General features: G+C 68.8%; 55 protein-coding genes (2 of these 55 cut by a window edge). 24 read left to right on the top strand and 31 right to left on the bottom strand.

What is annotated here, in order from left to right; all coding sequences use genetic code 11:
* Together fxlM and AB0B64_RS15915 are read right to left on the bottom strand one after the other, a co-directional pair.
* Positions 1 to 129 carry the start of a methyltransferase, FxLD system gene (gene fxlM / locus AB0B64_RS15920; RefSeq protein WP_358178015.1) on the bottom strand. It extends 1,101 nt beyond the left edge of the window, so 129 of the gene's 1,230 nt are visible here — the first part of the coding sequence; the start codon lies at positions 127 to 129; its stop codon lies off the left edge, out of view.
* A 106-nt stretch (positions 130 to 235) separates the two neighbouring features.
* Positions 236 to 631, bottom strand: coding sequence for a RidA family protein (locus AB0B64_RS15915; RefSeq protein WP_357943104.1), 396 nt, complete (start codon positions 629 to 631; stop codon positions 236 to 238).
* Positions 632 to 757: 126 nt separating this feature from the next.
* Here AB0B64_RS15915 and AB0B64_RS15910 point away from each other — a divergent pair, with 126 nt between their 5' ends.
* On the top strand, positions 758 to 1,732 hold the full coding sequence (locus AB0B64_RS15910; RefSeq protein WP_357942607.1) for a WYL domain-containing protein: 975 nt from the start codon (positions 758 to 760) through the stop codon (positions 1,730 to 1,732).
* 125 nt (positions 1,733 to 1,857) lie between these two features.
* Positions 1,858 to 4,101 carry a hypothetical protein gene (locus AB0B64_RS15905; RefSeq protein ID WP_357942605.1) on the top strand — a complete coding sequence of 748 codons (2,244 nt, stop codon included), beginning with the start codon at positions 1,858 to 1,860 and terminating at the stop codon, positions 4,099 to 4,101.
* A gap of 66 nt (positions 4,102 to 4,167) precedes the next feature.
* On the opposite strand, the gene AB0B64_RS15900 is transcribed toward AB0B64_RS15905, so the two are convergent.
* Entirely contained in the window at positions 4,168 to 4,503 is a 336-nt protein-coding gene (locus AB0B64_RS15900; RefSeq protein WP_358178012.1) for a hypothetical protein, read from the bottom strand.
* 331 nt (positions 4,504 to 4,834) lie between these two features.
* Positions 4,835 to 5,269, bottom strand: a complete 435-nt coding sequence (locus tag AB0B64_RS15895; RefSeq protein WP_358178009.1) for a nitroreductase family deazaflavin-dependent oxidoreductase — start codon at positions 5,267 to 5,269, stop codon at positions 4,835 to 4,837.
* An 80-nt stretch (positions 5,270 to 5,349) separates the two neighbouring features.
* On the opposite strand from AB0B64_RS15895, the gene AB0B64_RS15890 reads away from it, so the two are divergent.
* Entirely contained in the window at positions 5,350 to 8,718 is a 3,369-nt protein-coding gene (locus tag AB0B64_RS15890; RefSeq protein ID WP_358178006.1) for a WD40 repeat domain-containing serine/threonine-protein kinase, read from the top strand.
* Here AB0B64_RS15890 and AB0B64_RS15885 read toward each other — a convergent pair.
* Positions 8,715 to 8,927, bottom strand: a complete 213-nt coding sequence (locus tag AB0B64_RS15885; protein ID WP_357942597.1) for a DUF397 domain-containing protein — start codon at positions 8,925 to 8,927, stop codon at positions 8,715 to 8,717. The two genes, AB0B64_RS15890 and AB0B64_RS15885, sit on opposite strands and share 4 nt — an antisense overlap.
* Positions 8,918 to 9,739, bottom strand: coding sequence for a helix-turn-helix transcriptional regulator (locus AB0B64_RS15880; RefSeq protein WP_357942595.1), 822 nt, complete (start codon positions 9,737 to 9,739; stop codon positions 8,918 to 8,920). Before AB0B64_RS15880 ends, AB0B64_RS15885 begins: the two co-directional genes overlap by 10 nt.
* Positions 9,740 to 9,972: 233 nt before the next feature.
* Here AB0B64_RS15880 and AB0B64_RS15875 point away from each other — a divergent pair, with 233 nt between their 5' ends.
* A complete protein-coding gene (locus tag AB0B64_RS15875) occupies positions 9,973 to 10,389 on the top strand; it encodes an ATP-binding protein (RefSeq protein WP_358178003.1) in 417 nt (138 codons plus the stop codon).
* A 105-nt stretch (positions 10,390 to 10,494) separates the two neighbouring features.
* Positions 10,495 to 11,307: a CPBP family intramembrane glutamic endopeptidase gene (locus AB0B64_RS15870; protein ID WP_358178000.1), complete on the top strand. Its 813-nt coding sequence runs from the start codon at positions 10,495 to 10,497 to the stop codon at positions 11,305 to 11,307.
* Here AB0B64_RS15870 and AB0B64_RS15865 read toward each other — a convergent pair.
* The 4 genes from AB0B64_RS15865 to AB0B64_RS15850 all read right to left on the bottom strand — a co-directional run bounded on the left by AB0B64_RS15865 (position 11,255) and on the right by AB0B64_RS15850 (position 15,066).
* The gene (locus AB0B64_RS15865) at positions 11,255 to 12,040 is read right to left on the bottom strand and encodes a response regulator transcription factor (protein ID WP_358177997.1); all 786 of its coding nucleotides are present in this window, start codon (positions 12,038 to 12,040) and stop codon (positions 11,255 to 11,257) included. The genes AB0B64_RS15870 and AB0B64_RS15865 overlap by 53 nt on opposite strands.
* Positions 12,040 to 13,323 (bottom strand): histidine kinase, encoded by a 1,284-nt coding sequence (locus AB0B64_RS15860; protein WP_358177994.1) that lies wholly within the window; start codon positions 13,321 to 13,323, stop codon positions 12,040 to 12,042. The genes AB0B64_RS15865 and AB0B64_RS15860 overlap by 1 nt, the downstream gene beginning before the upstream one ends.
* A gap of 102 nt (positions 13,324 to 13,425) precedes the next feature.
* On the bottom strand, positions 13,426 to 13,947 hold the full coding sequence (locus AB0B64_RS15855; protein ID WP_358177991.1) for a hypothetical protein: 522 nt from the start codon (positions 13,945 to 13,947) through the stop codon (positions 13,426 to 13,428).
* A gap of 168 nt (positions 13,948 to 14,115) precedes the next feature.
* A complete protein-coding gene (locus AB0B64_RS15850) occupies positions 14,116 to 15,066 on the bottom strand; it encodes an NADP-dependent oxidoreductase (RefSeq protein ID WP_357942583.1) in 951 nt (316 codons plus the stop codon).
* Between the two features lie 48 nt (positions 15,067 to 15,114).
* Between AB0B64_RS15850 and AB0B64_RS15845 the strand changes: the two genes are divergently transcribed.
* The 3 genes from AB0B64_RS15845 to AB0B64_RS15835 all read left to right on the top strand — a co-directional run bounded on the left by AB0B64_RS15845 (position 15,115) and on the right by AB0B64_RS15835 (position 16,832).
* The gene (locus tag AB0B64_RS15845) at positions 15,115 to 15,735 is read left to right on the top strand and encodes a helix-turn-helix domain-containing protein (RefSeq protein WP_358177988.1); all 621 of its coding nucleotides are present in this window, start codon (positions 15,115 to 15,117) and stop codon (positions 15,733 to 15,735) included.
* A gap of 99 nt (positions 15,736 to 15,834) precedes the next feature.
* A complete protein-coding gene (locus AB0B64_RS15840; protein WP_358177985.1) occupies positions 15,835 to 16,194 on the top strand; it encodes a nuclear transport factor 2 family protein in 360 nt (119 codons plus the stop codon).
* A 92-nt stretch (positions 16,195 to 16,286) separates the two neighbouring features.
* On the top strand, positions 16,287 to 16,832 hold the full coding sequence (locus AB0B64_RS15835) for a GNAT family protein (RefSeq protein WP_358177982.1): 546 nt from the start codon (positions 16,287 to 16,289) through the stop codon (positions 16,830 to 16,832).
* A gap of 104 nt (positions 16,833 to 16,936) precedes the next feature.
* Here the strand turns inward: AB0B64_RS15835 and AB0B64_RS15830 are convergent, their stop codons facing one another.
* The gene (locus AB0B64_RS15830) at positions 16,937 to 17,440 is read right to left on the bottom strand and encodes a MarR family transcriptional regulator (protein WP_358177979.1); all 504 of its coding nucleotides are present in this window, start codon (positions 17,438 to 17,440) and stop codon (positions 16,937 to 16,939) included.
* Positions 17,441 to 17,513: 73 nt separating this feature from the next.
* On the opposite strand from AB0B64_RS15830, the gene AB0B64_RS15825 reads away from it, so the two are divergent.
* Positions 17,514 to 18,794: an MFS transporter gene (locus tag AB0B64_RS15825; protein WP_358177976.1), complete on the top strand. Its 1,281-nt coding sequence runs from the start codon at positions 17,514 to 17,516 to the stop codon at positions 18,792 to 18,794.
* Here the strand turns inward: AB0B64_RS15825 and AB0B64_RS15820 are convergent.
* Positions 18,787 to 19,359: a helix-turn-helix domain-containing protein gene (locus AB0B64_RS15820; protein ID WP_357942571.1), complete on the bottom strand. Its 573-nt coding sequence runs from the start codon at positions 19,357 to 19,359 to the stop codon at positions 18,787 to 18,789. The genes AB0B64_RS15825 and AB0B64_RS15820 overlap by 8 nt on opposite strands.
* A 104-nt stretch (positions 19,360 to 19,463) precedes the next feature.
* On the opposite strand from AB0B64_RS15820, the gene AB0B64_RS15815 reads away from it, so the two are divergent.
* Positions 19,464 to 20,399, top strand: coding sequence for an SDR family oxidoreductase (locus tag AB0B64_RS15815; RefSeq protein WP_357942568.1), 936 nt, complete (start codon positions 19,464 to 19,466; stop codon positions 20,397 to 20,399).
* Between the two features lie 103 nt (positions 20,400 to 20,502).
* Here AB0B64_RS15815 and AB0B64_RS15810 read toward each other — a convergent pair whose 3' ends face one another.
* From AB0B64_RS15810 to AB0B64_RS15800, 3 genes are all read right to left on the bottom strand, one after another.
* On the bottom strand, positions 20,503 to 21,276 hold the full coding sequence (locus AB0B64_RS15810) for a TIGR03084 family metal-binding protein (RefSeq protein WP_358177973.1): 774 nt from the start codon (positions 21,274 to 21,276) through the stop codon (positions 20,503 to 20,505).
* Between the two features lie 115 nt (positions 21,277 to 21,391).
* Positions 21,392 to 22,060: an SGNH/GDSL hydrolase family protein gene (locus AB0B64_RS15805; protein WP_358177970.1), complete on the bottom strand. Its 669-nt coding sequence runs from the start codon at positions 22,058 to 22,060 to the stop codon at positions 21,392 to 21,394.
* A gap of 102 nt (positions 22,061 to 22,162) precedes the next feature.
* Entirely contained in the window at positions 22,163 to 23,647 is a 1,485-nt protein-coding gene (locus tag AB0B64_RS15800) for an MFS transporter (protein WP_358177967.1), read from the bottom strand.
* A 213-nt stretch (positions 23,648 to 23,860) separates the two neighbouring features.
* Here AB0B64_RS15800 and AB0B64_RS15795 point away from each other — a divergent pair, with 213 nt between their 5' ends.
* Entirely contained in the window at positions 23,861 to 24,475 is a 615-nt protein-coding gene (locus tag AB0B64_RS15795) for a TetR/AcrR family transcriptional regulator (protein ID WP_357942560.1), read from the top strand.
* Between the two features lie 246 nt (positions 24,476 to 24,721).
* On the opposite strand, the gene AB0B64_RS15790 is transcribed toward AB0B64_RS15795, so the two are convergent.
* The 6 genes from AB0B64_RS15790 to AB0B64_RS15765 form a co-directional block, all read right to left on the bottom strand.
* On the bottom strand, positions 24,722 to 25,318 hold the full coding sequence (locus AB0B64_RS15790) for a hypothetical protein (RefSeq protein WP_358177965.1): 597 nt from the start codon (positions 25,316 to 25,318) through the stop codon (positions 24,722 to 24,724).
* A gap of 222 nt (positions 25,319 to 25,540) precedes the next feature.
* Positions 25,541 to 26,002, bottom strand: a complete 462-nt coding sequence (locus AB0B64_RS15785) for a hypothetical protein (RefSeq protein WP_357942556.1) — start codon at positions 26,000 to 26,002, stop codon at positions 25,541 to 25,543.
* 253 nt (positions 26,003 to 26,255) lie between these two features.
* Complete coding sequence (locus tag AB0B64_RS15780) at positions 26,256 to 27,545, bottom strand: homoserine dehydrogenase (protein ID WP_357942554.1); 1,290 nt, start codon at positions 27,543 to 27,545, stop codon at positions 26,256 to 26,258.
* The gene (gene lysA / locus AB0B64_RS15775) at positions 27,542 to 28,924 is read right to left on the bottom strand and encodes a diaminopimelate decarboxylase (protein WP_357942552.1); all 1,383 of its coding nucleotides are present in this window, start codon (positions 28,922 to 28,924) and stop codon (positions 27,542 to 27,544) included. The genes AB0B64_RS15780 and lysA overlap by 4 nt, the downstream gene beginning before the upstream one ends.
* A gap of 121 nt (positions 28,925 to 29,045) precedes the next feature.
* On the bottom strand, positions 29,046 to 29,648 hold the full coding sequence (locus tag AB0B64_RS15770) for an anticodon-binding protein (RefSeq protein ID WP_358177962.1): 603 nt from the start codon (positions 29,646 to 29,648) through the stop codon (positions 29,046 to 29,048).
* Between the two features lie 203 nt (positions 29,649 to 29,851).
* Positions 29,852 to 31,699, bottom strand: coding sequence for a hypothetical protein (locus AB0B64_RS15765; RefSeq protein ID WP_357942548.1), 1,848 nt, complete (start codon positions 31,697 to 31,699; stop codon positions 29,852 to 29,854).
* A gap of 70 nt (positions 31,700 to 31,769) precedes the next feature.
* Between AB0B64_RS15765 and AB0B64_RS15760 the strand changes: the two genes are divergently transcribed.
* Together AB0B64_RS15760 and treS are read left to right on the top strand one after the other, a co-directional pair.
* A complete protein-coding gene (locus AB0B64_RS15760) occupies positions 31,770 to 33,404 on the top strand; it encodes an asparagine synthetase B family protein (RefSeq protein ID WP_357942546.1) in 1,635 nt (544 codons plus the stop codon).
* A gap of 261 nt (positions 33,405 to 33,665) precedes the next feature.
* Positions 33,666 to 35,378 carry a maltose alpha-D-glucosyltransferase gene (gene treS, locus AB0B64_RS15755; RefSeq protein ID WP_357942544.1) on the top strand — a complete coding sequence of 571 codons (1,713 nt, stop codon included), beginning with the start codon at positions 33,666 to 33,668 and terminating at the stop codon, positions 35,376 to 35,378.
* Here treS and AB0B64_RS15750 read toward each other — a convergent pair.
* The 3 genes from AB0B64_RS15750 to AB0B64_RS15740 are packed head-to-tail and all read right to left on the bottom strand — an operon-like array spanning position 35,370 to position 38,877.
* Complete coding sequence (locus AB0B64_RS15750; RefSeq protein WP_357942542.1) at positions 35,370 to 37,637, bottom strand: FtsX-like permease family protein; 2,268 nt, start codon at positions 37,635 to 37,637, stop codon at positions 35,370 to 35,372. The two genes, treS and AB0B64_RS15750, sit on opposite strands and share 9 nt — an antisense overlap.
* Positions 37,638 to 37,648: 11 nt before the next feature.
* Positions 37,649 to 38,374 carry an ABC transporter ATP-binding protein gene (locus tag AB0B64_RS15745; protein ID WP_357942540.1) on the bottom strand — a complete coding sequence of 242 codons (726 nt, stop codon included), beginning with the start codon at positions 38,372 to 38,374 and terminating at the stop codon, positions 37,649 to 37,651.
* On the bottom strand, positions 38,371 to 38,877 hold the full coding sequence (locus AB0B64_RS15740; RefSeq protein ID WP_358177959.1) for a PadR family transcriptional regulator: 507 nt from the start codon (positions 38,875 to 38,877) through the stop codon (positions 38,371 to 38,373). Before AB0B64_RS15740 ends, AB0B64_RS15745 begins: the two co-directional genes overlap by 4 nt.
* A gap of 128 nt (positions 38,878 to 39,005) precedes the next feature.
* Here AB0B64_RS15740 and AB0B64_RS15735 point away from each other — a divergent pair, with 128 nt between their 5' ends.
* From AB0B64_RS15735 to AB0B64_RS15695, 9 genes are all read left to right on the top strand, one after another.
* Entirely contained in the window at positions 39,006 to 40,253 is a 1,248-nt protein-coding gene (locus AB0B64_RS15735; protein WP_357942536.1) for an ABC transporter substrate-binding protein, read from the top strand.
* A gap of 7 nt (positions 40,254 to 40,260) precedes the next feature.
* A complete protein-coding gene (locus AB0B64_RS15730; protein ID WP_357942533.1) occupies positions 40,261 to 41,586 on the top strand; it encodes an ABC transporter substrate-binding protein in 1,326 nt (441 codons plus the stop codon).
* A gap of 11 nt (positions 41,587 to 41,597) precedes the next feature.
* Positions 41,598 to 42,977, top strand: a complete 1,380-nt coding sequence (locus AB0B64_RS15725; protein WP_357942531.1) for an ABC transporter permease subunit — start codon at positions 41,598 to 41,600, stop codon at positions 42,975 to 42,977.
* Positions 42,974 to 43,873 carry a carbohydrate ABC transporter permease gene (locus tag AB0B64_RS15720; RefSeq protein ID WP_357942529.1) on the top strand — a complete coding sequence of 300 codons (900 nt, stop codon included), beginning with the start codon at positions 42,974 to 42,976 and terminating at the stop codon, positions 43,871 to 43,873. Before AB0B64_RS15725 ends, AB0B64_RS15720 begins: the two co-directional genes overlap by 4 nt.
* 101 nt (positions 43,874 to 43,974) lie before the next feature.
* Complete coding sequence (locus tag AB0B64_RS15715) at positions 43,975 to 45,366, top strand: M1 family metallopeptidase (protein ID WP_358177956.1); 1,392 nt, start codon at positions 43,975 to 43,977, stop codon at positions 45,364 to 45,366.
* A gap of 69 nt (positions 45,367 to 45,435) precedes the next feature.
* Positions 45,436 to 46,113, top strand: coding sequence for a uracil-DNA glycosylase (locus AB0B64_RS15710; protein ID WP_225290308.1), 678 nt, complete (start codon positions 45,436 to 45,438; stop codon positions 46,111 to 46,113).
* Positions 46,114 to 46,123: 10 nt separating this feature from the next.
* Positions 46,124 to 46,447, top strand: a complete 324-nt coding sequence (locus AB0B64_RS15705; protein WP_357646772.1) for a hypothetical protein — start codon at positions 46,124 to 46,126, stop codon at positions 46,445 to 46,447.
* An 82-nt stretch (positions 46,448 to 46,529) separates the two neighbouring features.
* Positions 46,530 to 46,820, top strand: coding sequence for an MTH1187 family thiamine-binding protein (locus tag AB0B64_RS15700; protein ID WP_357942525.1), 291 nt, complete (start codon positions 46,530 to 46,532; stop codon positions 46,818 to 46,820).
* 326 nt (positions 46,821 to 47,146) lie between these two features.
* Entirely contained in the window at positions 47,147 to 48,742 is a 1,596-nt protein-coding gene (locus AB0B64_RS15695) for an FAD-dependent monooxygenase (protein WP_357942523.1), read from the top strand.
* Between the two features lie 67 nt (positions 48,743 to 48,809).
* Here AB0B64_RS15695 and AB0B64_RS15690 read toward each other — a convergent pair whose 3' ends face one another.
* The 4 genes from AB0B64_RS15690 to AB0B64_RS15675 are packed head-to-tail and all read right to left on the bottom strand — an operon-like array spanning position 48,810 to position 51,560.
* Positions 48,810 to 49,631: an ABC transporter permease gene (locus tag AB0B64_RS15690; RefSeq protein WP_358177953.1), complete on the bottom strand. Its 822-nt coding sequence runs from the start codon at positions 49,629 to 49,631 to the stop codon at positions 48,810 to 48,812.
* Positions 49,628 to 49,837: a hypothetical protein gene (locus tag AB0B64_RS15685; RefSeq protein WP_357942519.1), complete on the bottom strand. Its 210-nt coding sequence runs from the start codon at positions 49,835 to 49,837 to the stop codon at positions 49,628 to 49,630. The genes AB0B64_RS15690 and AB0B64_RS15685 overlap by 4 nt, the downstream gene beginning before the upstream one ends.
* Positions 49,834 to 50,763 carry an ABC transporter ATP-binding protein gene (locus tag AB0B64_RS15680; protein ID WP_357942517.1) on the bottom strand — a complete coding sequence of 310 codons (930 nt, stop codon included), beginning with the start codon at positions 50,761 to 50,763 and terminating at the stop codon, positions 49,834 to 49,836. The genes AB0B64_RS15685 and AB0B64_RS15680 overlap by 4 nt, the downstream gene beginning before the upstream one ends.
* Positions 50,763 to 51,560 (bottom strand): ABC transporter permease, encoded by a 798-nt coding sequence (locus AB0B64_RS15675; protein ID WP_358177950.1) that lies wholly within the window; start codon positions 51,558 to 51,560, stop codon positions 50,763 to 50,765. The genes AB0B64_RS15680 and AB0B64_RS15675 overlap by 1 nt, the downstream gene beginning before the upstream one ends.
* Positions 51,561 to 51,622: 62 nt before the next feature.
* Here AB0B64_RS15675 and AB0B64_RS15670 point away from each other — a divergent pair, with 62 nt between their 5' ends.
* On the top strand, positions 51,623 to 52,546 hold the full coding sequence (locus AB0B64_RS15670) for a winged helix-turn-helix transcriptional regulator (RefSeq protein WP_358177947.1): 924 nt from the start codon (positions 51,623 to 51,625) through the stop codon (positions 52,544 to 52,546).
* Between the two features lie 88 nt (positions 52,547 to 52,634).
* Here AB0B64_RS15670 and AB0B64_RS15665 read toward each other — a convergent pair whose 3' ends face one another.
* Entirely contained in the window at positions 52,635 to 53,585 is a 951-nt protein-coding gene (locus tag AB0B64_RS15665; protein WP_358177944.1) for a hypothetical protein, read from the bottom strand.
* A 393-nt stretch (positions 53,586 to 53,978) separates the two neighbouring features.
* Between AB0B64_RS15665 and AB0B64_RS15660 the strand changes: the two genes are divergently transcribed.
* Positions 53,979 to 54,320 carry a DUF4240 domain-containing protein gene (locus AB0B64_RS15660; RefSeq protein ID WP_358177941.1) on the top strand — a complete coding sequence of 114 codons (342 nt, stop codon included), beginning with the start codon at positions 53,979 to 53,981 and terminating at the stop codon, positions 54,318 to 54,320.
* Between the two features lie 295 nt (positions 54,321 to 54,615).
* Here AB0B64_RS15660 and AB0B64_RS15655 read toward each other — a convergent pair whose 3' ends face one another.
* Positions 54,616 to 55,914 carry a hypothetical protein gene (locus tag AB0B64_RS15655; RefSeq protein ID WP_358177938.1) on the bottom strand — a complete coding sequence of 433 codons (1,299 nt, stop codon included), beginning with the start codon at positions 55,912 to 55,914 and terminating at the stop codon, positions 54,616 to 54,618.
* A 152-nt stretch (positions 55,915 to 56,066) separates the two neighbouring features.
* Positions 56,067 to 56,106 carry the 3' end of a malto-oligosyltrehalose trehalohydrolase gene (gene treZ, locus AB0B64_RS15650; RefSeq protein WP_358177935.1) on the bottom strand. The gene runs 1,712 nt beyond the window's last position, so the window shows 40 of its 1,752 coding nt (coding positions 1,713–1,752); its start codon lies beyond the right edge, outside the window; the stop codon is at positions 56,067 to 56,069.

Below are 56,106 nucleotides of genomic sequence, written 5' to 3'. Positions count from 1 at the left end.
CTCACGCGGCACCTTCGCGAAAGCCGCTTCGACGTGTGGGGAGCGGATCCAGGCGCCTTGCTTGAGCGTGGCGACCATGTCGGCTCGCAGGCCATCGGGGGACTCGGACGGCAGGGTGTCGGTGGTCACCGCAGCGAGGGTAGCTGTGCTGTGCCGCCGTGTCCGAGATTTCGGTTCCCACCTGCCTGCTACTCGTGCCGCCTCCGACTGCCCTGCCGGAGGCGGCGAGGTCGCATCACGCGACGGCGGTCCCCTCAAGTTCGATCATCAGAGTGGGGATCGCCAGCCGTGTCACCCCGAGCATCGTGGTGGACGGTGCCACCCCGGCGGCGCCCAACCGCGACGCCAGCACGCCGTAGTGCTGGAAAAGCAGATCGACGTCGGTGGTGTAGACGTTGAGCCGGACGAGGTTCGCGAGGGACATGCCCGCCTCGCCGAGCACGGCCTCCAGGTTGTCGAGGGTCAGCGCCAACTGCGCCGCCATGTCACCGTCATGCTGGGGTTTGCCCTCGCCGCTCATCGCGGTCTGCCCGGAGCAGTAGAGGGTCCGGGTGTGCCCGGAGACGATCTCCCCCTGGTTGTACCCCATCTCCACCGACCACGCCCACGGGTTGACCGCCGTTCGCTCCATTGTCATATCAGCTCCATTCGATTCGTCGAGATCATGTGCGTCGAGCAGCTCAGTAGCCGCTCGCGCTTGATGAGCCTCCCAACAAATCACGACATCCTGTGTCGTGTATTTCGCTAAAGTTCTTGTATGCGCGCCGACCGGTTGGTCTCGCTGGTGCTGCTGCTGCGCCAGCACGGTCGGCTGTCCGCGGCCGCGCTGGCCCGCGAGCTGGAGGTATCCACCCGCACCGTGCTGCGCGACATCGAGGCGCTGTCCGCGGCCGGTGTCCCGGTCTACGCCGAACGCGGCCGGCACGGCGGTTTCGCGTTGCTGCCCGGTTTCCGTACCGAGCTCACCGGACTGAACCCCGACGAGGCCCTTGCCCTGCTGGTCGCCGGATCGCGGCGCGGCGCGCAGGCATTCGGCCTCGGCTCGGCGCTCGCTTCGGCGATGCTCAAGGTGGTTGACGCGCTGCCCGAAAGCTATCGGGACACCGCGGCCGGCGCGGCCGAGCGCTTGCTCATCGACCCGGAGACCGACCTGCTCTCGCGTCGGCTGGTCGCCGAGGAGGTGCCTGACGCCATAGCGGCCGAGGTCCTGCGCGCGGTGTTCGCCGGACACAAGCTGCGGATCCACTACGCGGCCATGGACCAGACCCCGGAGTGGCGCACGGTGGACCCGATCGGCCTGGTGACCATACGCGACCGGGGCTATTTGCTGGCCACGAGGTCTGGCGCGGACCGTACGTACCGGCTGTCCCGGATCTTGGCCGCCGAGGAACTCGCCGAACCCGCACAGCGACCAGACCGGGTCGACCTGGACCGAGCCTGGCAGGAACGCAGCACCCGGTTTCGGGCCGGGGGCGACCAGGTCACCGTGCTGGTACGGATGAACCCGGCACGGCGGGAGGAACTGCTGGGCACCGCGCTGGCCGTCCGCGCCGAAGAAGCCGACCCAGACGGCTGGCTGCGGCTGGAGGTGACCTTCCAAGACGCGAGACACGCCGAATGGGCGCTGTGGCAGCTCAGCACGAGCGCGGAAGCCCTGGCCCCGCAGTGGTTGCGCACCTCACTGCGCAACCGCGCCACCGCGATCGCCACCCGCTACGAAGTCTCCTCTTGAGAGTTGTCGCCTTCTACGGGCCTGATCACCCGGACAGAGACCGGCGTACGCCTCCGGTTCCGGAAGCGTAGGGGCCTGATCATCCCGCCCGTGCCCGCCGGGGTCGCGCTCAATAGGCTGATCACATGCTTGATGAGGCAACCTTATTCCGGGCCTGTGCGACCGGTCAGGTCCTTCGGGCGCAGGACGGCGAGGAGTTCGTCGTCCAGAGCCGTCTGCTGCGTGAGCTGTGCCGGCGGGGCAGCGCGGACATCGACCCGCGCGGGTTGGCCATCGAGAGGGCGAGGATCGCCGGCGACCTCGACCTGAGCGGCATGCAGGTGCCCTATCCGCTGCGCTTCGTGAACTGCGTGTTCGACCGTCCGCTCGCCCTGGACGGCGCCGAGTTGCACCTGCTGGTGCTGGACGGCTGCACGGTGCCGGGCATTCTCGCCAACGGGCTGCGCGTACGCCGTGACCTGGATCTGTCCAGGTCACGGATCAGCGGCGGCCTGTGGACCTCGGCCAGCACCTCCTGCAGCGCGGCGGTGTGGTTGTGCGAGTCGGAGATCGGCGGCCGCCTGATCTGCTTGGACACCGTCATAGACGCCGACATGCGGGCCGTACAGGCGGACCGGATGCGGGTCGGCGGGACGATCCGGTTGTTGCACGGCTTCGAGGCGCGCGGCGGGATGCGGCTCCTCGGCGTCGAACTGGCGGGCTCGCTCGACCTGACCGGTGCCCGGCTGACCCGGCCTGACCGCGGGCTGGCGTTGGATCTGGGCGACGCCCAGATCGGCGGCAGCGTCTTCCTCATCGACGACCAGACGGGCCGCCGTCCGCTGATCGACGGCCGTCTCACCATGAGCAACGCCAGGGTCGCCGGGAAGTTCCTCATCCGCAATGCCGACTTCGAACCCAGCGAAACGGTCACAGGTGCGGGCTATTCCAGCCAGCGCGACGGCGGGACCGCGATCAGCGCGCCGGGCCTTTTCGTGGGCGGAGATCTCAGCGTCGAAGGCGAGTGCCGGTTCGGCGGCGGCGTGGATCTGTCCATGGGGTCCTTCAGCACCATCCAGATCCGCAAGGGGTGCGAGTTCGCCGTCGGTGGCGGGCGCGCCCTCGACCTGACCAACGCCGAGCTGCGGTCAAGTCTCATCTTCGAAGAGGGCGTGGCGGTCCAGGGCATGCTGAAGCTGACCGGGGCCCATATCAAGGGAGCCCTAACCCTCCGGGGAACCCGGTGGAGCGAGCCAGAGGACGGCTCGCTCATCTCAGCGCAAGGCGTGATCGTCGACAGCGCGGTGGACCTGCGGAACGTGGAGACCACGGGTGGCAGGCTGCTGTTCCGCTCGGCGACGGTCGGCGGCATCGTGGACGCCCACCGCGCCCGGCTGCACAACCCCGAGGGGGAGGCGCTCTCGCTCCAGCGGGTGGTGGTCAGAGGGTCGATACAGCTCACCGGCGGGTTCACCGCCGACGGCCGCGTGTCGCTGAGCCGGTGCGTCGTGGAAGGGCGGCTCGACTGCGCGGACGGCACCTTCACCGACGGGATCGAGGCGGTGTCGGCCACGGTCCGCGGCGGCATGCACCTGCGTTGGAAGGACGTCCCGAAGTCGGTGGACCTGACGGGCGCGGTCACCACCGTGCTCGCCGACGACCCGGCCAGTTGGCCGCGGCGTTCGGCGATCGCCGGATTCGTGTACGACCGGTTCGACGGCCCCTGGGACTGGCGGACGCGTCGCGACTGGCTGCGCGCCATGGTCCCGTTCGACGCGGGACCGTACGAGCAGGCGGCCAGGGTGTTCCGCCAGCACGGCCATCCCGCCGAGGCCGAGCGCCTGCTCATCGAGCAGCGCAAGCGGGCCAGGAAGGAGCAGCCACCAGGTGGCCGCTCACCGGGCCGCCGGCTTCGCGACCTGCGGGATCTTCTGTATGGGGTCACCGTCGGCTACGGCTACCGTCCGGGCCGTACCTTGTGGTTGCTGGGCGCCCTGCTCGCCCTGGTCGGCGTCATGATGCTGACTCCTGCGGTCCAGCAGACGCTGCGCGCCACCGACCCCCGCGGCAACGTGTACGCGGTCGATGGCCGCCTGGTCACCGTGAACGGAACGTCGGCGGCGACGGACGGCACCGCGACACCGGCCCGGCTTGCCGCCCGGCCCGGGCCGTGCGGTGACGGTCAGGTGCGCTGCTTCGACCCGGTGTTCTACACGGTGGACACCGTCATCCCGCTCCTCTCACTGGGCCAGCGCGCCACCTGGTACGCCGAGACGCGCAGCTCAGCGGGCACCCTTACCTCTACGCTTCTGAACCTGGCCAGCATGCTGGGCTGGCTCCTGTCGACGGTCGTCGTCCTGTCCTTCGCCCGGCTGGCCCGACCGGCGTAGCTCCCGCCCCGTAGGCCACCTGGAACGGCCCTTTTCGTGGGCCCAAGCCGCGCCGGTTCTATACCGTCACCCGCTCCACTTCTCCGGGCGCTGATAGATGCGCCCGTCTGGACCTGGAACAGTCTCAGGCAGCAGGGAGGCCTGAAGGTGCTTCTCAGGTATCGCAAACGAGAGCACCTGTCCCAAGAAATCGTGCTTCGGACCGACGCGGCCGGGTGGGCAGGCGATCATCACCGGCCGGGCAGGGGCCAGCCGAAGCGATGCCTCGACTGCGGGGCGAAAGTCGGTGTCAGTCGACATGAGCAGCGACATATCACCGTAAGCGGATGCCGCATCCATGGTCATGGCCACTGCCAGTGCCACGTCTGTCAGCTTTTCCTCGTATGTGTGGAACGTCTGCACAGGATGACACACGCACGTCCATCGAGAACCGCAGTCTCTGCACCGAGCGGTCTTCTTGTACCAACTCGACGAGATCAAGCCACAAGTACGCACGCCCGTACTTGCTCTTCAGCCCGTGATACAGGTTGAAGCCGTCGATGTACGCGACCACATTCACCAGCAGACACCTCCAACATTGGCCAGCCTCGCCGATGGTAGCTACGATGGAGGTACACGAAGTTGGTTACGGCCAACTGGGCGGCCCTGCAAGGGGCCGCATTTTTATGTGATGTCCCGAGTCGCCGGGGTGGCCGATGCCAGTCCCGACCCCGCGCTGCTGGAGATCAGTTGATCAGCGCTCCAGGATCACCAAGGGGATCTCTCGCTCGGCCTTGCTCTGGTAATCGTCATAGAGCGGGAAGACCGTTGCCATGATCCGCCACAACGACGACCTCTCGGCACCGGTGACAGTACGGGCTCGGGCGGTGAACACGTCCGCGAGCACCTGCACCGTCACCTCCGGATCGGCGACCAGGTTGAGATACCACGCCGGATGGCTGTCCGACCCGCCATTGGACGCCACCAGCAGGTAACGGTCACCGTCCCGGCCGTAGATCAAGGCCGTGCGGCGCAGTTTGCCGGACTTCCGGCCGCGCGTGCTGAGCAGCAGCGTCGGCCATTCCTGGTACAGATGGCCGTCCCGGCCGTCCGTCTCCACGTATCGGCGGATGTGGTCGGCCACCCAGCCGGTCGGGCTGTCGAGCACTTCTTCGCTGTTGTCTGTCATAGCGGACAGGCTCCTCCCTGAACTGGGGTTTAAGTCAAGCGCCCCGCAACCATCTGGTCGGGCCGGTAGTCCAACCGGGCATGGGAAGCACGTTGCTCGACGGGGACCCGCAGCGCCTCGGCGAATACTGGCTGGCCGCTCGGATCGGGGCGGGCGGGCAGGGCGTCGTCTACGAGGCCTACGATCCGGCGGGGGCCAGGGTCGCGGTCAAGGTGCTTCATGGTGACCCGGCCAACCAGGACGAGCTGCGCGGTCGCATGGCCAAGGAGGCGGCCGCGACGCAGCGGGTGGCCTCGTTCTGTACGGCCAGGGTGCTCGGCGTCCATCTCGACGGGTCCAGGCCGTACATCGTCAGCGAGTACGTCGAAGGCCCGAGCCTGCGGAAGGCCGGGCGGGTGTTCCGGGGCGACGACCTGCACCGGCTGGCCGCGGCGATCGCCACCGCGCTGACCGCCATCCATGACGCGGGCGTCGTACACCGTGATCTCAAACCCGACAACGTGCTGCTCGGCCCCGACGGGCCCCGGGTGATCGACTTCGGGGTGGCCCGCACGCTGGAGATGTCGCTCACCGCCTCGGGTGTGGTGGCGGGCACGCCCAATTACATGGCGCCGGAGGTGTTCTCAGGCCAGCGGGCGGGGGCGGCCGCGGACGTGTTCGCCTGGGGCGCGGTCATCCTGTACGCCGCCACCGGCGAGGACCCGTTCACCGCGGAGGCTCTGGGCGCGGTCATGCACCGCGTACTCTCCCACGAACCCGACCTGTCCGCGCTGCCCGACTCGCTGCGCCACCTGGTGCGCGCGGCGCTGGCCAAGGAACCGGCCGGCCGCCCCACCGCGCGCGAACTGCTGCTCAGCCTGGTGAACGGCGACGGCATCCTCGACACCTCGCGGCTGCTCGCCTTGGGCGCCGGCGACGGCCAGCGGGTCGGGATCACCGCCGACGGCGAGCCGGTCGGGGCCGCCGCCGACGACCCCGCGCTCGGCGTCATCGCCGAGGACGCCTACGCCGCGCTCTCCCCCGCCGACAAGGAGCTGGTCCCCGAGCTGTTCCTGCGGCTGGTCACGGTGACGGCCAAGGACGAGCTGGCGCTGCGCGAACTACGCAGGTCCGAGCTCCCCGACGACATCGAGCGGGTGCTGGAGGCGTTCACGTACCTGGTCTCGAAAGGGGATCCGGTACGGCTGCTGCGTCCGGCCCTCCCTCTGGCCTGGCCCCGGCTGCGCATCTGGATCGCCACGAACCGGGACGGTCTGGTCATGCATCGCCAGATCTGGACGGCCGCCGAACGCTGGCAGGAGCACGGACGCCGGGACGCCGACCTGTTCCACGGCAGCTCGCTGGACGACGCGTTGCGCTGGGCCGCGGCCGAGCGCCGGAACATCACTCTCACCCCCAGCGAGCGGGACTTCCTCTCGGCGGCCGCCGCGCTCACCAGGCGACGGTCCCGCAGGACCAGGCTCCTGTCCATCGGCTTGGCCGTACTCCTGGTGCTGGCCCTGGTGGCGGGCGGTCTGGCCGTACGGCAGAGCGTCATGCTCGCCGAGCAGCGCGACTCGGCCGAGTCCGCGCGGCTGGCTGGAGTGGCCGACACCGTGAGAGGCGCGAACCCTGTGCTGGGCATGCTGCTCAGCGCCACGGCCGCGCGCCTGTCCCCCACGGCCGAGGCCCGGTCGAGCCTGTTCGCCTCGGTCGCCGACCAGGGCCGCGCCGCCTTTCGCGACCCGGACACCGGCCCCGACGTGCTACGCGCCCTCAGCTCCGACGGCCGGTCACTGATCAGCGTCAGCTCTGACGAGGTCAAGGTGTGGGACGTGTCGTCCGGCAAACGGACAGGCGGCTTCGCCGGGCTCGGCGCCACCAGCAGGCCCCTGCGCGAGGCCGCGGTCAGCGAGGACGGGCGGCTGCTGGCCGTCGGCGACAGCAAGAGCGTCAGGCTTTGGGACCTGGCCAGCGGCAAGCGCACGGGCCCGCGGGTGCTCGCCTCCGAGATGGGCGACCTGGAGCTCAGCTTCAGCGGCGGCCTCCTCATCATCGACTGGGGGCAGGGGAAGACCGTCTACAACCCGCGTACCGGAAAGACGACCATGCTGCCCGCGTTCGCCAGGGCCGCGATCCACCCGGGCGGCGACTACGCGGTGGCCGGCGGCCGGCGCTGGGCACTCCCGTCAGGCAAGGAACAGCCCGGATTTCCCGGCATCTGCTCCGACTGTCTCCCCTTCTCGGCGTTCAGCCGCGACGGACGGCTACTCGCCGTCGGCGGCAACAACGGCCTCACCGTCTTCGACACCCATTCTCGCAAGGAGATCACCTCGATCTCCGACTGGGAGAGCATGGCGGTGCCGGTGTTCAGCCCGGACGGCAAGGTGCTCGCGGGGATCGGCTCGACGATCAGGCTCTACCGGCTGAACGCCGACGAGCCGCTGATGCTCGAACGCGCCATAGTGGACCCGGTGTCCGCGGTCGCCTTCGGTTCGACCGGGCTGCGCTACCTGAGCGAGGACACGGTCGTCACGCTCCAGCCGTACTTCGCCGGGGAAGAGACCCTGGACGAGGTACAGTTCAGCGCCGACGGCAAGCTCCTCGCCGCCCACGCACTGGACTCCACCAAGATCACGCTGAACGGTAGGGACTTCGAGGCAGGGGCATTCCAGAGCTACGACGCCGACCTCTCCTTCAGCCGGGACGGCGGGCGGCTGGCGATCAAACGCAGCGACGACGTCACCGTCTGGGACACCGCCACCCGGCGCGAGCTGGCGAAGATCCCGGCCGCCACCGGTTCGGACGGCGTATTGCTGGCCCCGGCCGGGCTCTGGACGCCCGATGAGAAGACCTTCACGCTCTGGCAGGTCCCCGGCGGCCGGCGGCTCAAGCAGGTGGCCAGACCACGCCTGCTCGGCTGGACGGTCGCCCCCGACGGACGTCTCATCGGCCTGGACGCGAGCCTGCTGCGCCTGATCGACCTGGAGTCCGGGCGGGCGTTCGGACCGAGGCTCCTGTTCTCCGGCACGGCGGAGGATGTCTGGTTCAGCGCCGATCTGAAGCTGGTCGCGGCGAACTTCGCCGGCAAGGTGGGCATCTGGGACACGAGCACGGGCGCGCAGGTCGGCGATTGGCTGCGGGCAGGCCAGGCATCGTGGACCGCGGCGTTCTCCGCCGACGACCGGCTGCTCGCCTTCGCGTCCCAGGAAAAGTCGCTGACCGTCTGGGACGTGCGGCTGGGCCGGCGGATCGGGCCTGAGATCCAGCTTCCGGACGACGCGCGATCGATCGCCTTCTCCGCCGACTCCGCCGAACTGCTGGCCATGGGCAGGGCGGGCCGTCTGACCCGGCTGCCCATGGCAATGGAACCTCTGATGAAGGCGGTGTGCGCACGGGCCGGACGAGCACTGACCGAGGCCGAATGGACCAGGTACCTGCCTGACCAGCCGTTTAGAAAGGTCTGCTAGAAGTCGAATTCGCCGTTTCGCCAGCCTTTGCCGAAGGCGGCCCAGACTGAGCCGCTGACGACCCACGGCTCCAGGTCGGGACGCTCGGTGTCCCGCATCGCGACCCGCCCACCGCTCAGCGGAGCGACCTCTATGCAGTTTCCGCCGTTGTCACCGGAGAATGAGGATTTGCGCCAGGCCGCCGTCCTCAGTTCTTCGTTCAGCTCCATGCTGTCACCAGTCTCTCTTTGATCACCTTGAGCGACACATGCTGGGGAAGCGCCTCCGCGCATATCGCGTCGTATCTAACACTCAGCGCGGCGACCTCGTCGGGAGCGTCCCGCACTTGGCCTTGTCCAGCCGACTCAAGATAGGCAGCCTCCGGCATTCCGTTGACTTTCGCCAGCATGAACCCACCGAGGAGACCAGTGGTGGACAGGGCGGAGTAGGGAAGCACTTGAATGGTGATTCGCGTGCTTTCAGCCAATACGATGAGGTGTTCGAGCTGGAGGCGAGTCACCGTCTCGCCTCCAACTGGACGGTACAGGATTCCTTCATCCAGAACAGCCCAAAACATAGGCGGTTTCGAGCGCGCGAGGATGGCTTGCCGCTCCATTCGAGCTGCAAGAGCCTCTTCTACCTGTTCGGGGGTTGTACCTGGCTTGCCGGTGAAAATGGCGCGCGCGTAATCGGTGGTCTGAAGCAGTCCGGGGACGATGAGTGGCTCCCAGGTCCGCAAGGCCGTGGCGCTCTGCTCGATCTCCAGCCACGGCCGGAACCATTTGGGGCTTCGTTCCCGGCTTATGCTCGGCCAGCGGGCGAGAAGTTCACCGGACAGGCCCAGCGCCTCCTCGCAACGCTCGGTGAAGTCCTTGCTCGGGTTTCTGGCGGCCCGCTCCACGCTACCGACGAGGCTCGGACTGAACCCGACCCGGTTCGCGAGTTGATCGATGGTCAACCCTTTGTCGATGCGGAATTTCCGCAGCTCGTATCCGAACCAAGCCAGCGGCCCAGCGTCCGGGTCCAATTCACTAACGCTCACCAAGCACCTCCGCCGTTCTGTCACCACGAAACCACACAGGACCACACACACAACATGTGCCAAATCTGTGCGGTGATTGTCCCGCCGATCCCTCACTTAACGTAGCCGTTCGCTGGCACCGTGAGAGGTGACTTTCGAGAGACATCCGCGTTAATTGAGGCTGGCTCATACGCCAGAAAAGCGATCTTGTGTGCAGGCGACAAACGTAGCAACAGGACAAACTCGGGGATTTCATGCTCATGCGAACAGAGGCGGTAACCCTCATCGGAGCGACCAGGCTACGCCGTGGCGACAAGGCTCCGAAGCAGGCCCGGGCGGCCATGACGTGGTGGCTCACGACCGGCCATGCCGTGCTGCTTGACGCGCAACAGGTCGTCAGCGAGCTGGTCACGAACGCCTGCACTCACGTGGAGGGTGGCGTACACCGCGAATGGGTCATGGTAATCGCCAGTCGCGGCCCCGGCTTTCTTCGCATTGAGGTCACCGATCCGGGCGCGTTCGCGTCCGAACCACACGTTCCCCAATGCCCTTCTCCAGAGATCGAGTCAGGGCGAGGCATTCACATTGTGCGGGAACTGTCCGACGGAAATTGGGGGACGTTCGTCAATTCAGCGGGCCACCGCGTGGTGTGGGCCGACCTGAGGTGCTAGTCCCGCGAGGGGAGGCCGGGCCGAAATTCGGACCGTGGGTGGATGGCGGCGGCGGCGCGTTCTTGAACACTGGGCCAGGCCAAATCCCCGAAGGAAGGTCTGTCCGTGTTCGAACGGCTCTCCGATCGCGCCGCGTCGATCGTTTTCATCGTCCTGGCGCTCACGATCTCGCTGGGCACCGCCAACATCGCCGATGGGCTCGTGCTCGCCTTATCACCCTTGCTCGTCGTGCTGGCGATGCTGCTCGTCGTCACGCGAGAGGGATACTCCGGAGACGGTTGGCGCCGGCTCGGCATGGGGCGGCTCGGCCTGCGGACCTGGCCGCTCACAGTCGCCACCACCGCCGGTGTCTGCCTGCTCGCCACCGCGGGCGCCGTCGCGCTCGGCTTCGGCCGATTCACCGCACCGCACGGCGAATGGGTGCAGTCGGTGATCGCCGTGTCCATCACCGGGCCGATCCTGGCGTTCGCCGAAGAGATCGGATGGCGGGGCTACCTGCAGCCACGGCTCGCGTATCTCGGCGAGCGCTCGGCGATGTTCGTCGTCGGGCTTGTCTGGATCGCCTGGCATCTGCCGTACATCCTGTTCACGCCGTATTACCACACCGACGGGAACCGCGGCCTGGTGCTCTTGCTGTTCAGTGGCTCGGTGATCGCGTTCTCGTTCCTCTTCGGGTACCTGCGCGTCATGTCCGGCAGCCTGTGGCCGGTGGTGCTGGCGCACTTCGCGCACAACGCCACCTTTGCCCTGTTGCTGGAGCACGTGGTCTCGACCGAGCAGCCCGTGGTGGTACGCGAATACCTGGCCGGTGACACCGGCTTGTTCGTGCTCGTCGGCACAGCGGCCTGCGCCCTCGCGATCGGGATCAGTCGGTCCGCCGCGAGTCGCCGGTCAGCCCATGCGTCTGCGCGAGGATGACCGCCTGCACACGATCGCGTAGTTCGAGCTTGCGCAGTACGGAGCCGAGATGCGTCTTGACCGTCGACTCCGCCACCTGCAGCCGCGCGGCGATCTCCGCGTTGGTGAGTCCCAGGCCGACCGAGGCGAGGATCTCGCGTTCGCGGGAGGTGAGCCGCCCCAGCCTGGACGCGGCAGTGGGCGGCCGCTCGGCGGACGCGGTGCTGGGCAGGCGCTCGGCGGACACGGTGGCGGGCAGGCGCTCGGCGGACGCGGTGCCGGGCGGGTGCTCGGCGGATGTGGTCGCCGGCGGCGCGAGGACGAACGAGTCGATCAAGCGACGTACGAGCCTCGGCGCGACCGGCGCCTCCCCGGCGGCGGCCGCCCGGATCGCCGTCAGCAGTTCGGCCGCCCCCGCGTCCTTGAGCAGGAAGCCGGCCGCTCCTGCTCGAAGAGCCGCGACGAGCAGCTCGTCGTCGTCGAAGGTCGTCAGCATGACGACCCGTGGCGGGTCGGGCCTGGCCAGCAGCCGCCGGGCGGTTTCCACGCCGTCGATGCCCGGCAGGCGAATGTCCATCAAGACGACGTCCGCACGGTGCTCGGTCCGCCGCAGGGCATCGAGGGCCGTCTGCCCGTCGGCGGCCGATCCGACGACCCGCAGGTCCGGGGTGGCGTCGAGGATCATCGCGAACCCGGTACGTACCAGCTCCTGATCGTCCACCAGGAAGACGCGGATGAGACGATCGGGACTCATCACGCGCCTTCCGCGCGACCCGCGAGCGACAGAACGGCTACGGGGATCGCGGCAGCGACCACGAATCCGCCGTCACGGCGTGGGCCTGCCTCCAGCACTCCACCCAGGGCGCGCAACCGCTCCCGCATTCCGTCGAGCCCATAGCCGGAACGTCCGGACGCGTGGTCCGCGATCGTGTCGGCAGGTTCGGAAACGTGGTCCGCGATCGTGTCGGCACGACGGGCACCGGCACCTACACCGTCGTCCTCTACTCGAACCATGATCCCTTCCTGCGTCCTCGCGACGATCACGTGCGCTGTGGCGTGCGGGCCGGCGTGCTTCAACACGTTCGTCAGAGACTCCTGGACGACCCGAAGTACGGCAAACCGTATCGCGGTGGGCACATCGTCGAACACGGCCGGCTCGGCGTCGACGTCCACAGCGAGTCCCGCCGCCCGTACCGAGTCCACGAGCTGCCCCAACTCGGCCCCACTCAGCTCGCCCGCCCCGTCACCGTCGAGGTCAGGGTCGGCGTCGCGGAGTACCTCGATGACGCCACGCACCTCGGTGAGGGCCGACCGCGCGGTACGACCGATCGTCGCGAAGGCTCTTCCCGCGTCCGCGCGATCCCAGGGCCGCGCGTGCTCGGCGGCGTACTCAGCACCGTCAGCCTGCACGATCACGACGGTGAGGGAGTGGGCAAGGATGTCGTGAATCTCCCGTGCCGCGACAACACGTTTCCGCTGCGCGACGTACCGCTCCCGCTGCAACCGGCTCTCCTCAAGCCGGGCACTGGCCTCACGCAGCGCACGCATGTTGGCCTGACGACCGCAGACAAGATTGCCGATGACCCAGATCAGTACAAACAGGATCCCCAGGAACACAGCGTTCTTGAGCACATTCGTCAGGTATTCAGGCGGGACGCTCCAACGGAAGCCGGCGAGCACGCTCCCGACGAGCGCGGCACCGAGGGCGAGCAGGCGGATCGGCAGGGACGCGACGTGCGCGGCGACGGTATAGACGACGATCGCCTGCGCGACGTTGGCCGGCAATGGAATCGGCACCACCGCGAGCTGAACGGCGAAGGCCGCGGCCGACCAGGCGAGGACCGCGGTCGGAAAGCGCCGCCGTACGGCGAGAGGGAGGATGGCCGCGGTGCCGATGAGAAAGGCGGGCAGCCCCGCGAGAGCACTCGAAGGGCCGAGAACCAGCCACAGCAAGCCGGCCAGTGTCAGATCCAGCATCCTGGGGTGCTCGCGTGACCACTGGTCGATGCGGGCAGCGAGGAAAGTCCGCTGTTTCAAGGATCCCTCGACCTTCCGTGACCGTTCAGCCGAAACGGAGTCCCAGGATAGAGCGGACGATCCTCTCCAATTGCTCGGCGAACGACGCGGCGGCTATGGGGGCTAGTACCTGACGCAGTCCTGCGTGGCCAGAACCAGGCTCATGTCGGCCACCTTGTTGTGCGACACATAGAACATGTAGAACGCCTTCTTGTTGCCCGGCACGGTGGCGGTCGGATACCCACCCGGGCCACGCCGCAGACCGGGGTAGGCGGCCTTCAGTTGCGCGTTGCTGGAGCCAAGTCCGATGCCCTGCGGTGTCTTCAAGCCAGGCGGCGCGACGATCATGGAGACACCGCGCTTCTTGGAGACGTACACCCCCACCCGGTACTCGCCGTACGGGTTCTCCTTGAGGTCCCAGCCCGTGCATCTGGCGGAGTCGCCGACCGCTTTGTGGACGATCCGCCCGGTCGCCCTGGCCTTGGAGGCGGTCATGCCGAGCTTCAGGTTGCCGTACCCGTACGGCCCCAGTGTCGCCTTCCGCGCGGCGAGCGCCGGGGACGCGACGCCAGCGGTCACGACGCCTCCCGCCAGCGCCACCACCAGCATTGAACGGCCGATCCGCCGGGCGATCGTCTGCTTCACCAGGTTCCTCCTCGATCTTTGACTTGATCACCTTAGTGATAGTTCGGATCAGTTGTTGACTATTTGCCGGATTAAGGGCAGGCGCACCGCCGGTGTGGAGCTGGGTCTCGGCCCACTGAGCAGCATCGGACCCGTGACCGTTTGTCGTGGACGGCCACGGGCGGCCGATCAGTTCACCAGCACGATCTTTCCGCGGGCGTGGCGGCTTTCGCTCAGTTCGTGCGCGGCCGCGGCCTCGGCGAGCGGGAACGCCGCCGCGACCGGCACCCGCAGCCGACCCTCAGCGGCGAGCGTGACCGCGATCGCGAGGCCATGCACCGCCTGCGGGTCGGCGGGGGCTCCCACGGCCGTACCCGTCTCCTCGGCCGGCGCTCCGTGCGACATGTGTACGCCGTGGGCCGCCGCGGTGAAGTCGGCGATCGTCACCACACGCGCCGTGTCACCGGCGATGGCGATGAGGTCTGGCAGCGCCCCTCCGGCGCAGTCGAACACCGCGTCCACCCCGGCCGGCGCCAGCGCGCGGACCCGTGCGACGAGCCCCGGCCCGTACGTCGTCGGCTCCGCGCCGAGAGAACGCAGGAAGTCGTGGTTGTGCTCGCTCGCCGTACCGATGACGGTGGCGCCGCGGGCGACCGCGAGCTGGACGGCGACAGTGCCCACCGCACCGGCCGCGCCCTGTACGAGCACGGTGTGCCCGGCACCGACCGCGAGCCGGTCGAGGACCCGGGTGGCCGTCTCGACACTGCCCGCGGCGCCGCCCGCTTCCTCCCAGCTCCACGCGGCCGGTTTGGGCGCCCAGGCGGCCAGGACCGCGAAGTCGGCATTGACGCCGCGCGCGAGCGTGTCGGCCATGCCGAACACCTCATCGCCGACGCTCACGCCCGTGACGCCGTCGCCGACCTCGTCGACCACGCCCGCGGCGTCGAAACCGGTCCGATACGGGAACGTCGTCGGCACCATGTCACGCAGCGCCCCGGAGCGGATGTACGTCTCCCCGGGCGAGACACCGGAGGCCCGTACGGCGATGCGGATCTCGTCCGGTCCTGCGTGCGGCGCCGCCACCTCGGCGACGTGCACAACACTGGGCGGGCCGTACTCAGTGAATTGGATTGCTCTCATGCGCCGAACGTAACGGAGCACCCTCTCCGTTTAGCTAAAGTGAGAGCGATGACGGCCCAAGTGATAACGAAGCTCCGCTCTGACGCCCGCGACAACCGCGAGCGCATCCTCGCGGTCGCTCGCGCGGCCTTCGCCGCCGAGGGCCTCGAGGTGCCGATCCGGGAGATCGCCCGGCGCGCCGAGGTCGGTGTCGCGACCGTCTACCGGCACTTCCAGACCAAGGAAGCGCTGATGGCCGAGGCCTTCGCCGAGCAGATGGCTTCTTGCTCGGCGATCGTGGAGGAGGGCATGGCGGCGGGCGACCCGTGGCGCGGATTCAGCCTGGTGATCGAGAGGCTCATGGAGGTACACGCCCTCGACCGAGGCTTCGCCCGCGCATTCACCTCGCAACTCCCCCAATCGGCCGACTTCGCCGCGGAGCACGCTCGCACGCTGCGTCGACTGCTCGAACTGGTACGGCGCGCGAAGGAAGCAGGCCCTTTGCGGAAGGATTTCGTGCTGGAGGACATCAGCCTGGCACTGATGGCGAACGACGGCATCCGCGCCGAGTCACCCGAGATGAGAGTGGCGGCGTCGCGCCGCTTCGCGGCCCTGATGATCCAGTCGTTCCAGGCCAACCCGGCCCCGACGCCACTTCCACCGCCCGTCCGGCTGCCCCTCTCCAGGTGAGAGTACCCGCCGGGAGATGTCAGGTATGGCTGACAGCCTGAGCCGTGCAGTCCCCCACCACCACTCTGGCGGCAGGGCGCAACCGGAGGAGCAGGCAAGATGAGCGAGATCGAAAGGACGCTGCTGGAAATCGAGCAGCGAATGCTGAACGCTGACGCGGCCTACGACGAGAAGTTCTTCGAGGAGTATTGCGCCGACGATTTCATAGCCTTGGGTAGTTATGGCGTTGTATCCAGGCAGCAGGTGCTCCAGATGTACACCAAAGGGAGCGGAAATCCGGACCGGCGCAGCCAGCCAAACGATGCCACCGTCAAGTTGCTCGGCGGCTCCGGCGCCATTGTCGCCTACACACTGACCAGCACCACCGGCGAAGAGACGACCTCGTGGCACGCGACGGCCGCATATCGCCACACCCCCGAAGGCTGGCGGGTCGTCCTCATCCATCAGACACCGATGTAATCGATGGCGGGCGCACGCGAAGAATTGGCTACGCTCTCTGCGCGAGTACGCTGAAGCGCGATTCCCGGAGTTGACCGCCCATGAATCCAGTAATGATCGCCTCCCCGCGCGTCAACCTCCGCGAATTCAGCCCGGCCGACGTGGATGCCCTTCTGGCCATCTACGGCGACCCGATGGTCGTGGAGCACATGTCCTTCGAGCCACGCACCCGCGAGCAGGTCCGGGCAACGATCGACAACTTGATGACGTTGGCTCAAGCGGAACCACGGCTCGAATACTCCCTGGCCGGGACCGAGCCGGGCGGGGAGCTGGTGGCCTTCGCGCGACTGGCGATCGACGTCGGCCATCCACTGCAGAACAGTGGTCAGATCGGCTTCGCACTTCGGGCTGACCGGTGGGGGCAGGGCCTAGGCGCCGCGGTGGTAGCGCTCCTGCTGCGGCTGGCCTTCGACGAGCTCGGCCTGTATCGAGTCTGGGGCGCGCGTAGCCCGGCGAATGAACCCTCGGCCCGGGTGATGAGCAAGCTCCGCATGGTCGAGGAAGGCCGCATCCGCGGGCATATTCGCGTCCGGGACGGATGGCGAGACTCGATCGTGCATTCCATTCTGGCTCCAGAATGGACCAGCAGATTGGGGTGACTCGCGCAGACCCGAGGCACCCGAAAGCAAGCCCGGGCGGCGCGAATGGGGTGGCGGTGTCTGATTGCTTGGGCTACATCCTGCTCTTTAAACGGCCGCGCGTTTCACGGTGACTCAGGCGATTCCTTGTCGGCAGTGGGCAGTTGGCCGGCGACGTGTTCACGGAGCTGTTTGAGGATGGTCAGCAGGGCGCCCCGGTCGGCTTCGCTGAGGATGGCGAAGGTGCGTTCGGCGTGCGTGTCGTGCAGGGCCTTGATCTCGCCGAGGTGTTCGCGGCCCTTGGTGGTGATCTCCAGACGGATGGACCTGCGGTCGGCCGGATCGGTGCGCCGTCGCAGCAGGCCCTCATCTTCCAGGCCGTCCACGAGGGACGTGATCGATCGGCCCGTGACGCCGAGTCGGTCCTTGAGGTCGCCCATCCGCGGCGAGCCCGCTTCGTCGACGGCGAGCATCAGCAGAACCCGGGAGGTGGACCAGCCGCGTTGCTGGTAGGGCTGCCCGGCGAACCGCCGCAGCGCATGTGTGGTGCGCATCAGCGCCTCGGCCAGCTCGGCGCCCGATGGTGGCTGTTCGCGCCCGGGAGGTTCCGACGTTTTATCGGTTGACACACCCCCAGGATACGTTCAATCCTGATAGTGACAATTGACATTATCCGGGATGTAACTGTCTCAGGGAGAGTGGATGGATTCGGCTAGGACGAGCGCAAGCCCGCCCACTACCTCGCCGTCGGCGAAGGTGGGTCCGTGGCAGAGCCGTAACTACAGGTTGCAGATAGTGGGCGCGGTCATATCCGTGTTAGGTACGTCCGCCGCTCCGGTAGCGATGGCGTTCGCCATCCTCGACGCGGGAGGTTCGGGCACCGCGGTCGGCCTGGTGTCGGCGTCGGGCACGCTGCCGGCCGTGCTGTTCTTCGTGATCGGGGGCGTCGTGGCCGACCGGCTGCCACGGCACCTGGTGATCGTCGGCGCGAACCTGGTCAGCGCGGTGGCTCAATCACTGTTCGCGCTGGTGGTGTTCACGCATTCGGTCCAGGTATGGCAGCTGATGCTCTTCGCCGGCGTCAACGGGCTCGCCATCGCGTTCCGCATGCCCGCCACCGAAGGGCTGCTGATGCGCAGCGTGGATCGAGCGTACGCGAGCAAGGCGTTCGCCATCTTCCGGACCAGCCTCAACTGCGCTCAGGTCGCCGGTGCCGCGCTTGGCGGCGTGCTGGTCGCCGCCTTCGGTCCGGGCTGGGTGCTCGCGCTCGACGCGGCCACATTTCTCATCGTCGGAGTACTGGCCGCGACGATGCGGGTCGAAGGGCGGCTGCGTAAACGTGTCGGCCTGGTCACCGAGCTGCGAGAAGGCTGGAGCGAGTTCGTCGGCCGACGCTGGCTGTGGAGCGTGGTGGCGCAGTCCGCGGTGGTCAACGCGCTCGGCGTCGGCGCGTTCGCGGTGCTCGGCGCGCTGGCTTCCGGCCGTCAGCTCGGCGGGGCACGCGACTGGGGGTTCATTCTCTCGTGCGACGCGATCGGAATGATCCTCGGCGGCCTGCTGATGGTGCGGTTGCGGCCGCGGCGGTTGCTGGTCACCGGTACCTCCGCTGCCGCACTGCTCGTGCTGCCACTGGCGGCGTTCGCGGCCGGGGCGCCACTGCCGGTGATCTGCGCGGCGTCGTTGTTCGCCGGGGTGGGGGTGGAGATCTTCAGCGTCAACTGGATGACCACGATCAGACAAGAGGTGCCGCACGAGAAGTTCTCGCGGGTCGCGGCCTACGAGGCGCTGGGCTCCTTCGGCATCACCCCATTGGGGGCAGCACTCGCCGGTCCCGCCGCAGACCGATTCGGTCTTGACCGTACGCTGTGGGCCGCGACCGGCGCGATCCTGGCCGCCACAGCAGTAGTTCTTGCCGTTCCAGACGTACGAAGAATGCGACGCGCACCAGAAGACGACACTGCCGGGGGCGGTGGGCCTAGGTGACCCCCGCGCCCGCGGTCAGTGCCTTCAGCTCGTCGAATGATTCTCGGATGAGTTGCGGGAAGTCTGGCTGGCCGGTGGCGAGCCAGCGTACGAACGCGACCTTGAAGACCGCGATCCCCGCCTCGGCGACCAGGCTCGCGGCCGTGTCCGCGACCCCGCGCAGTCGCAAGGCGTCGGCGAGCGCCGAGGCGAACGACTCGAGTTTGATCAGCTCACGCTCTCGAAGCTCCGCGTTCGCGGCGATGATGGCCTGGCGCTGCCGGGCGTGTTCGCGGCGCTCCTGAAGCTGGGCGGCGGCGGCCTCAAAGGCCACGGCGACCGCGTCGATCGGCGGTGTGGAATCAGGGGCATCGGCGACGGAGCTCACGAGGAGGTCTTGCAGCGCGCCCCCGCCCCAGAACAGCACCTCACGCTTGTCGGCGAAGTGCCGGAAGAACGTTCGCTCCGTGAGCCCCGCCCGGTTGGCGATCTCGGCCACCGTGGTCTGTTCGTACCCGCGTTCGCCGTAGAGCTCCATTGCCGCTTGCACCAGCCGGCCGCGCGCGTTCGGCTCCCATCGCCCCATGCCCCGATCGTACCGTGATGACAGCGACTGACATTGCTTGCTACTGTGATGACAGCAACTGACATCAGTCGGCCGCTCGGCCGACTTTTTCCGGAGGTTTTCTCATGCGCGTTTTCGTCACCGGCGCGTCCGGCTGGATCGGCTCCGCCGTCGTTCCCGAGCTCATCGGCGCGGGCCATCAGGTCACCGGGCTGGCACGTTCGGACGCCTCGGCCGCCGCCCTCGCCGAGGCTGGGGCGCAGGTGCACCACGGCACACTCGATGATCTCGACGGCCTGCGGAGTGCGGCCGACGCGTCGGACGGCGTGATCCACCTCGCGTTCAAGCACGACCTCGCCTTCTCTGGAAACTTCCAGGGCGCCGTCGACGCGGACCGCCAGGCCGTCGAGACGATGGGCGAGGCACTCTCGGGATCTGATCGACCGTTCGTTCTCGCCTCCGGGCTGCTCGGGGTGGCACCAGGGCGAATGGCGACCGAGCAGGACGGGCGTGGTTCCACATCGGATACGGCGCAGCCGGGCAGCGGTCCGCATGCTCGTCAGGCCACCGCGCGGCTGACGCTCGCCCTCGCTTCCCGCGGCGTCCGCTCGTCGGTCGTGCGGCTACCGCCGACGGTGCACGGCGAAGGAGACTACGGCTTCATGGCGGCTCTGGTCGGCATCGCCCGCGACAAGGGCGTCTCCGGTTACATCGGCGATGGGGCCACGCGCTGGCCCGCCGTACACCGGGTCGACGCCGCCCATCTGTTCCGCCTGGCGCTGGAGCACGCCCCGGCGGGATCGGCGCTGCACCCTGTCGCCGACGAGGGTGTGCCGATCCGCGCCATCGCCGAAGTGATCGGCCGGCATCTCGGCATCCCGGTGACCGCCGTCTCACCGGAGAACGCGGGCGAGCACTTCAGCTGGCTGGCCGGCTTCCTCTCGACCGACAGCCCGGCCTCGAGCACGCTGACCCGCGAGCTACTGGGGTGGCAGCCGACCCAGCCCGGACTCATCGACGACCTCGACAAGGGGCACTACTTCCACAGTTCATCCGCTTGATCGGCTGCGGCTCTCTTTAGACGAGCCTGCTGACGGACGCGCTCAGGGCAAAGGTCCGCCTGCGTTCAGGAGGGCGGACCTGAGCTGATGTCTACTCGCCTCCTCAGAGGAAGACGCGAGCGATCTCAAGCCACTTCTGCGCGTCCTCGCCGACTGCCGTGAGGTCCGTCTGGGCTCGGGACCTGCGCTGGGTGACTCGAAGGCAGAAGTCGAGGGCGCTGCCCTGAACCCGTTGTTCAGCATCTCCTGGGCCCCACACCCAGGTTTGGCCGTCGGGAGCAGTCAGCTCGACACGGAACGGCTCTGCCGGAGTAGGCAATTGGGCGGCGTAGAACGACAGCTCTCGCCCTATCACTCCCAACGAGGCCACGTGCTGGAGCCGGCCCGTCGGACGGCGTGAGACACCCAGCGCGTCGAAAACGTCCTGGCCGTGAGCCCACGTCTCCATCAGTCGAAGCGGCACCATGAGCGCTGTGGTCAACTGCGAGCCGTACCACGGAAGCCCTTGGTCCGGTAGAAGGTCACGTAGCTCCGCCGCCACCTCGGCCCGGCCGGCGCGCCATTGTTCCAGCAGCGCTGATCGCGGTTTGGCTGCTCCCGCGGCGGCGTCGAGATCGGCGTGTTGGCTGCCCGCGGCTTCTGCCTGCTTCAGCACGGCGTCGAACGCCTCCGGGGTCCGGATAGCGATGAGAACGTTCGCATCGGCTGAAGCAAGGTGAGCGATCTGGTGGGCGATCGTCCACCCCACTGCCGGCGTCGGCTTCGACCAGTCGGCCTCCGCTGATACCAGGGCGTCAAGCTCATCCCCTTCAGCCACCAAGTCGGGCAGAGCCCGGTCGAGCTCTACACCGGACAGGTCAAGGCCATAGTTCAACATCGGTGTCACCTCCACGCAGTTGATCTAGGGGGGTCAGGCTATCTGAGGTCGATCTCGGCAAGCCGAACTGGCTCTGGTTCACGCGTCGCCGACAGGTTGAGAACCGGGCGCCCGGTCACGAGACCAGGCGCAACCAGGCCGCCGCGAGGGCGGCGTGACCGGCCGGTGTCGGGTGCACGCCGTCCTCGGCCCAGTATTCCGGCCCGGTCGTCGCCGCGAGTTCGGCGAACATGCCGTCGGCGGGAAGCAGATGGGCGCCATACTTGCCGGCGAGTTCCCGCACGGCTTGGATCTTCGGGTTCAGGTCGGCGCGCCATTCCTTCCGCTCTTCCTCTCCGATACGTGCGCGTGCGACACCCGCCTCGACGACGCCGTGAATCGGCAGGAGGAACGGCTCGATGAGGATCAGCTCCGTGCCCGCCTTGGCGAGGGGCGCGAGCAGGCGGTCATAACCCGCTTCGAACTCCGCCACGGAGATCACGTACCCCTCCGGGTCCAGCGTGTGCCAGCCCATGTCGTTGACCCCGACGAGGATCGACACCACATCCGGGTGCGCGTCGAGCACGTCCGCCTGCCAGCGGGCCTCGAGGTCCATCACCTTGTTGCCGCCGATCCCGGTGTTCAGCCAGGTCACGGGACGGTCCGGATGCCGCAGGCCCCACTCGCCCGCGACGCGCAGCGGGTAGCCGGACCCGAGACCGTCTTCGCTCTCCAGCCGCCGGCAGTCGGTGATCGAATCGCCGGTGAACACCACGGTGCTCCCGGGTCGGAGGGTGATCGTCATGTGTGCTCCTTGAAATCGGTTCGGGGAATGCAGTGCTGCGCAGCTCTCCGAAGTGCCGTGTGGCCAGGGCCGCCTTGGCCGGCGATGATGGTGCGCGGGGAGTCAGGTGTCCTGGGGGACGGTGTCGTCGATGGGAGTGGCCGCCTGGTCGCCGGCCGCGTACCGGGTGCGGGCGATCCCCCAGCCGACGAGGACCGCCGCGACGATGGTGAGGGTGAGGCTCGCGATCGTGACGGCCCGGTGGAACTCGCCGGTCTGCTGCGAGCTCCAGTGGGAGGTGGCAATGTCGCCGGTGAACAGGGTGGCGAGGATGGTGCCGGTGACGGTTATGCCGGTGCCGGAGGTGACTTCGGTGGCGGTGTCGACGAGCGCGGTGCCGATGGTGGTCCGGTTCTCGGGCAGGCCGCGGACCACGTTGAGCCCGGCGACGACACCGACCACGCGCATCCCGGCCGCCACGAGGACGAGCGCGATCGCGACCCACAGGTAGCCGGACCGGCCGAGCAGGCCGTAGACGGCCAGGCCGGACACGACCGCCGCGGCGCTGATCCATGCGGCCCGGTCCAGGCCGACACGCTGTACGAACGGGTTGACGAACGCGCTGCCGGCGATGAGGACGACGACCTGCGGCAGCATCCCGATGGCGGCCAGTGCGGGCGTCCAGCCCCAGTCGAGCTGCAGCTGCAGCGTCACCATGTAACCGAGTCCGGCGGTCGCCAGCCCGGTGGCGGCCTTGTAGGCCAGGCCGCTGGAGACCAGGGGGAGGGCGAGGAGTTTCAGGTCGAGCAGCGGATGGCGGGCCAGGCGCTCGCGCAGGACGAAGCAGATCGCCGTCACGGCGGCCGCGGCGGTGACCGACCAGGGCGCCCAGGAGCCGGCGCCCTGGTCCACGAACGGCGTCGGCGCGAGGAGCGCGAGTACGATCGTCGCCGTACCCAGCAGCATCCCGGGTACGTCGAGGGGGTCGCGGTGGAGGCCGGCCGGGTCGTCGGCGGCGATGCCGGACCGTACGCCAAGGAACGCGAGCACGGCGATCGGCGCGTTCACCAGCAGCAGGACCTGCCAGGGCGCGATCGCCAGCACCAGGCCGCCCGTCGTCGGGCCGACCGCGAGCCCGACCAGGCCCACGGTCGAGATGAGGGTCAGCGCGCGCACGCGCAGGCCGTCCTCGTCGAACAGCCGGAACGCCAGCGCCATCGATCCCGGGGTCGTCATCGCCGCGGCGACCCCCATCGTCGCCCGGACGGCGATCAGCTGCTCGGCGCTGGTGACCACGGCGGTCGCCAGACTCGCCCCGCCGAGCAGGACCAGCCCGATCAGCATGATCCGCCGCCGGCCGAACCGATCGGCGACCGCGCCGAACGCCAGCATCAACCCGCCGAACACGACCGCATAGGCGCCCGTCATCCACTGCAACGCGGTCGTCGAGGCGTGCAGCTCGCGTCCGATCACGGGCAGCGCGACGTTCAGAATCGAGTTGTCCAGCATCTCGAAGAGGAACACCGCCGACAGCCCCGCCAACGCGACCCACGCCTCCCGCAGCGACCTGGGGGTACGACCGGGCCGGGCCGCCGCCCTCTCATTCATGGAGACCTGCGCCTGTGGGGCGATCCAGCACGGGGCGATCCGGCCGCTCGTGCGGGTCGGTCACCTCCCCTGCCCCGTACGGGACGCGGCCGGGGTACCGCGGCCCGCTGGGGCCCACCGGGGCCCGCTCCGGCGACAATGACGGTTGTCTGTTCGATGAACATGCCACTACGTTAACTGACTAAGTTAAGTGACACAAGGAAGTGGGGCCGAATGCCCAGGACCGGAGCGCGAGGCGGCCCGCAGACGCGCGCGAAGATCTCAGAGGTGGCGACCCGGCTGTTCCTCGAACGCGGATTCGACACGGTCACGGTCACCGAGGTCGCGCGGGAGGCCGGGGTCTCGGCCGTAACGGTCTTCAAGCACTTCCCGCGCAAGGAGGACCTCCTCCTGGACCGCGAGGTCGACGCCGTCGAGCTCCTGCGCTCAGCGGTACGCGACCGCGCCCCGGACGCCGGAGTGCTCAGGTCCCTGCGCGATACGGCGTTCCGTCTCCTGGAGGAGCGGCACGCCCTGTCCGGCCTCAAGGAGGGGTCCGTCCCCTTCTTCCGGACCGTCGCGGCCTCGCCCGCGCTGGTCGCCCGCGCCAGGGAGATCGCCTCCGACCTCCAACAGACCCTCGCCGGCGAGCTCGAACACGACCCGGCCTTCGACGGCGACGCCTCGCTGCTCGCCGCCTTCTTCATCGCCGGCTACACCGCCGTGCTGGTGGAGACCGCCCGGCTCCTGATCGCCGGAGAACCGGCCGACACCATCGCGGACGACCACCGCGCCCGCCTGGAGCGCCTGTTCGACGCCCTCAGCAACGGAGTCGTGCCCCGGCCATGAGGTTCACCGCCGTACTGCGCGCGGTGGCGGGCGAGGCCGCCGCCGGCCTCGCCCGCATCCGCCAGGAACTCGTGTGGAGGTTCGGTGAGGAGATCATCTCCCTCTGACCTGCGATGAGAGGCCGGCATCAACTCCCGTGACGATGCTGACCTTGTCGGCGGGTCCTGGAACCTCGGGTTGACGTTCCGATCTGCTGCGACCGGTTCGTGAGATCGGCTTGTAGGGGTCGTAGGCCAGGTCGAGTGGTCACGTGGTGCGGTGCGCCTTGTCCGCCGTCTTGCGGAACCGCGTGCCGTCCCACCTGTAGGTTTGGCTGACGATCAGGTCTGGACAGCATCTGGGAGCCCGGTCGCTGATCGCCTTGCCGTGCAGGTGCGCGCTCCCGCCCCGGATCGCGACCTTCAGGGTCCTGAAGTAGCGGTTCTTGCCGAGTTTCCCGAGCAAGCGCGGAGCCGAGGGCTTGGAGGCTCCGTCGTAGACAAAGGCGATCAAGGGATTGCTCGACGTCGAGCTCGGGCACGACGACACGACGACGGTCTCACGCTTGCCGTCACGGGTAAGGTCGCCGACGGCCGCTACGCGGGCGTGCACGACGTACCAAGCGGCCCGCGGCCTCGGTTTGGGGCAGTTCAGAGCCGACTCCACAACGGAAGCCCAGTCGACCCGGCCGGCGGCATTCGCCGCGATGGTGGTAACCGGTGCCGCCGCACCGTCCACAGTGGCCGCGTTGGCGATACCTCCGCCGAGGACGACCGTCAGGCAGGCGGCCAGGGAGGCGGCGCTGGTCCAGGTTTGGTATCGGCGGGCTCTTGGGTGGCTCGTGCGCTCGGTGAGTGAGGTCATAGTCAGTCCGACGCGGGAAACCTCGGAGATGTTGTGGGCTATTTGCTCCTGCCGTGAGACAAATGCCGATCCCATCGTGATGCTTGACCTCGTCGGCCCTGCTTGGAACGGCGTGTTGCGAGCACCGGTCTCCTCATCCCTTGGCGGCATCGTTTGTCGCGAACCGCAACCGCCATTCGGCACCCACCGGTGGCGGTGCCACATCATCTCCGCGCTTTGGGCTCACGGTGCGAATACCTCGCCGTGCTCCTCATCGGGCAAAGGCTGGCCCGCCTGCGCGGCCAAAGCCGGATCGGCCAGGATTCGGGCAGTCGCCCGCCATTCAGCCGTAACTCGATGCAACGTGGCATGCACGTCGAGATCGACGACATCGCGAGTAGCGTCGACGATGTCACGGAAGAATTCCTGACGCTCGCCAACCGAAAGGTGGCGAGCCCACGGGAAGACCACCGGCAGGGCACGTTCGACCGCCCGCGTCCCCTCATCGCTCGCGACCAGTGCGGCCAGCAGGCGAGACACGACATCGGCCGTCTCCTTCCGCTCCCCATCGTGCCGCGCGGTGGTGATGTACAGGTCTTCGCCGTCGCGGCGTTTGACATGCAACCGGTGCACTCGGCTGAGCGTGGCTGCCACTCGTTTGGAGTGCTTCGAGAGGTCGGAGAAAGGCACGGTCGGAGTAGCCATACCGCGACGCTACTTCGGAACCGATTCCGAAGTCATGGGAACGCCCGGCCGATCAAGACGGTCCCGGATTGCTGTCGGACACGCTCAGGCCAAAGGTCCGCCTGCGTTCAGGAGGGCGAAGCCCTCCTGTGGAAGAACGCCCGAGCGCAGCGAGGACCATGCCTTTGTGGGGGTGTGGGGGGCGCCGAGCCCCCCACAGAACACAGCCCGACCCCTCAGAGCGCGAAGCGCCCCAAGGGGAGGACCGTGCTTGTCAGAGGTCGCCCTCGACCCGCATCACACTGGCCACGGCTCGTACGATGTCGAGATCCCGTAGGCCCTCCATGGTGGCCGTAAGTGCCGCGTCCGTTGCCCGGTGGGTCACGATGACGAGTTGGGCGTCGTCCCCGTGGCCCTCCTGGCGTACCGTCTGGATTGATACGTCGTGCTTGGCGAACAGGTCCGCCACCCGGGCCAGTACGCCCGGCTTGTCCGCCACGTCCAGCGCCACGTGGCACCGCGTGACGGTCGCCCCCATGGGGTGCACGGGCAGGTCGGCGTACGTCGACTCCGAGGGGCCGCGCGTGCCCGCCAGGCGGTTGCGGGCCACCGCCACCAGGTCGCCGAGCACGGCCGAGGCCGTCGGCGCGCCGCCGGCGCCCTTGCCGTAGAACATGAGCTGGCCCGCCGACGCCGCCTCCACGAAGACCGCGTTGTACGCCTCGCGTACGCCGGCCAGCGGGTGCGTCCGGGGGATCATCGCCGGGTGTACGCGGACCCCGACCGAGCGGCCGTCGTCGGAGCGGGCGCAGATGGCCAGCAGCTTGATGACGTAGCCCATGGCCTTGGCCGAGGCCACGTCGGTGGCGGTGATCTCGGTGATGCCCTCGCGGTGCACCTCTTCCGCCGTCACCCGGCTGTGGAAGGCCAGGCCGGCCAGGATCGCGGCCTTGGCGGCGGCGTCGAAGCCCTCGATGTCGGCCGTCGGGTCGGCTTCGGCGTAGCCGAGCGTCTGGGCCTCCTCCAGGGCGTCGGTGAACGAGGCGCCCGTGGAGTCCATCTTGTCGAGGATGTAGTTGGTGGTGCCGTTGACGATGCCGAGGACCTGTTTGACGTGGTCGCCGGCGAGTGATTCGCGCAGCGGGCGCAGCAGCGGGATGGCTCCGGCCACGCTGGCCTCGAAGTAGAGGTCGCCGCCGCCCGTACGGGCGGCCTCGTGCAGGGTGGCGCCGTCCTCGGCGAGCAGGGCCTTGTTGGCGGTGACGACCGACTTGCCGCTGGACAGGGCGGACACGATCAGCGAGCGGGCGGGCTCGATGCCGCCGATGACCTCGATCACGATGTCGACGTCGTCGCGGGTGACCAGCGACTCGGCGTCGGTGGTCAGGAGCTCGGGGGCCACCTCGACGTCGCGCTTGCGGCCGAGCCGGCGTACGGCCACACCGGCCAGTTCCAGCGGCGCGCCGATGCGGGCGGCCAGGTCGTCGCCCTGCTCGTGGATCAGGCGGATGACCTGCGAGCCCACCACCCCGCAGCCCAGCAGGGCCACTTTCAGCGGTTTCACAACTGCCCCCTCAACAGGTCGTCCTCGGTCTCGCCCCGCACGATGACACGTGCCTCGCCGTCGGTGACGGACACCACGGCGGGCTTGGGCAGATAGTTGTAGTTGCTGGCCAGCGACCGGCAGTAGGCACCGGTGGCCGCCACGGCGATCAGGTCGCCCGGCGCGAGGTCGGCGGGCAGGAAGCAGTCGCGCACGATGATGTCGCCGCTCTCGCAGTGCTTGCCGACCAGGCGGCTGAGCATGGGCTCGGCGGAGCTCTCGCGGCTGGCCAGCACGGCGGTGTATTCGGCCCCGTAGAGCGCGGTGCGCACGTTGTCGCTCATGCCGCCGTCGACGCTGACGTACGTACGCAGCCCCTCGACGTCCTTGACCGTCCCGACCTCGTAGAGCGTGATCCCGCCGGGCCCGATGATGGTGCGGCCGGGCTCCACGGTCAGCCTCGGCACCGGCAGCCCGGCGTCGGTGCAGACCTTGGTGACGATCTCGCGCAGGCCGTCGGCGATCTCCTTGATGTCGGGGGCCTCGTCACCCTCGACGTAGGCGATGCCGTAGCCGCCGCCCAGGTCGAGCTCGGGCAGCACCACGTCGTGCTCGTCCTTGATCTGCACGAGCAGCGTGGCCAGGCGGCGCGCCGCCACCTCGAACCCGGCCGTGTCGACGATCTGCGAGCCGATGTGCGAGTGGAGCCCGACGAGCTCCAGCGCGGGCAGCGCGAGAATGCGGCGTACGGCCTCGGCGGCGGCCCCGGTGTTGAGCGACAGGCCGAACTTCTGGTCGTCGTGCGCGGTGGCGATGAACTCGTGCGTGTGCGCCTCGACCCCGGTCGTCACCCGGATCATGACCTTGGGCCGCGTGCCGTGCCTCTCGGCGAGGAACCCGAGCCGGGCGATCTCCTCGTAGGAGTCGACGACGATGTGCCCGACGCCCGCCTCCAGCGCCCTGGACAGCTCGGCGGCCGACTTGTTGTTGCCGTGCAGCGTGATGCGCGCGGCCGGGAAGCCGACGCTGAGCGCCACCGCCAGCTCGCCGCCGCTGGCCACGTCGAGGCCGAGGCCCTCGTCCTGGAGCCAGCGGACGATCTCCTTGCACAGGAACGCCTTGCCGGCGTAGTGGACCTCGGAGCCCGCGAAGGCCGTGGCGTAGTCGCGCATGCGCGAGCGCACGTCGTCCTCGTCGAACACGTAGAGGGGCGTGCCGTGGTCGCGGGCCAGATCGCGGACGTCCACGCCGCCGATCGTGAGCGCGCCATCGGTCCGGCTCGACGTTCGCGGCCAGATCGAGGGATTGATCCGGTTGAGGTCGGCGGGCGCCAGCGGTGGGCGCTCGTGGGGCAGCATCTCTGCGTGCCGGTCCCCGGCGGGATGGACGAATCGACTCACCCGAACGAGGCTATCGGAACCGTCGAACCGCCCGGACCCGCTGCCCACGTATCGAGACGCGATCAAGCTCCAGGAGGGATATTTTTACGATTTTTCGCCCTTTGGCCGGATATTTTGCCAATCACAGACGCGCCGGGCCCGGCAGCACCTTGAGCACCGCCGCCGCCAGCCGGACGCGCGCCGTGTGCAGTGGTGCGGGCGGCTCGTCTCCCATGGGTACGGCGGGGGCCAGCTCATGGGCGTCGTGGTACGCCGTCGCCAGCCGTACCAGATAAGGCTCCCACCCAGGAGACCTGCTCAACCGTCGGCCCGGCAGCTCGGCCAGGACGCGGAGCACGGCGCGGTCACGCGGGTCGGCTAGCAGCTCTGGGCGGAAGGGGCCGGACGGGACGCCCAGGTCGCGCGCCCATCGCTGGACGGCGGCCGCCCGCGCGTGGGCGTAACGGACGACGAAGCCCGGGTTCGCCCATGTGCGGGGGAAATCCGGCCAGGGGTCCTCTGGTGCGTCGAGCGGCTCCACGGAGTCCACCAGCGTCCCTGGTACGTCCACGACGATCCGTAGGAAGCCGTTGTCCAGCACCTCGCCGGAGACGCGCGCCGCCAGGGAGGCGGGGGGCACGCCGCGACGGAGGGCGGCGGCCGAGATGTAGACCGCCTCCCGCTCCCACGTCCCCTCCGGCACCGGCGGCTCCCCCAGCACCTCGGCCAGCTGTTCTGGCGTCACGGGGTGGCCGCCCTTGACGCTGGTGCGGTGGTCACGATGGTCCCCCGTCCCACGACCGTCTCAATCCCTGTGACGGTCTGTTGCGGCTGGGGTCCTTGGGGAGGGACACCCCCTCCGAAGGAGTGGAAGAGGACGGTCCGTGGTGGCTGGGGCCCTTAGGAGGGACACCCCCTGCGGGAGAGCGGAAGAGCGGATACACCGCGCTAGATGAGCGCGTGTGGCTCGGCGGAGCCGTACTCGACCAGTTGGGCGGCCCCCAGCAGCCACCTGTCCTCCTCGCGTACCCGCACATAGCCGAACCGGTCGGCCGAGAACACCTTGATCCCGTCCGCCCGGCACTGCCGCATCAGCACCTCGTCCCACCCGTCCGTGAGGTCGGCGAAGCCGAGCTCACGCAGGGTGTTGCGGCGGGCCAGGAGCGTGGCGCCGGCGATCTCCGGCAGGTAGGAGTATTCGGCGTCCGGCTGCTTGAGCAGGGTCGCCTGCGGCTTGCGGAGGTGGGCGTAGAAGGCGGCCTTGCCGACGATGTCGGCCGTGCTGAACAGGAACGCCCGGCGCAGGTCGGTCAGATAGTGCGCCCCGTAGACGTCGCGCGGGTCCATCACCGCGACCAGGTCGGCCTCGCACAGGTCAAGACCGTGGTTGAGCATGGCGCCCGTGCTGGCGGCCGGGTCGAGGTCGCGGAAGACCACGTCGACGCCCGTCAGGACCTCGCGGACCCGCTGCTCGGCCCCGCGCCAGGCGAACACCACCACCTGGGTGACCCCCGACTGCCTGGCCACCTGGGCCAGCGCGTGCTCCAGCAGCGCCGAGTCGGGCACCGGCAGCAGCACCGAGACGTTGAGCGTGGCGCGTACGGCGGGCAGGCCGATGGCCTCCAGCAGCTCGTCGGTCCGCTCGGACATCGTGCCGGTGGCGTGGGCGCGGCGCAGGGCCGCGTGCGCGCGGCGCGCGTCGGGCTCGGTGCCGATCGAGGTGTTGCAGGCCGCGAGCTCGGCCAGCACCCACTGCGGGGTGCCGGGCGGGCACTCGACGGCGGCGGGCCAGCGGTAGGAGGTCAGCACGTCGGGATAGGTCAGGTGCTCGGGCAGCAACTGGTCGAGCGTGAGCACCCGGTCGATGCGGCCGCCCGAGAGCGGGATCGGGTTGTGCACCCGCGGCTGCACCCCGAAGTGCAGGCGCGGCCAGCCCACGGTGAGGTCGTTGGTGAAGCGGTGCTCGAACAGCTCGGCGGCGGCCGTGTAGGGGGCCACGTCGCCCTGCGTGTGCCAGAACACCGTGCGGATGCCCCGCTCGGCGCACCAGGCCAGCAGGGCCTTGAGCCCCTCGCCCGGCTCGCCGGTGATCTCCTCGGCCCACGGACCCTGGGTGACCGACTCGACCACGAGCAGGTGCGGCACCTCCAGCGGCAGCACTCTGGCGAAGTCGCGCGGCGTGAAGCCGGTCGTCTGCCGCCACTCGTAGCGCAGCAGCGCCTCGGTGTGCGGGTCGGCGATCACCGCGGCGGTCAGGTGCGGGCGGGTGTTGGGCCCGGTGGGCACGCGGAACGGCTTGAGCTTGAACGAGGCGCCGTTGAGCGTACGCACGGATGTGGTGGCCTGGTAGGCGGCGCCCGGCCGCTCGTCCTTGTCCTTGGCCGCGGCGGCGACCGGCTTGCGCTTGGGCGCGGTGGGTCGTTTGACCGGTTTGGCGGCGCCCTTGAGACCTCTGGCCAGGCGGACCGGGTTGCTCTTGCCGCTCCTGATCGCGTCGCCGAGCCGGTTCCAGCGGGCCACCTTGATCGAGGAGAGTTTCCAGTTGGCCACCTCGGCCTGGAAGCGCTGCTCGGCGAGCTCCTTGCGGAGCTTCTCCGCTGCGGCGCGCTCGATCTCCAGCCGCTCCTCCGCGTCGGTGAGCCGCTCGGCGAGCGCCTTGGCCTCAGCGGCGTGGTGCTCGGCCTCCACGAGCCGCGCCTGGGCCACGTCCAGCAGCCTGGCCAGCTCGGCCGCGTGCTCGGCCTGGGCGATCGCCTCACGCAGCGCTCGCCTAGTGCTCTCCAGCTCAGTGCTCACCGAGACCTCCGATTCCTAGCCCGGCAAAGGATACTCTTTTGCGGGAAGCAGCTCGAAGGGATGAGATCCGGTGCAGTTCAACGTGCGGCCCTATGTCTGCGGCGGTCTCGGCCGGATCGACACCGTGATACTCGGCAAGCTCGCCGCCGCGGGGCCTCGGGTCAGACCGGCGCTCCAGACGGCCGAGGCGGCCCTGTACAGCTCGACGCCGCTGCCGCCCTATCACCGCGCCGGGGGCTCGTTCGCGTTCTCCTGGGGTGAGCGCAGGCCCTCGGCTCTCGACGGCTGGATGTCCATCGCCGAGACGTACGAGGTGCCGGGGCTGATCGGCGACGGCCCGCGGGTCACGCTGCACGCGGGCGCGCTCGGGCTGGTCGACGTCTATTACGTACGGCACGGCGACGCGATCTATTTCTCGTCCCTGATCCAGCCGTTGCTGTCGCTGGTCCCGGTCGAGATCGACTGGTCGGCCTGGGCCTCGATCATCCAGGTGACGTTCCCGCTCGGCGAGGCGACGCCCTACCAGCGGATCAAGCGGCTGCCGGGGTCGAGCGCGCTGGTGTTCGACGGCGAGCGGCTGGCCACGGAGCGCGGGCTGCCGCGCTGGCTGCGCCGCGAGCCGTACGAGAGGTGGACCAGCGCCCACGAGATCGTCGAGCTGCTGCACGAGGTCTACAAGGACTACGACGGGCGCAAGCTGCTGGTGCCGGTCAGCGGCGGCTACGACTCGCGGCTGCTGGCCAGCGTGGCGAAGGCGCGCGGCTTCGACGTGGAGTCCTGGACGACCAGCCCCGACGAGGGCACCGACACCGACATCGCCTTCGCCCGCTCGATCACCCGCGAGCTGGGCATCCCGCACCGGGTGATCACCCAGTCCGCCGACGCCTACCCCGGCGACGCGGCCGAGGTGGCGCGCCGGCTCGAATACCTGACGCCGCACCACGCCTGGTACGCCCCGTTCGCCAAGGAGGTGCAACGGGCGGGCCGGGTGCTGGTCGACGGCCTGGCCGGCGGCCCGCTGCTGAAGAACTTCATGGTGAGCGGGGCCGCGCTGGAGGCCACCTCGCAGGCCGAGCGGTCGGCCGCGGTGCTGAAGTCGCTCAGCCTGGGCGCCCCGTCACAGCCGTTCCTGTCGGCGGCGGCCGGCGCCTGGATGGAGGAGGCGGTACGCGAGCAGTTCGCCGCGGCGACCTCCATGCTGCACGGGCACCGGGCCGAGCTGCCGCTGTCGGTGCTGCACACGCGCACCGTGCGGGGCATCGCCCGCTCGGCGGTCAACCTGGTCGGGCCCGAGGCGTCGTTCGCGGCGCCGTTCATCCATCCCGACTTCTTCGACGCGGCACTGTCGGTAGGGGTGGCCCGAAAAGACAAGGGTCGCTTCTATCGCGAGATATTGCACGCCGCCAACCCGCGGGTGGCGGCCCTGCCGTCCACGAACGTGGTCAAGCAGCCGCTGCTGCGGGTCCCGCTGCGCTCCACGGCCGCTCCCGCGCGGGCGTACGCGCACCGCATGCTGGAGACCGTCGCCGGGCGGGTGCCCGAGCTGCTGTCGGATGAGCTGCACATGGTCATCGCGGGCGGCCCCGACGCGCTGACCCGGTTCAGCGGGTGGAACGACCGGTTCTGGGTCCGGGGGCTGGTGCTTTTCGGGCTCTGGCTGAGCGACTTCGAGAACGATCTCAGTGATGTGTCGTCCCCTTTCTGATGAACTCTCGGTAACATCACGGTTACACAGTGATCTCGTGGGTATTAACTCGAGCACAGCACAAGCGGGTTCCGGAAAGCCAACGGGCTGGTAGTGTTCGGCCCGTAAGCGCCGCACAAGCGGGCACCGGGTCACAAATCCGGTCCGTTCAGGGCATGAGGTTCGCAGGGATGACGACCTCAGGCGGCGCGGTCACCAGCTAGTTAGCGCCGGGGAAACCGGTGACTCCGTCCTGCCCACATCTCCTTCTGTGAGCGACATATGATCAACGCATCCCCAGCACCGGAGCCGATTTCCGAGGCGTTCGTCTCGGAGGATCCCTCCTGGTACAAGCGGGCGGTGTTCTACGAGGTTCTTGTCCGAGGGTTCAAGGACTCCAACGGCGACGGCACCGGAGACCTGCGTGGTCTCACGGAGAAGCTCGGCTATCTGGAATGGCTGGGTGTCGACTGCCTTTGGCTGCTGCCCTTGTACGAGTCGCCGCTGCGCGATGGCGGGTATGACATTTCCGACTATATGAAGATCCTTCCGGACTTCGGGGACCTCGGGGATTTCGTCCATCTGATCGAGTCGGCGCACGAGCGCGGGCTGCGGATCATCACCGACCTGGTGATGAACCACACGAGCGACCGTCATCCCTGGTTCCAGGCGTCGCGGCACGACCCGGAAGGGCCGTACGGCGACTTCTACGTGTGGTCCGACGAGCCGACCGGCTTTCCCGACGCCCCGATCATCTTCATCGGCGCGGAGGAGTCCAACTGGACCTACGACCCGGTGCGCAAGCAGTACTACTGGCATCGCTTCTTCCACCACCAGCCGGACCTGAACTATGACAACCCGGCCGTGCAGGAGGCCATGCTGGAGGTGCTGCGGTTCTGGCTGGACCTCGGCATCGACGGCTTCCGGCTGGACGCGGTGCCCTACCTGTTCGAGCGCGAGGGCACGGCGTGCGCGGGGCTGCCCGAGACGCACGCGTACCTGAAGAAGGTCCGCGCCGAGGTCGACCGCCTCTACCCCGACCGGGTGCTGCTGGCGGAGGCGAACGGCTGGCCCGAGGACGTCGTCGAATACTTCGGCGACCCCACCGTGGGCGGCGACGAGTGCCATATGGCCTTCCACTTCCCGCTCATGCCGCGCATCTACATGGCGGTCAAGAAGGAGACGCGCGAGCCCATCTCGGAGATCATGTCGCGCACCCCCAAGCTGCCCGACACGGCCCAGTGGGGCATCTTCCTCCGTAACCACGACGAGCTCACGCTCGAGACGGTGACCGAGGAAGAGCGCGACTACATGCACAGCGAGTACGCCAAGGACCCGCGCATGCGGGCCTACCTGGGCATCCGCCGCCGGCTCGCGCCGCTGCTGGACAACGACCGGGACCGGATCGAGCTGTTCACGGCCCTGCTGCTGAGCCTGCCGGGCTCGCCGATCATGTACTACGGCGACGAGATCGGCATGGGCGACAACATCTGGCTGGAGGACCGCGACGCGGTGCGCACGCCGATGCAGTGGAGCCCCGACCGCAACGCCGGCTTCTCCTCCGCCGACCCGGGGCGGCTCTACCTGCCCGCGGTCATGGACCCGATCTACGGCTTCCAGGCGGTCAATGTGGAGGCGCAGCAGCGCAGCGAGGGTTCGCTGCTCCACTTCACCCGCAAGATGCTGGAGATCCGCCGCAGCCACCCGGTGTTCGGCCTCGGCGCCTACACCGAAATGTGGTCCTCCAACAACAGCGTGCTCACCTACGTCCGCGAGTACGGCGACGACGTCATGCTGTGCGTGAACAACCTGTCGAAGTATCCCCAGCCGGTGGAGCTCGACCTGCGCCGCTTCACGGGCATGACGCCGGTGGAGGCGCGGGGCGGGGTGCACTTCCCGGTGATCGGCGAGCTGCCTTACCTGCTCACGCTGCCCAGCCACGGGTTCTACTGGTTCGCGCTGAAGAACCTGAAGAAGGACGACGCCTCAGCGTGAGGTGACGGGCACCTGGGCGCGGGCCGCGCGGCGGGCCGGGATGAGCGCGACCGCGAGCGCCGCGCCCACGGCGACCAGCACGGCGACGATCAGCGTGAGGACCGAGGGCGGGCGGCCGATGCCCGCCCCGACTCCGCTGGTGTAGCCCTGGAGGTCGATCAGGCCGGTCACCACCGAGGCCCCGGCCGCCGTACCGGCCACGATGCCCAGCACGACCAGCAGCCCGGTGCCCGTCACCAGGGTGGCCATCACCTGCCGCGGGGTCAGCCCCATCGCCTTGAGCACGGCCAGATCGAACGCGTGGTCGCGCAGCCCCAGGGCGCTGGCCGTGAGCAGGTTGGCCAGGCCGATCAACGCCAGCACCGCGATCAGCGCCACGATCACCACCCGGATGACCGACAGCCGGTCGGCGGGGTTGACCACCCGCTGCACGTCGAGGCTCTCCCCCGAGGCCGCCAGCAGCCTGTCGCGCACCTCGCCCGGATCGGTGCCCTGGCGCAGCGCGAGGGCGTAGAACTCGGGCGGCACGGAGTCCTTGGCCGCCAGGCTGTCGAGCCCCACGGACAGCACCTCGCCGTCGAGGTCCGGCTCCACGGTGCGGCCGACGATCCGTACGATCAGCGGCGAGCCGCCGACGGTCAGCCGGATCCGGTCACCGATCCTGGCGCCGAGCAGGTTGAGCAGCCCCTGCCCGGCGACGGCCTCGCCGGGCTGGCCGTACATGCGGCCTTCGACGACCGGAAACGGGTACGGGTCGGCCGAGCTGCCGATGGCCCGCACCCTGACCGAGCGGGCCGCCCCGGGGGCCAGGGCGTTGACGTCGGTGCCCGGGTAGACGCTCTGGACGGCCCTGTCGGACTCGGCGATGCGCTGGGCGTCGGCCGCCTCCAGCTTGCCCGGCCGGACGTACAGGCTGGCGTGCTGGCCCACCTGCTCGGGGTGGCTGAGGAAGTTGTCGAGCGTGGCCCAGACGCCGAGCCCGATCGTGATCATCATCATCGGCACGGCCAGGCCGAACGCGGTCAGGAAGGCCGGCAGCCGCCTGGTGAAGGCGTCGCGGGTGCCGAGGATGAGCGCGGGTGGCAGCCGTACGAGCAGGGCCAGCCTGGCCAGACGGGACAGGTGGCCGCGCGGCGGCGCCGCCGGGGCACCGGGGATGGGCGGCGTGCGCCCGCCGCGCCAGGCGGGCACTCCGACCGCGGCGAGCACGGTCAGCGTGGTGCCACCGACGATGGCCAGCACGGGCACGGGCGCGACAGAGGTCGTGCCGAGCACCGCCACCGTCGCCGCCCAACCGGCGAGCGTGCCGACGCCGACGCCGAGCAGGCCGAGTGCGCCGTGCTCGACCAGGAGCAGCAGGGCGACCTGGCCCCTGGTGAAGCCCATCGACTTGAGCGTGGCCAGGTCACGCAGCTGGCCGAGCACCCGCCCGCCGGCCGCGTTGGCCAGCGCCAGGGCGGCGGCGACCAGCCCGACCACGCCGAACAGCGCCAGCAGCGTGCCGAGCAGCCGGTTGTCGAGCTCCATCGCGGCGCGTACCTCGCGCCAGGTGTAGACGCGCTGCAGCTGGTCCTCCAGCATGACCACGACGCGCTGTGAGACGACCTGGGTGGCGTCGGGGTCGGCCAGGCGCAGGCCGGTCACCCACTCGCTGCGGCCGAGCATGGGCTCGATCCGGTCGAGCGTCGCCGGCAGCACCCAGGCCAGGCCGGGCGTCCACTCGGGGTAGAAGCCCTGCTCGGCGGAGTCGGCGATGCCGCGTACGTACAGGGTGTGGCGCTCCCCGCTCAGCGCGATGATGGAGAAGGCGTCGCCGAGCTTGAGCCGCAACGCCCTGGCGAAGGAGCGCTCGACCACCACGCCATCGGACTGGGCGGGGTCGAGCCAGCGGCCCTCGGCCACGACCGGGTGCGCCACCCGGGGCGGCGCGGCGGGCATGGCGCGCAGCGCCGCGGGCTCCTTCTTGCCGTCCTGGACCACGGTGACGGGCGCGGACCTGTAGGGCCCCGCGGTCTGGGTGACGCCGTCGATGGCGCCCAGCGGGACCTGGGGGCTGTCCTTGGTGTAGAACCACACGTGGGCGCCATCGGTCTGGGCGAACAGGCTGCGCCACGGGTTGGTGCCGTCTTCCAGCAGGGTGACGGCGGTGATCAGCGCGGCCACGATCCCGGCCACGGCGAGCACGGTGAGCAGCGCCTGGCCCCGCCTGGCCCGCAGGTCGGCCCTGATCCACCGGCTGCCCGCTCTGGCCGTGCTCATTTCGCTGAGGCTCATCGGAGGTCGATCACCTCACCGGCTGTCCCCGTACGCCTGCGGGCGATCCGGCCGTCGTCGACGATCTCGCCGTCGAACAGCGACACCAGGCGGTCCGCGAGGGCGGCCACCCGGGCGTCGTGGGTGACCATGACGATGGTCTGGCCGTCCTTGTGCACGTCGCTGAGCAGCCGGAGCACGTCGCGGGTGTTGCGGCTGTCGAGGTTGCCGGTCGGCTCGTCGGCCAGCAGCACGCTCGGCTGGTTGGCCAGCGCGCGGGCCAGCGCGACCCGCTGCTGCTCGCCGCCGGACAGCTGGCCGGGCGCGGCGTCGGCGCGTTCGGTGAGGTTGAGGGCGCCCAGGAGGCTCTCACGGCGTTCGCGGGCGTCTTTGGGCGAGGCTCCGGCCAGCAGCGCCGGCAGCTCCACGTTGTCGGCCACGGTCATGTTGGCGACCAGGTTGAAGAACTGGAAGACGAAGCCGACCTTCTTGCGCCGCAGCAGCGCCCAGGCACTCTCCGACAGCGTGTCGACGCGCTTGTCGTCGAGCCAGATCTCGCCGCTGGTGCGGGCGTCCAGCCCGCCGAGCATGTGCACCAGCGTCGACTTGCCCGACCCCGACGGCCCCATGATCGCGACGAACTCGCCCGGCTCCACCCGCAGATCCACCCCGCGTACGGCCGGTACGGGCACCGCGCCGTCGGAGTAGATCTTCACCAGGTTGACGGTCTTGATCACGCTCATGCCAGATCCTCCTGACACCGGGCCAGCCAGTCCAGGTCGGCCTGCAGGTGCAGCATGGCCCCCTCGATGAGCAGGACCGCCACGGTGTCGGCGGGCGCTGTGCGGGAGAGGAGGTCGTTGAGGTCGCTCATGAGCGAAAGATAGTGCCGGCGCTGCCGGTTGATGAGGGCCATCCGGTCGGCGATGCCGGTGAGCGGGGCCAGCACGAGCTTCATGAAGAACTCGTCGCGCACCCGGGGGCCCTCGGTCGGCTCGTCCACCCAGGTGGTGAGCACGTCGCGGCCCTTGGCCGTCAGGTAGTAGACCTTCTTGTTCGGCCGGTTGGACTGCTCCACGTCGACGGCCCTGACCAGGCCGTCCTTCTCCAGCCTGCCGAGGGTCACATAGATCTGGCCGATGTTGGGAGAGGGATAGGCGCTGCCGAAGGTCTGCTCAAGGGCCTGTTTGAGCTCGTACCCGTGGGCAGGTTCCTTGGCCAGGAGCGCCAGCAGGTGCAACCGCAAGCCCCACCTCCCCCTTGTGTTACGGATGCGTTACGCGCTTCTCCGTTGACCGTCAGATTACATGTGTGCATAACATGAATGCATCTACCTAACACGAATGTAATCCTTCTGAACTGGGAGGTCATCGGGTGCATCGCTCGTTGCCGATCGTGCTGGCCGTCTGTCTGGCGGCCGGGTGCGCGGCGACGGGTGACGAGGTCGGCGGCGATACCGGCACGGGCGGCACCGGCCCGATCACCTTCGCCACCGGACGCGACACGACGGCGTACCTGCAACCCCTGCTGGATCGCTGGAACCAGGCCCACCCGGCCGAGAAGGTGACGCTCCTCGAACTCCCCGAGGCCGCCGACGAACAGCGCGCGCAGATGGTGGCCAACCTCCAGGCCCGGAGCAACCGCTACGACGTGCTCGGGCTGGACGTGGTGTGGACCGCCGAGTTCGCGGAGAACGGCTGGATCATCCCCCTGGAGCGCGGGCTCTTCCCGCTCGACAGGCTCCTGCCGCCCGTCGTGGACACCGCGGTCTACAAGAACAAGCTGTGGGCGGTGCCGTACACGAGCAATGCCGGTCTCCTCTACTACCGAACCGACCTGATCAAGAAACCGCCGCGCACCTGGGCGGAGCTTCGCGAAAAGGCCCTAGAGGTCACGAAAAAGCGGGATATCGGGGGTTACGCCGGGCAGTTCCTCGCGTACGAGGGGCTGACCGTGAACTTCTCCGAGGCCGTGCAGTCGGCGGGCGGGCAGATACTCAGCCCGGACGGCACGGAGGTGACCCTTGACCCGGCCAAGGCCAGGCTCGCCCTGGACTTCCTCATCCAGGGCCTGCGCGAGGGCTGGATCCCCAAGGAGTCGCTGTCGTACAAGGAGGAGGAGTCCCGCCTGGCTTTCCAGGAAGGGCGGTTGGCCTTCGCCCGCAACTGGCCCCACGCCTACGGCCCGGCGACGGCCAAGCTCGGCGGCAAGTTCGCGGTGACCAGGCTTCCCGGGCTCAACGGCCCGGGGTCGAGCACGCTCGGCGGGGTCAACCTGGCCATCAGCGCCTACTCCAAGCACCAGCACACCGCCCAGGAGTTCATCCGCTACTTCACGGGCCTGGAGAACGAGCGGCGGGTGCTCACCGACGGCTCGTTCCCGCCGGTGTGGACCGAGCTCTACGACGACCCGGCCCTGATCAAGCGCTTCCCCTACCTGCCCGTACTCAAGGAGAGCATCCTCGCCGCCAAGGCGCGGCCGGTCAGCGCGAACTACAACCAGCTCAGCCTGGTGATCGCCAGCTCGGTCGCCAAGGCGCTGAGCCCTCCCTACACCGAGTCCGCCGACGATGTCGCGGTCTCCATGAAGTCCGAACTGCAAGAGATCATCAGCACACAGTGAGGCAGCCATGCGAAAAGCCAGAGCAGCAGCGATCCTGGCCGGGCTCGCGGTAGCGGTCGCCGCCTGCGGAAACGCGCCGACGACCACCCAGCCCACAGCGTCGGGCTCGGCGCCGGCGAGCGACGGCGGGAGCAAGACGCTCCAGGGCGTCAAGCTCGAGATCGCCGCCAAGTGGACCGGCGAGGAGCAGAAGAACTTCGAAAAGGTGCTCAAGGCTTTCTCCGACAAGACCGGCGCCACGGTCACCTATGCCTCCACCGGTGAGGACACGGGTGCCTACCTCGGCCCGCGCATCCAGGGCGGCAGCCCGCCCGACGTGGCCGTCCTGCCGCAGCCGGGCCTGGTGCAGCAGTACGCCAAGCAGAACGCGCTGAAGCCGCTGACCTCCGAGGTCACCAAGGAGATCGACACCAACTACACGCCGTACTGGAAGGAACTGGGCTCCGCCGACGGCAAGCCCTACGGCGTGCTGATCAAGGCCGCGCACAAGTCGCTGGTCTGGTACCGCGCGCCGGCGTTCGAGGACGCGGGCGTGCAGCCGCCGACGAACTGGGACGAGCTGGTCAAGGCCGCCCAGACGATCGCCGACTCCGGCACGGCGCCGTTCTCCCTCTGCGGCGCCTCCGGCTGGACGCTGACCGACCTGTTCGAGAACGTCTACCTGTCGAGCGCGGGTCCGGACAACTACGACAAGCTCTCCAAGCACGAGATCCCCTGGACCGACCCCAGCGTGGCCACCGCGCTGCAGAAGATCCAGCAGATCGTGGGCAAGAAGGAGTTCGTCCTCGACGGCAGCTCCGGCGCGCTGCAGACCGACTTCCCGACCTGCGTGACCAAGGTGTTCGGCCAGAAGAAGGCGGCCATGGTCATCGAGGCCGACTTCGTCGCCACCCAGGCGACGCAGGACGGCGCCAAGGTCGGCGAGGACGCCAAGATCTTCCCGTTCCCCAAGGCCGGTGACACCGCTCCGGTCGTGCTGGGCGGCGACGTGGCGGTCGCGATGAAGGACTCCCCCGGCGCCATGGCGCTGCTGCAGTTCCTCGCCTCCAAGGAGGGCGGCGAGATCTGGGCCAAGCTGCCCGGCTACCTGTCGCCCAACAAGAACGTCTCCCCCGACAACTACCCGGACCCGCTGACCAAGCAGCTCGGGCAGACGATCATCTCCGCCGGTGACGCCGTCCGTTATGACATGTCAGACCTGTCGCCCAGCGCCTTCGGCGGCACCGACGGCAAGGGCGAGTGGAAGGTGCTGCAGGACTTCCTGCGCAACCCGAGTGACATCAAGGGCGCGCAGACCAAGCTCGAAGATGAGGCCAAGAAGGCCTGGAAGTAAGAGGTAAGGCCGTGACCGAAAAGGTGGACGGCCCGAAGGCCCCGCGCGAGGACGACACCTCGCGCGGGCCCGCCTCCGGACCGGCTGAAACCCCCCGCACGCAACGACGCCTCGGCCCTTCGCCGACGGTCGCGATCGCCTTCCTTCTCCCCGCGGCCCTGCTGCTGGGAATCTGGGTGGTCTACCCCATCGTCTACTCGATCTTCCGCAGCCTGTTCGACGCGACCGGCAGCGGATTCGTGGGCCTGGGCAACTACGCCACGATCTTCACCGACGCGGGCATGCTCACCACGATCAGGAACAACCTGATCTGGGTGGTCGTCGCCCCGATCGTGGTGACGACGCTGGGCCTGATCTTCGCGGTGCTCACCGAGCGCATCAAGTGGGCGACCGCGTTCAAGCTGATCGTCTTCATGCCGATGGCGGTCTCGCTGATGGCCGCGGGCGTGATCTTCCGGCTCGTGTACGACGAGGACCCGGGCAAGGGCGTCGCCAACGCCATCCTGACCACGGTGCACGACACGTTCTCCTCCTCCCAGGGCTACCCGGACGCGCGACCCCGCGAGGGCGACCAGTCCGCGGTCGTGGCGGACAAGGGCGCGATCGTCACCAAGCAGCCCGTCCAGTCGGGCCAGCCGGTGCTGATCCCGATCGTCGGCATCAAGCCGAACATCATGCCGAGCGCCGCCCAGCCCGCCAAGGCCGCGCCGCCGGGCAACGCCCTGTCCGGAACGGTGTGGTTCGACTTCACCCCGGGCGGCGGCGGCAAGAACGGCACGCCCGACGCCACCGAAAAGGGCCTGCCCGGCATGACCGTGGAGGCGGTCAAGGACGGCCAGGTGGCCGGCACCGCCACGACGGCCGACGACGGCTCCTTCCGCTTCGACGGGCTGGCGGCGGGTTCTTATGTCGTACGGCTGCCGCAGTCGAACTTCGAGGCGGCCTACCACGGCCTGACTTGGCTCGGCCCGACGCTCATCACCCCCGCGATCATCGGCGCGTTCGTCTGGGTGTGGGCCGGGTTCGCCATGGTGCTGATCGCGGCCGGGCTGGCGGCCATCCCGCGTGACGCGCTGGAGGCGGCCCGCATCGACGGCGCCACGGAGTGGCAGGTGTTCCGCCGGATCACCGTGCCGCTGCTGTCACCGGTGCTGCTCGTCGTCTTCGTGACGATGATCATCAATACCCTGAAGGTGTTCGACCTGGTCTTCATCATCGCGCCGCCATCGGTCCAGCCGCAGTCGAACGTGGTCGCGCTGGAGATGTGGCGGGTCTCGTTCGGCGGTGGGAACAACCAGGGGCTGGGCAGCGCGCTCGCCATCTTCCTGCTCATCCTGGTCCTCCCCTTCATGATCATGAATATCCGCCGGTTCAGAAGGGAAGACACGTGACCACGGCAACCGCCCCGGCTTCTGCCGAGGTCTACACGGGCGCTCCCCGGCGGAGTGTGATCACGCGCATCGTCGACCGTCTCGGCGGTGGCGCCATCCAGGTCGTGATGGTGCTGCTGGGCCTGTTCTGGCTGGTCCCGACGCTCGGCCTGATGGTCGTCTCGCTGCGCACCCCGGCGGTCAACGGCGCCGAGGGCTGGTGGACCATCTTCACCAAGCCCGCCGAGCTGACCATCGAGAACTACAAGAACCTCCTGGCTAGCGGCTTCACCTCCTCCTTCTGGAACACCGTGTTCATCACGGTGCCGACCACGGTCCTGGTGATCGGGATCGCCGCGATGGCCGCCTACGCGTTCGCGTGGATGGACTTCCCGGGCCGTGACCTGTCGTTCCTGATCGTGGTCGGGCTGCTCATCGTGCCGATCCAGATCGCGCTGATCCCGGTCGCCATCTTCTACGGCGGCGTCGGCATCTTCGGCACGATCCCCGGCGTGGTGCTGTTCCACGTGGCGTTCGGCCTGCCGTTCGCGATCTTCCTGCTCCGGAACTTCTTCGTCGGCATCCCGGCCTCCCTGCTGGAGGCGGCGCGGATGGACGGAGCGTCGGAGCTGAAGATCTTCGTGCGGGTGGTGTTCCCGCTCGGCAAGCCGGCGATCGCCTCGCTCGGCATCTTCCAGTTCTTGTGGGTATGGAACGACATGCTCATCGCGCTGGTCTTCGCCGACACGAACAACCAGCCGATGACCAAGCAGCTCCAGTCTCAGATGCGGCAGTTCGGGTCGAACGTCGACATCCTCTCGTCGGGCGCCTTCCTGTCGTTGATCATCCCGCTGGTCCTCTTCTTCGCCTTCCAGCGCTATTTCGTGCAGGGCATGATGGCCGGTTCGGTGAAGTAGGTCCACATGTGCCAGCCAGATGCGGGGGCATGGGCACCCGCCTGCCGAAGGGGGCAGGCGGGCGCCCGTAACGCTCTCTCTGACGGCCCCGAAAACCAGACATGAAGCTCCTCGCGGCGGCGGCGGTCGCCACCCTCATCGCTCTCGGCCCCGGCTCCGCCGGCGCGGACGCCGGCTCTATCGGCGTGGGCGCGGCCCCCGGCGCCGAGGGCGCGGGTGATCCCTACTTCCCCCAGCAGGGCAACGGGGGCTACGACGCCACGCACTACGACCTCGCGCTGGGCTACGAGCCGGGATCCAGCCAGCTGAGCGGCGTGGCAACGATCACCGCCCGGGCCACGCAGGAGCTGAGCCGCTTCGACCTGGATCTCGTCGACACCCTGGCGGTGCGGTCCGTGGTGGTGAACGGCGCGGCGGCCTCGTTCCGGCGCAGCGGCCCGGAGCTCGTGGTCACCCCGCCCGGCAGGCTGGCCTCCGGGCGCCCCTTCTCCGTCGTGGTCCGGTACGACGGCAAGCCGACATTCGTCGTCGACCCGGACGGCTCACACGACGGCTGGATCCGTACAGATGACGGGGTGTTCAACGCCAACGAGCCGCAGGGGGCCATGACCTGGTATCCCGGCAATCACCACATGACGGACAAAGCCACGTACCGTTTCACGGTGACCGTGCCGAGCACGCGGGTCGCGGTGGCGAACGGCGACCTGGTGTCGCGGACGACCCAAGGAGGTCGCACGACGTACGTGTGGGACGAGAGGGAGCCGATGGCCAGCTACCTCTCGACCGTCACCATCGGAAAGTTCCAACTTTCCGACACCAAGATCGGAAATTTCCGGGTAATCACCGCCGTGGATCCCCGGAACGCTGCGAAAGCCGGGGACTTCGCGAAGCGTCACAAGCCCATCCTTGACTACTTCGGCTCGCTCTTCGGCCCCTACCCGTTCTCCTCGACCGGCGGCATCATCGACCGCGCGTCGGACGTCGGCTACTCGCTGGAGACGCAGACCCGCCCGATCTACCCCCAGGTGCCGAGCGAGCCGCTGCTCTCCCACGAGCTCGCCCACCAGTGGTTCGGCGACGCCGTGACGCCGACACGCTGGAAGGACATCTGGCTCAACGAGGGCTTCGCCACCTACGCCGAATGGCTCTGGCAGGACAAGCTGGGCACCAAGAAGCTCCAGGACTCCTTCGACGAGGCGTACAGCCGTGCCCCGGAGGACGAGTTCTGGCAGACGCCCGCCGCCGACCCGGGCGGCGCGGCCGGCCTCTTCGGGGACCCCGTCTACTCCCGCGGCGCGATGACGCTGCACGTCCTGCGCGGCGCGGTCGGCGACCGCGCGTTCTTCACCATCCTCAGGACCTGGGTCAACGACCACAAGTACGGCAACGCGGACACCGCCGCCTTCATCGCCCTGGCCCAGCGGGTCTCGGGCCGGGATCTCGGCACGCTCTTCGACCAGTGGCTGTTCCAGCGGGGCAAGCCCACGCTGTGATCATTCTGGTACGGCCGCCCACCGGATTCGGACCGCAAGCCCTATCAGACCTGGCTAAGCTCAACAGCCATGGCCAGTCGTCCCTTGAACGAAGTCGTCGAAGCCGGATGGGCCAGTGCGCTGGAGCCCGTCTCCGAGCGCATCTCCCATATGGGCGAGTTCCTCCGCAATGAGATCGCCGAAGGCCGGCAATACCTCCCCGCGGGCGCCAACGTACTGCGCGCCTTCAACCAGCCCTTCGACGAGGTCAAGGTGCTGATCGTGGGCCAGGACCCCTACCCCACGCCCGGTCACCCCATCGGGCTGTCGTTCTCCGTCGCCGCCGACGTGCGGCCGCTGCCCGGCAGCCTGCTCAACATCTACAAGGAGATGGAGACCGACCTCGGGCTGCCGCGGCCGTCCAACGGCGACCTGACCCCGTGGGCCGACCAGGGCGTACTCCTGCTCAACAGGGTGCTCACCGTGATGCCCGGCAAGCCCGCCTCCCACCGGGGCAAGGGCTGGGAAGAGGTCACCGAGCAGGCCATCCGCGCGCTCGTGGCCCGTGACAAGCCGATGGTCGCGATCCTGTGGGGGCGCGACGCGCGCAACCTGGCGCCGATGCTCGGCAGCGTGCCGCGCATCGAGTCCGCGCACCCCTCTCCGCTGTCGGCGCGCAACGGATTCTTCGGTTCCCGGCCCTTCAGCCGGGCCAACGAGCTCCTTGTTCAGCAAGGCGCCGGTCCTGTCGAGTGGAAGCTGCCCTAGCATCTTCGCCATGAGTGATAACGAGAAGTTCCTGCGCCTGACGGTCGAGCTGACCGTCGAGGTGCTCGACGTGGACGCGCTGCAGGCCGCGGCGCTGGCCGAAATCCGGCACCCCGACGCCGACCTCACTGAGGAAGAGCGGGCCGAGCAGGTGGAGCTCGTCAACTCCGACGACACCGGCGCGTCGGCCCTGCAGTGGCTGATCGAGCCGGACCACGTCCTGCAGCTCGTCGACCACATCGACGAGATCGAGCCGCGCGAGGCCGTCCTGGGCGTCGAGCCCTCCGACGGTCCCAGCGAGGAAGAGGAAGAGGACGACCACGAGCACGCCTGAGTCCAGGGCGGGCCACGAGGTCTGTTCGATCGACATCGATCGGCATCGTGGCCCGCGCTGTGAGTTGTGAGGGGGTACTGAGTTGATCGTCGCGTTCTCGATCACGCCGCTGGGTGTCGGCGAGGGGGTCGCCGAGCCGGTCGCGCGCGCCGTCAAGGTGGTGCGGGAGAGCGGGCTGCCCAACCGGACGGACTCCATGTTCACCACCATCGAGGGTGAATGGGACGAGGTCATGGCGGTGGTCAAGCAGGCGGTGGACGCGGTGGCCGAGGTGGCGCCGCGGGTCAGCCTGGTGCTGAAGGCCGACCTCAGGGCCGGTGTCACTGACGGCATGACCAGCAAGATCGAGTCTCTGGAACGCCACCTGTCCTGACCGGCGGTTGCGACTGGGGTCGGCCAAGAAGGCGGCCCCTGACCAGCCCTGCCCTCCCTCTCGAAGGACCCCAGCCACCACGGACCGTCACAGGGATAGAGACGGTCGTGGGACGGCACCCCCCGGAACCCCAGCACCCACTGACCCGCGCAGTCCGGTCAACCGTTGCGGTCCGCAGCCGCCGCCTGCTTCCGGCCCACTCCTTTCGGGTTTCGCCCTGTCGCCCTCTAGGACATTTCGAGATATGTCTTGACCCGCCCAACAGACGCGACATATCGTGTCGCTCGACGATAACGCGATACTACGCGTTCCAGGAGGTGGGTTGAGTGCACGAGCGAGTACCCGTTCTTGTCGTCGGCGCCGGTTACGCCGGGCTGAGTGCGGCGGTGCTGCTGGCGTGGCGTGGCGTGCCCGTCATGCTGGTCGAGCGGCACCCCAGTACGTCGGTCCAGCCCAAGGCGTTCGGGATGGGCCCCAGAGCCGTCGAGTTACTGCGGCCGGTGCCCGGGGTCGAGCAGTCACTGCGGGAGATCTGGCAGGGCATCGGTGACGGCATGCGCATCGCGATCGGATCGAACCTGGCCGACCCGAACCCGCACATGATCGTGACCGGCGACGAGGACGACTTCGCCTTCCTCGCCGACATCACGCCCGCCGTCCAGGTGGGTGCCCCGCAGGCGGAGATCGAGCGGGTGCTGCGGGCCAAGGCCGAGGAGCTGGGGGCCGACCTGCGGTTCTCCACCGAGCTGGTCTCCCTGGAGCAGGACGCCGAGGGGGTCACGGCGGTCATCCGCGCCGACGGCGTCGACAGTGTCGTACGGGCCGACTACGTGGTGGCCGCCGACGGCTTCCGCAGCCCGCTCCGCGCCCAGCTCGGCATCCCCGCTTCGGGGAAGGGGGAGCTGGGGCTGATGTGCTCGATCATGTTCGATGCCGACCTGACCGGGCTGGTACGGGAGCGCGAGGTCACGCTCTGGTACCTGCGGAACGAGGTCTTCACCGGCGCCATCCTGACCGGCACGGGCGTGGGCGCGCATGTGTTGGGCGTCAACTACGACCCCGCCAGGGGTGAGAGCGAGGCCGACTTCACCGAGGAGCGCTGCGTCGAGCTGGTACGGGTGGCCACCGGCGTGCCCGACCTCGACGTACGGGTGCTCGACAAGACCACCTTCGCCATGGCGCACGTCGTGGCCGACCGCTACCGCGACGGGCGGGTGTTCCTGGCCGGCGACGCGGCTCACACGATGCCGCCCACCGGCGGGCAGGGCGGCAGCACGGCGCTCCAGGACGGCTGCGACATCGCGTGGCGGCTCTGGCTGGTGGCGACCGGGCAGGCCGGGCCAGATTTCCTCGACACCTATGACGCCGAACGCCGTCCCATCGGCACGCTGACGGCCGACGCCCAGCTCGCGAACCTCGGCCACCGGATGCCTCCCGCGATGCGTGCCGAGTACCCGGAACCGCTCGAAGATCCCATGGCCGCCATGATCGGATACCGCTACCACTCGACGGCGATCCTGGAGGAGCCCGATGACGACGGGTCGATCCTGGAGGATCCGCGCGTACCGACCGGGCGTCCGGGCAGCCGCGCCCCGCACGTTCCACTCGACTGGGACGGGCAGCTGATCTCGACCATCGACCTGTTCGGATCCGGTTTCGTGCTGATCGCCGGGCCTGGCGGGCAGAACTGGATGGACGCGGGGCGGCTGATCAAGGAGCGGCTGCGCATCCAGCTCACGCGTGTGCTGGTGGACGAGGAGCTGATGGACGTCGAAGGCTGCTGGGCGGAGAGGTACGGCGTGGACAGGGGTGGCGCCGTGCTGATCCGGCCCGACGGCTACGTCGCCTGGCGCTCGCCGTACGCCGACCCGGACCCCGCGACCACCCTCGAACGAGTGCTCCGGCAGGTGCTCAGCCGCTGACGGCGGCCCCAAGAGACGCGCCATCGGTCGCTCAGACGTGGCGCGGCCGCCCAGTTCCTCAGTCGCCTCAGAAGAGGCGCAGCTGTCCGGTCCGCTGGGCTCGTGCCTCTCCCAGCCGGAGCGCGACGACCGCGGCGAGCAGCAGAATTCCGGACAGTACGGCCAGCCCGGTCAGCTCCCCGGCCAGGTCGCCGATGCCCTGGCCGTCGAGCAGCGCACCACGTACGATCGCCAGGCTGCCGGTGAGCGGAAGCACCGAGCCGACGGCCCGGATCCAGCCGGGCAGCGCGAACACCGGCAGCCGCACCCCGCTGGCGAACCACATCGGATCGTCCAGCAGTGTGTAGAGGAAGGCGGCGTCCCTGGAGAAGATCAGCAGGCTGTTCAGGAACGCCCCCCACGCGACCGCGGGCACCAGCATGGCCAGGAAGACCACCGCGTACATGGCCGGGTGCGCCACATTCACCACGTCCAGCAGCGTGAACATCGCCACCGCGAAACAGGCGAACAGCCAGGCGTTCTGCACCAGCGCGCCGAACCCGTTGGCGATGACCACGACCAGCCGGTTCGCGGGTGACAGGAAGAGGAGTTCCAGCGTGCCGGTCTGGCGCTCGAAGGAGAAGTGCCAGGCCGACTGCACCAGCGAGAAGAAGAACGTGAAGCCGAGCGCGCCCGTGGCCAGGAAGGCGAGCAGCCGTTCCGGGTCGGCGGCGAGCGGCCAGCGTTCGGCGATGCCCGGCGTGGCGGCCAGCGGCCGGAGCGTGTAGTAGGTCTCGGCGAGCTTCAACAACGGCCAGACCAGCATCGAGAACAGGACCAGCTTGCTGCCGAAGATCTGGCGATGCTGCTTGAGCGCCTCGGCCCGCATGACCTTCATCGCGTGCCTCACGTCATCACCTGCCACCGGCTGGTGGTGCGGCTGCCGAGCGCACAGGCCGTACAGCCGGTGCCGGTCTCGGTGCGACACCACGACGGCGTCGTACCGACCTCCGCGCGGGTCCACGGCGGAGTGACGCCCATCCGGAGGCGGCACCACGTCGACGTCACGCCCAGCCCCGTGCGGCACGGCGACCAGCTCGTGTGCGGCGCGATCACGCGACCACCTCCAGGGAGCGGTCGCTCAGCGCGAGGATCGCGTCCTCGAGGGACGGCTCGACGATCTCCAGCCCGCCGAGCGCGCCGCCCGCCTCGATGATCGTCGTGGTCAGCGCCCCGGTCAGGTCGTCCGGATGGTTCAGCTCGACCACCCCGCCCGGTGCGAGCCGTACGCGGCTGTCGAAGGCCCGTACGGCGGCCTCGATCTGGGGCGACAGGTTCGTGACCGTGACCCGGACCGTACGATGGCAACCGGTCTGGGCCATCAGCTCGGCCGGCGAGCCTGCCGCGAGGTGGCGGCCGTCGCCGATCACGTACACGTGCTCGCAGAGCTGCTCGACCTCGGCCAGGTAGTGGCTGGTGAGGAGCACGCCCTTGCCCCGCTCGGCCAGCCCGGCCACGACCTTGCGCAGGTCACGGGCGATCGGCGCGTCGAGCCCCAGCGTGGGCTCGTCGAGCAGCAGGTAGTCGGGGTCGTTGATCAGCCCCCGGGCGATGGACAGGCGCTGGGTCATGCCGCGCGAATACTGTTCGACCCGGGTGGTGGCGGCGTCCCTCAGACCGACGAGTGCGAGCAGCTCTTCGATGCGCGGCTTGAGGACTTTTGTGGGGATGTCATAAAGCTGGCCGAAGTACCAGAGATTCTCCCGGCCGGTCATCCGTGCGTAGACCATGCGCTCGCCGCCGGCGATCAGGTTGATCCTCTTGCGTACGGCATGCGGCTGTCTGACCGGGTCGAGGCCGCCCACGCTGACGGTGCCGGACGTCTGCCGGAGCAGGGTGGCCAAGATCTTGATGGTGGTGGTCTTGCCCGCCCCGTTCAGCCCGAGCAGCCCGGTGACGCGGCCGCCGGGGATCGACAGGTTCAAGCCGTCAACGGCCACCTTCGCGCCGAACTCCTTACGCAGGTTCATGGTCTCGATCATCAGTAACTCCGTTCCATGGCCCTGCGCTCCGCCCAGGGCATCGCGAGTAATCCGGCGGCGGCGTAGGCGAGACCGAGCGCGACGGCGACAGCGAGGCGGCCCGGATCCAGTCCGGTGCCACCGGTGAAGACGCCGCGGATCACGTCCATGGCGGCCGTCACCGGCACCACCTCGCCGAGCCATCGGAACGCCTCAGGCAGGTACTCCCTCGGAAAGGTGAACCCGGACAGCAGGGCTATCGCGTGGAACACATTGTTCTGGGTGATGTGTGCCTCACCGGCGACGATCATCACGTTGCTCAGCACGGCCGACATCCCGAACACCGCCAGAGCCAGCCCCGCCACGGCCAGCACGGCGTCCACCGCTCCCGTGGGCGCCGGCCGTACCCCGAACAATGCCGCGCACCCGAACAACACGGCCACCTCGACCGCCACCGCGGTGAAGGCGAACGCCGAGAACCCCAGCAGGTACGGCAGGCGCCGCGCCGGAGCGACGAGCAGCGCGCCCATGGTGCCTTCGCGCTGCTCCTGGATCATCGCCTTGCCGGTCCAGAGGATGCCGTGGACGACGAACATGTACGCGCCGGCGCCCACGGCGATGTACCCGAGATAGTCGCCGGTGCCCGCCTTTCCACGGAACTCCGCGGATATCTCCCCGCCCGCCACGGCCCGCAGCCCCAGGTAGGCCAGCCCGATGGTGAAGACACCCAGCAACAAGGTGCCGATGAAGTATGACCATGGGTAGGCCCGCCTGGTCACCAACCACGACCGTCTCAGGGTCGCCCATGCCACGCTCATGAGTCTCCTTTGGGAACTGACTAAGTTTCTATCAGAGACTCACTTGACGGTAAAGTCGGGGAATGGCCAGAGAGCTGCGCTCGCAGGACGCCGACTGCTCGATCGCCCAGGCAGCCGCCGTCATGGGTGATTGGTGGAGCCTGCTCATCGTCCGCGAGGTGACCCGCGGACATCGCCGGTTCGACGACCTACTGGGAGAGCTGGGCATTTCCCGCAAAGTCCTCACAGAACGCCTCAAGCACCTGGTGGAGCACGGGGTGCTGACGCGTGAGCCGTATCAGAGCGGGCCGGTGCGGTACGAGTACGTACTCACGGACGCGGGCTGGGCACTGGCGCCCATGCTGATCACGATGCAGGACTGGGCGGACCGCTGGCTCCTCGGCGACGGCACCCTCACGGGGGTGGCAGCCCCGCGAAGCCAGGAAGCCGCCCGCGTCCACGCCCTCCTGGGCACCCACATCCCGGACCCGCTGCAACTGCCCGCCGCCATCAACCGTCCATCGGTCGCCGTGGGACGAACCGCCTCCACGGGTGAGCGAACGGCGTCACTCGATGTCGTGGCCGATGCGCGGGCGACGGTCCTGTTCGCGTACCCGTCGACGGGTATGCCCGCGCCGCTACCGCCCGGCTGGAATCAAGTCCCCGGAGCAGCGGGGTGCACGCTCGAGAACCGCATCTTCCGTGACAGGCACCCCGAGTTCGCCGCCCATGACATCGCCATCCACGGAGTGAGCACGCAACGCCCCGACGAGCAGGCCGCCTTTGCCGCCGCTGAGGACATCCCGTTCCCCCTGCTCTCGGACATGGACCTGCGCCTCGCGGCGGCTCTCCGCCTCCCCACCTTCCGCGCCGGCCAGGCCCTGCGGCTCAAGCGCCTTATCCTGGTCGTGGACCGTTTCCGGGTGGTTCGCCACGTCATCTTCCCCGTACTGGACATCCCGGCCGCCATCACCGAGGCGCTGACAGCCGCCGAAGCCATCAGCTGACACAAGGCAGGCACCCGACGCAACGCAGACACCTGCCGATCCTCGTCCGGTATCCCCTCAGGCCCAGCCCCCGATGCTCGCCAGAGGGTCAGTTGGCGAGTAGTTGCTCGCGCTCTGCCAGCAGTGCTCTGTGCTGGGCTTCCAGTTGCGTACTGCGACCGGCCAAGGCCTGTACGGTCTCGGTGACCCACTGGGAGATCGAGGCCACCGCGTCGCGGGTCTTGTTGATGCGCTGGTGTCTGAGCGCGTCAGTGACGATGTTGTCGAAGAACGCGTCCACGAACCACCGCGTGTCCACCTTGGGCATCTGGAGGTCGCTGACCCACCCGATGTCCGCCAGTTCGCGGGAGAAGACGTCGAGCGCTCGCTGGGCGTGCCAGGCCGCCTGGTCCGCACTCGACAGATGACTGTGTTCGATCGCGTCGGCCACCACACCGCCGCCGAGCATGTCCCAGGTCGACGCGCCGCGTGCCTTGTTCAGCAGCGTCAGGACGATGCCCAGCGCCTTGCCCGCGGCCTTGCCTGCTTGCCAGGCTTCGAGGTGTTCCCTGATGTCGGCTTGCGTGTCGGCCAGTTTCTTCGATGTTCCGAGCAGCTTCTGACCGCGTTCGTCGCCCAGCCCGATCAGCAGCCGCTCCTTGTCGGCCAGCAGTTTCTCGTACTCCTGATGTGCCCCCGAGATCGAGGCCAGTTCGCGGTCGGTGGCCTCCAGGTCGGCGGTCAGATCCTCGAGCCGCCTCCGCTGGCCGCGCAGCCGCTCCCAGGCGGCCTCGGCTTCGGCTCGTTCCCTGGCCAGCCTGTCCTCCTTGGAGCCCGCGACGGGGGCCGCGACCCGGGCCAGGAAGCCACCTAGCCTGCCTTCCAGGCGGGCGACGTCGTGCTGCTCTTTGGCCAGTTGTGTCTCCAACTGGCCGGTCAGCTCGGTGACCTCCCGGATCTGGTCGGCTGTCGCCTGCCGCCGGGTGGTCAGGTGGTCGAATCGGCGAATCTGCTCGCGTGACTCACGTAATTTACGGTCAACGTCTTCGAAAGCGTCCACACGGGTTTTACGAATGGCGGCCACACGAGGTTCCTCCTGGAAGGGTATGGGCCGGTCAGATTTTCCGCGGCGCCCTGCTTGTCGGTACTTGATCTGGTTGAGCAAGGCGAGGTTTGAGGGCGTGGATCGTCGGTGCGGATCAGTACGATTCCCGCGTGACTGAAGATGATTTCTGGGAGATCGTTGAGTCATGTCGGGCTGCGAGTGGCGGGGGCTTCGCGGAGCAGGTGTGTTTTGCAGCGTGAACGGCTGCTTGCTCTCACGGTGGATGAGCTGATGAGTTTCACAGCCCTTTGGAACGCGGTGGTCAACCGCGCCTGCACCTGATCGATCTGGGACGCTGCGGCCCTGGTTTCTGGCAACCCCGAGGACTTCGACGTCGACCCGTGGGCCATGCGGTTCGATCCTGCGCGGTACGGCGACAAGGGGTTCAATGACGATGCGTTCGAGGACTTCCGCGCGTGGCTCATCGGGCAGGGACGTGTGGCGTTCGACCGGGTCGTCGACAATCCAGATAACTTCGCTGATCTGTACGACCAGTGGAACTGTGAGAGCGGCGAGCGGGCGGAGGAATACGCTTCGCAGGTCTATGAGGTCTATGAAGAATGCACCGACGCTGAGGTGCCGCTGTCGACTGCTGAGCCAAGTGGCGAATCGGTGGGTGTGGATGATGAGCAGATCGCCCGACCGCGGTTCCCTCGGCTGGCCGGGTACCGCTATCTCGGCGACGATTAGCGCCGAGTTCGGCGACTGAAGCGGCGTACCGGTTGTCCGGAGCGGTCCAGGCGCGGGCACTGAGGTTGGCTCGCCGCTGTTGACCGACTCGGTGGCGAAGATCCTGCGGAAGTCGTGCGGGGCGAACCGCACGGTCCGAAACTGCGGGTAGTGCTCGGAAAGTTCCTCGCAGCGCCGCCTGAGCTACTGCGACACCGTGGCAGGAGAGATGACCCGCCGTGTGGAGCCGTGTTGGCGCTGGAACAGGCCCGCCGCCGCGCCGCCGGGCTTCCTCCTGGAGGGTGGGTGGGCTGGCTTATGCCACGAGAGCTGAGGACGGGTCCGTCAGGTCACAGCCGAGGACGGTCGGCATGTCGTGGGTGGTGCGGTGGGTGGCGCACAGCCAGTCGTTGAGGGATCCGCTGAAGCCCGATGGTGGGCCCACCTTGAGGTGGGTGACCTGGCCTGTGCCCGGGGGTGGGTCGGTCCTGAGGTAGGCGACCTGGCCCTCGCCTGGAACTGGGGCGACCTTGAGTCGGCCGATACGGCCGATGCGGCCGTGGCTGGTCGGGTCGGTGTCGCAGGGGGTGAGGTGGACGGTGAAGGGTGAGCCGCCGTGCCCGGCTGAGGTCGCTATTCGCACGTGGTCGTCGATCGAGCGCTCGGTGGCGTCCGGGTGGGTCGCGAGGAAGGCCAGGTGATCGGTGACGAGGTGGTGTGCCACTCTGCGGAGCAGGCTCGTGGCGCACAGGCTGTGGGCGCAGGCTGCGCCGTCCAAGGTGATCTCGGGCAGGGCGAAGCGACGCAGGCCCCGGGAGGTGACGCGCAGGCAGTCGCAGGCGCCGGTGTCAGCCGGGTCCCACGGCGGGCAGGTGGCGTCCCCGTGCACCTGCACGTCCCAGCCCAGCCAGTCGTCGGCCAGGCGGAACACGGGCGACTCACCGATGGCCGGAAAGGCGACCGGCTCGTCTCCCCGCCGACGACCGACCGCCCCGGACCCCGGCCCGGCGACGACCGACCCAAAAGCCGACCCGGACACCGGACCAGAGGTCAGCCCGGACACCGGCCTAGAAACCGCCCCGGAGACGGATCCGGACACCGGCCCGGCTACTCGTCTGGGTACCGGTCCAGAGGTCGGCCCAGAGACCGACCCGGACACCGGTTCAGAGGTTGGTTGGAAGTCGCCGGTGCTGGGTGGTGGCGAGGGAGTGGGCGGGATGTCGGTGTGTCGATCGCAGCTGAGCAGTGTGATGCCCGTCAGCGGATCTATGACCAGACCCTCGCACTCCTGTGCCACCGCGCGCGCCGCCGCGCGGGCTACCTGGGTGCTGGTGGGCAAGGCGTGCGGGGGTGCTGTCGAGGAGACCAGGACGTGCTGCTGAGCTCGGCGGAGCAGATGGCGCTCCTCGATCGCGAGCGTGACACCGGCCGGTCTCCAAGGGGAGCGGTGATGGGTGACGGTCAGGAGCGGGCTGCCCAGGGCGGCGCTCACCGCCCGTCTGTAGGGTCTGCCGACCCGCCATGGCATGAACGACTCGATGTCGAAAGGGACGTGCACGACGGGGACGACGAAGTGGGACGTCAGGCGGGTAGGCAGGGGGAGAGTGATCTTCACGTAAGCCTCCGGGGGTGCGGTGGGGCACCAGGATCGGTGATCGGGAGGTGGAGGCGTGGAGGCGAACGGTGTTCTGGGGATAAGTTTCGGCAGATGGGGCCGGGGCTGTGGACAAAGGACATCCGTCGCAGTTCCTGCGGGGCGCCGGATGGTCAGACAGCTGATCCAGGTCCGCTCTTCTGACCGCTAGGG

This window comes from Nonomuraea sp. NPDC049129, assembly GCF_040648495.1.
GTDB lineage: Bacteria > Actinomycetota > Actinomycetes > Streptosporangiales > Streptosporangiaceae > Nonomuraea.
The sequence above is the reverse complement of the archived record's forward strand: the minus strand, read 5'-3'. Positions and strand labels throughout refer to the sequence as shown.

What these genes read in the sequence shown, in the direction of transcription:
- AB0B64_RS15915 (WP_357943104.1), bottom strand. Translation starts at nt 631, where the DNA reads ATGGAGCGAACGGCGGTCAACCCGTGGGCGTGGTCGGTGGAGATGGGG.
- AB0B64_RS15795 (WP_357942560.1), top strand. Translation starts at nt 23,861, where the DNA reads ATGCCCAGGACCGGAGCGCGAGGCGGCCCGCAGACGCGCGCGAAGATC.
- AB0B64_RS15815 (WP_357942568.1), top strand. Translation starts at nt 19,464, where the DNA reads ATGCGCGTTTTCGTCACCGGCGCGTCCGGCTGGATCGGCTCCGCCGTC.
- AB0B64_RS15835 (WP_358177982.1), top strand. Translation starts at nt 16,287, where the DNA reads ATGATCGCCTCCCCGCGCGTCAACCTCCGCGAATTCAGCCCGGCCGAC.
- AB0B64_RS15785 (WP_357942556.1), bottom strand. Translation starts at nt 26,002, where the DNA reads ATGGCTACTCCGACCGTGCCTTTCTCCGACCTCTCGAAGCACTCCAAA.
- treS (WP_357942544.1), top strand. Translation starts at nt 33,666, where the DNA reads ATGATCAACGCATCCCCAGCACCGGAGCCGATTTCCGAGGCGTTCGTC.
- AB0B64_RS15890 (WP_358178006.1), top strand. Translation starts at nt 5,350, where the DNA reads ATGGGAAGCACGTTGCTCGACGGGGACCCGCAGCGCCTCGGCGAATAC.
- AB0B64_RS15705 (WP_357646772.1), top strand. Translation starts at nt 46,124, where the DNA reads ATGAGTGATAACGAGAAGTTCCTGCGCCTGACGGTCGAGCTGACCGTC.
- AB0B64_RS15825 (WP_358177976.1), top strand. Translation starts at nt 17,514, where the DNA reads ATGGATTCGGCTAGGACGAGCGCAAGCCCGCCCACTACCTCGCCGTCG.
- AB0B64_RS15850 (WP_357942583.1), bottom strand. Translation starts at nt 15,066, where the DNA reads ATGAGAGCAATCCAATTCACTGAGTACGGCCCGCCCAGTGTTGTGCAC.
- AB0B64_RS15810 (WP_358177973.1), bottom strand. Translation starts at nt 21,276, where the DNA reads ATGTTGAACTATGGCCTTGACCTGTCCGGTGTAGAGCTCGACCGGGCT.
- AB0B64_RS15715 (WP_358177956.1), top strand. Translation starts at nt 43,975, where the DNA reads ATGAAGCTCCTCGCGGCGGCGGCGGTCGCCACCCTCATCGCTCTCGGC.
- AB0B64_RS15840 (WP_358177985.1), top strand. Translation starts at nt 15,835, where the DNA reads ATGAGCGAGATCGAAAGGACGCTGCTGGAAATCGAGCAGCGAATGCTG.
- AB0B64_RS15675 (WP_358177950.1), bottom strand. Translation starts at nt 51,560, where the DNA reads ATGAGCGTGGCATGGGCGACCCTGAGACGGTCGTGGTTGGTGACCAGG.
- AB0B64_RS15670 (WP_358177947.1), top strand. Translation starts at nt 51,623, where the DNA reads ATGGCCAGAGAGCTGCGCTCGCAGGACGCCGACTGCTCGATCGCCCAG.
- AB0B64_RS15750 (WP_357942542.1), bottom strand. Translation starts at nt 37,637, where the DNA reads ATGAGCACGGCCAGAGCGGGCAGCCGGTGGATCAGGGCCGACCTGCGG.
- AB0B64_RS15865 (WP_358177997.1), bottom strand. Translation starts at nt 12,040, where the DNA reads ATGAGTCCCGATCGTCTCATCCGCGTCTTCCTGGTGGACGATCAGGAG.
- AB0B64_RS15730 (WP_357942533.1), top strand. Translation starts at nt 40,261, where the DNA reads ATGCGAAAAGCCAGAGCAGCAGCGATCCTGGCCGGGCTCGCGGTAGCG.
- AB0B64_RS15745 (WP_357942540.1), bottom strand. Translation starts at nt 38,374, where the DNA reads ATGAGCGTGATCAAGACCGTCAACCTGGTGAAGATCTACTCCGACGGC.
- AB0B64_RS15875 (WP_358178003.1), top strand. Translation starts at nt 9,973, where the DNA reads ATGCTCATGCGAACAGAGGCGGTAACCCTCATCGGAGCGACCAGGCTA.
- AB0B64_RS15790 (WP_358177965.1), bottom strand. Translation starts at nt 25,318, where the DNA reads ATGACCTCACTCACCGAGCGCACGAGCCACCCAAGAGCCCGCCGATAC.
- AB0B64_RS15680 (WP_357942517.1), bottom strand. Translation starts at nt 50,763, where the DNA reads ATGATCGAGACCATGAACCTGCGTAAGGAGTTCGGCGCGAAGGTGGCC.
- AB0B64_RS15895 (WP_358178009.1), bottom strand. Translation starts at nt 5,269, where the DNA reads ATGACAGACAACAGCGAAGAAGTGCTCGACAGCCCGACCGGCTGGGTG.
- AB0B64_RS15660 (WP_358177941.1), top strand. Translation starts at nt 53,979, where the DNA reads ATGCGGTTCGATCCTGCGCGGTACGGCGACAAGGGGTTCAATGACGAT.
- AB0B64_RS15805 (WP_358177970.1), bottom strand. Translation starts at nt 22,060, where the DNA reads ATGACGATCACCCTCCGACCCGGGAGCACCGTGGTGTTCACCGGCGAT.
- AB0B64_RS15905 (WP_357942605.1), top strand. Translation starts at nt 1,858, where the DNA reads ATGCTTGATGAGGCAACCTTATTCCGGGCCTGTGCGACCGGTCAGGTC.
- AB0B64_RS15885 (WP_357942597.1), bottom strand. Translation starts at nt 8,927, where the DNA reads ATGGAGCTGAACGAAGAACTGAGGACGGCGGCCTGGCGCAAATCCTCA.
- AB0B64_RS15710 (WP_225290308.1), top strand. Translation starts at nt 45,436, where the DNA reads ATGGCCAGTCGTCCCTTGAACGAAGTCGTCGAAGCCGGATGGGCCAGT.
- AB0B64_RS15910 (WP_357942607.1), top strand. Translation starts at nt 758, where the DNA reads ATGCGCGCCGACCGGTTGGTCTCGCTGGTGCTGCTGCTGCGCCAGCAC.
- AB0B64_RS15845 (WP_358177988.1), top strand. Translation starts at nt 15,115, where the DNA reads ATGACGGCCCAAGTGATAACGAAGCTCCGCTCTGACGCCCGCGACAAC.
- AB0B64_RS15800 (WP_358177967.1), bottom strand. Translation starts at nt 23,647, where the DNA reads ATGAATGAGAGGGCGGCGGCCCGGCCCGGTCGTACCCCCAGGTCGCTG.
- AB0B64_RS15820 (WP_357942571.1), bottom strand. Translation starts at nt 19,359, where the DNA reads ATGGGGCGATGGGAGCCGAACGCGCGCGGCCGGCTGGTGCAAGCGGCA.